Source organism: Pseudoxanthomonas sp. PXM03, from assembly GCF_014852005.1.
Classification (GTDB): Bacteria; Pseudomonadota; Gammaproteobacteria; order Xanthomonadales; family Xanthomonadaceae; genus Pseudoxanthomonas_A.
This window is the reverse complement of the sequence record NZ_JACVAU010000001.1, coordinates 1,525,841-1,582,527: the sequence shown is the minus strand read 5'-3', so window position 1 is coordinate 1,582,527 and position 56,687 is coordinate 1,525,841. Positions and strand designations below refer to the sequence as shown.

General features: G+C 66.6%; 55 protein-coding genes and 1 tRNA gene (2 of these 56 running past the window's edge). 20 read left to right on the top strand and 36 right to left on the bottom strand.

From position 1 onward, the window contains the following. From IB223_RS07420 to yeiP, 3 genes are all read left to right on the top strand, one after another. On the top strand, nt 1-725 hold the 3' end of the coding sequence (locus tag IB223_RS07420; RefSeq protein WP_192200952.1) for an EAL domain-containing protein. The gene continues 1,834 nt to the left of window position 1, outside the view; the window shows 725 of its 2,559 coding nt (coding positions 1,835-2,559); the start codon falls outside the window, past its left edge; the stop codon is at nt 723-725. Nucleotides 726-950: 225 nt separating this feature from the next. Further along, nucleotides 951-1,721, top strand: a complete 771-nt coding sequence (locus IB223_RS07415) for an SDR family NAD(P)-dependent oxidoreductase (protein ID WP_192200951.1) — start codon at nt 951-953, stop codon at nt 1,719-1,721. A 102-nt stretch (nt 1,722-1,823) separates the two neighbouring features. Continuing rightward, nucleotides 1,824-2,390, top strand: a complete 567-nt coding sequence (yeiP, locus tag IB223_RS07410) for an elongation factor P-like protein YeiP (protein WP_192200950.1) — start codon at nt 1,824-1,826, stop codon at nt 2,388-2,390. Between the two features lie 9 nt (nt 2,391-2,399). Here the strand turns inward: yeiP and IB223_RS07405 are convergent, their stop codons facing one another. The 3 genes from IB223_RS07405 to IB223_RS07395 form a co-directional block, all read right to left on the bottom strand. Then, nucleotides 2,400-4,223, bottom strand: a complete 1,824-nt coding sequence (locus tag IB223_RS07405; protein WP_192200949.1) for a DUF4105 domain-containing protein — start codon at nt 4,221-4,223, stop codon at nt 2,400-2,402. Then, nucleotides 4,223-4,522, bottom strand: a complete 300-nt coding sequence (locus IB223_RS07400) for a DUF2388 domain-containing protein (protein WP_192200948.1) — start codon at nt 4,520-4,522, stop codon at nt 4,223-4,225. Before IB223_RS07400 ends, IB223_RS07405 begins: the two co-directional genes overlap by 1 nt. 86 nt (nt 4,523-4,608) lie before the next feature. After that, entirely contained in the window at nt 4,609-5,997 is a 1,389-nt protein-coding gene (locus IB223_RS07395; protein ID WP_192200947.1) for an FAD-binding oxidoreductase, read from the bottom strand. Between the two features lie 193 nt (nt 5,998-6,190). On the opposite strand from IB223_RS07395, the gene serA reads away from it, so the two are divergent. Then, nucleotides 6,191-7,432: a phosphoglycerate dehydrogenase gene (gene serA, locus IB223_RS07390; RefSeq protein ID WP_192200946.1), complete on the top strand. Its 1,242-nt coding sequence runs from the start codon at nt 6,191-6,193 to the stop codon at nt 7,430-7,432. A 30-nt stretch (nt 7,433-7,462) separates the two neighbouring features. Here serA and IB223_RS07385 read toward each other — a convergent pair whose 3' ends face one another. Further along, nucleotides 7,463-8,011 carry an NUDIX hydrolase gene (locus IB223_RS07385; RefSeq protein ID WP_343227152.1) on the bottom strand — a complete coding sequence of 183 codons (549 nt, stop codon included), beginning with the start codon at nt 8,009-8,011 and terminating at the stop codon, nt 7,463-7,465. Between the two features lie 188 nt (nt 8,012-8,199). Between IB223_RS07385 and IB223_RS07380 the strand changes: the two genes are divergently transcribed. The 6 genes from IB223_RS07380 (at nt 8,200) to IB223_RS07355 (ending at nt 14,273) form a co-directional block, all read left to right on the top strand. Further along, entirely contained in the window at nt 8,200-9,690 is a 1,491-nt protein-coding gene (locus IB223_RS07380) for an amino acid permease (RefSeq protein WP_192200944.1), read from the top strand. A 75-nt stretch (nt 9,691-9,765) separates the two neighbouring features. Next, a complete protein-coding gene (locus IB223_RS07375; protein ID WP_192200943.1) occupies nt 9,766-11,196 on the top strand; it encodes an amino acid permease in 1,431 nt (476 codons plus the stop codon). A gap of 33 nt (nt 11,197-11,229) precedes the next feature. Next, complete coding sequence (locus IB223_RS07370; RefSeq protein WP_192200942.1) at nt 11,230-11,877, top strand: methylthioribulose 1-phosphate dehydratase; 648 nt, start codon at nt 11,230-11,232, stop codon at nt 11,875-11,877. 97 nt (nt 11,878-11,974) lie between these two features. Next, a complete protein-coding gene (locus tag IB223_RS07365) occupies nt 11,975-12,532 on the top strand; it encodes an acireductone dioxygenase (protein ID WP_192200941.1) in 558 nt (185 codons plus the stop codon). Nucleotides 12,533-12,690: 158 nt separating this feature from the next. Further along, entirely contained in the window at nt 12,691-13,395 is a 705-nt protein-coding gene (gene mtnC / locus IB223_RS07360; protein ID WP_192200940.1) for an acireductone synthase, read from the top strand. Next, nucleotides 13,392-14,273: an EamA family transporter gene (locus IB223_RS07355; protein ID WP_192200939.1), complete on the top strand. Its 882-nt coding sequence runs from the start codon at nt 13,392-13,394 to the stop codon at nt 14,271-14,273. Before mtnC ends, IB223_RS07355 begins: the two co-directional genes overlap by 4 nt. Before the next feature lie 163 nt (nt 14,274-14,436). Here the strand turns inward: IB223_RS07355 and IB223_RS07350 are convergent, their stop codons facing one another. The 11 genes from IB223_RS07350 to IB223_RS07300 form a co-directional block, all read right to left on the bottom strand. Then, complete coding sequence (locus IB223_RS07350; RefSeq protein WP_192200938.1) at nt 14,437-15,012, bottom strand: YdeI/OmpD-associated family protein; 576 nt, start codon at nt 15,010-15,012, stop codon at nt 14,437-14,439. Between the two features lie 2 nt (nt 15,013-15,014). Next, complete coding sequence (locus IB223_RS07345) at nt 15,015-16,598, bottom strand: calcineurin-like phosphoesterase family protein (protein ID WP_192200937.1); 1,584 nt, start codon at nt 16,596-16,598, stop codon at nt 15,015-15,017. A 192-nt stretch (nt 16,599-16,790) separates the two neighbouring features. After that, entirely contained in the window at nt 16,791-17,402 is a 612-nt protein-coding gene (gene hisIE, locus IB223_RS07340; protein WP_192201289.1) for a bifunctional phosphoribosyl-AMP cyclohydrolase/phosphoribosyl-ATP diphosphatase HisIE, read from the bottom strand. A gap of 4 nt (nt 17,403-17,406) precedes the next feature. Further along, a complete protein-coding gene (gene hisF, locus IB223_RS07335) occupies nt 17,407-18,183 on the bottom strand; it encodes an imidazole glycerol phosphate synthase subunit HisF (RefSeq protein ID WP_192200936.1) in 777 nt (258 codons plus the stop codon). After that, entirely contained in the window at nt 18,177-18,914 is a 738-nt protein-coding gene (hisA, locus tag IB223_RS07330) for a 1-(5-phosphoribosyl)-5-[(5-phosphoribosylamino)methylideneamino]imidazole-4-carboxamide isomerase (RefSeq protein WP_192200935.1), read from the bottom strand. The genes hisF and hisA overlap by 7 nt, the downstream gene beginning before the upstream one ends. Next, entirely contained in the window at nt 18,911-19,513 is a 603-nt protein-coding gene (gene hisH, locus IB223_RS07325; RefSeq protein ID WP_192200934.1) for an imidazole glycerol phosphate synthase subunit HisH, read from the bottom strand. Before hisH ends, hisA begins: the two co-directional genes overlap by 4 nt. Beyond that, on the bottom strand, nt 19,510-20,583 hold the full coding sequence (gene hisB, locus IB223_RS07320) for a bifunctional histidinol-phosphatase/imidazoleglycerol-phosphate dehydratase HisB (RefSeq protein WP_192200933.1): 1,074 nt from the start codon (nt 20,581-20,583) through the stop codon (nt 19,510-19,512). The genes hisH and hisB overlap by 4 nt, the downstream gene beginning before the upstream one ends. A gap of 187 nt (nt 20,584-20,770) precedes the next feature. Further along, on the bottom strand, nt 20,771-21,853 hold the full coding sequence (gene hisC, locus IB223_RS07315; protein WP_192200932.1) for a histidinol-phosphate transaminase: 1,083 nt from the start codon (nt 21,851-21,853) through the stop codon (nt 20,771-20,773). Continuing rightward, nucleotides 21,850-23,163, bottom strand: a complete 1,314-nt coding sequence (gene hisD / locus IB223_RS07310) for a histidinol dehydrogenase (protein ID WP_192200931.1) — start codon at nt 23,161-23,163, stop codon at nt 21,850-21,852. The genes hisC and hisD overlap by 4 nt, the downstream gene beginning before the upstream one ends. Beyond that, nucleotides 23,160-24,074: an ATP phosphoribosyltransferase gene (hisG, locus tag IB223_RS07305; protein ID WP_192200930.1), complete on the bottom strand. Its 915-nt coding sequence runs from the start codon at nt 24,072-24,074 to the stop codon at nt 23,160-23,162. The genes hisD and hisG overlap by 4 nt, the downstream gene beginning before the upstream one ends. Nucleotides 24,075-24,083: 9 nt before the next feature. After that, nucleotides 24,084-24,410, bottom strand: coding sequence for a YerC/YecD family TrpR-related protein (locus IB223_RS07300; RefSeq protein WP_192200929.1), 327 nt, complete (start codon nt 24,408-24,410; stop codon nt 24,084-24,086). Nucleotides 24,411-24,689: 279 nt separating this feature from the next. Between IB223_RS07300 and IB223_RS07295 the strand changes: the two genes are divergently transcribed. Next, the gene (locus IB223_RS07295) at nt 24,690-26,495 is read left to right on the top strand and encodes a diguanylate cyclase (RefSeq protein ID WP_192200928.1); all 1,806 of its coding nucleotides are present in this window, start codon (nt 24,690-24,692) and stop codon (nt 26,493-26,495) included. A 174-nt stretch (nt 26,496-26,669) separates the two neighbouring features. Here the strand turns inward: IB223_RS07295 and IB223_RS07290 are convergent, their stop codons facing one another. Continuing rightward, complete coding sequence (locus IB223_RS07290; protein ID WP_192200927.1) at nt 26,670-28,559, bottom strand: aromatic amino acid ammonia-lyase; 1,890 nt, start codon at nt 28,557-28,559, stop codon at nt 26,670-26,672. A gap of 1 nt (nt 28,560) precedes the next feature. Further along, nucleotides 28,561-29,943: a histidine--tRNA ligase gene (gene hisS / locus IB223_RS07285; RefSeq protein WP_192200926.1), complete on the bottom strand. Its 1,383-nt coding sequence runs from the start codon at nt 29,941-29,943 to the stop codon at nt 28,561-28,563. Between the two features lie 149 nt (nt 29,944-30,092). Between hisS and IB223_RS07280 the strand changes: the two genes are divergently transcribed. The 3 genes from IB223_RS07280 (at nt 30,093) to IB223_RS07270 (ending at nt 32,114) form a co-directional block, all read left to right on the top strand. Next, nucleotides 30,093-30,169 (top strand) — tRNA-Pro (locus IB223_RS07280). Between the two features lie 142 nt (nt 30,170-30,311). Then, entirely contained in the window at nt 30,312-30,566 is a 255-nt protein-coding gene (locus tag IB223_RS07275; protein ID WP_192200925.1) for a translation initiation factor 1, read from the top strand. A gap of 432 nt (nt 30,567-30,998) precedes the next feature. Continuing rightward, the gene (locus IB223_RS07270; RefSeq protein ID WP_225590836.1) at nt 30,999-32,114 is read left to right on the top strand and encodes a hypothetical protein; all 1,116 of its coding nucleotides are present in this window, start codon (nt 30,999-31,001) and stop codon (nt 32,112-32,114) included. Between the two features lie 99 nt (nt 32,115-32,213). Here IB223_RS07270 and IB223_RS07265 read toward each other — a convergent pair whose 3' ends face one another. From IB223_RS07265 to IB223_RS07195, 15 genes are all read right to left on the bottom strand, one after another. Beyond that, a complete protein-coding gene (locus IB223_RS07265; protein ID WP_192200923.1) occupies nt 32,214-32,537 on the bottom strand; it encodes a terminase small subunit in 324 nt (107 codons plus the stop codon). Nucleotides 32,538-32,635: 98 nt separating this feature from the next. Continuing rightward, nucleotides 32,636-33,562 (bottom strand): hypothetical protein, encoded by a 927-nt coding sequence (locus IB223_RS07260; protein ID WP_192200922.1) that lies wholly within the window; start codon nt 33,560-33,562, stop codon nt 32,636-32,638. Next, nucleotides 33,562-34,992: a glycosyltransferase gene (locus IB223_RS07255; RefSeq protein ID WP_225590835.1), complete on the bottom strand. Its 1,431-nt coding sequence runs from the start codon at nt 34,990-34,992 to the stop codon at nt 33,562-33,564. The genes IB223_RS07260 and IB223_RS07255 overlap by 1 nt, the downstream gene beginning before the upstream one ends. A gap of 111 nt (nt 34,993-35,103) precedes the next feature. Continuing rightward, nucleotides 35,104-36,384: a glutamate-5-semialdehyde dehydrogenase gene (locus IB223_RS07250; protein WP_192200921.1), complete on the bottom strand. Its 1,281-nt coding sequence runs from the start codon at nt 36,382-36,384 to the stop codon at nt 35,104-35,106. Between the two features lie 35 nt (nt 36,385-36,419). Continuing rightward, entirely contained in the window at nt 36,420-37,568 is a 1,149-nt protein-coding gene (proB, locus tag IB223_RS07245; protein WP_192200920.1) for a glutamate 5-kinase, read from the bottom strand. Nucleotides 37,569-37,577: 9 nt separating this feature from the next. Next, nucleotides 37,578-37,817 carry a YciI family protein gene (locus IB223_RS07240; RefSeq protein WP_192201287.1) on the bottom strand — a complete coding sequence of 80 codons (240 nt, stop codon included), beginning with the start codon at nt 37,815-37,817 and terminating at the stop codon, nt 37,578-37,580. A gap of 14 nt (nt 37,818-37,831) precedes the next feature. Beyond that, nucleotides 37,832-39,124 (bottom strand): argininosuccinate lyase, encoded by a 1,293-nt coding sequence (gene argH, locus IB223_RS07235; RefSeq protein WP_192200919.1) that lies wholly within the window; start codon nt 39,122-39,124, stop codon nt 37,832-37,834. Continuing rightward, nucleotides 39,121-40,083 carry an N-acetyl-gamma-glutamyl-phosphate reductase gene (argC, locus tag IB223_RS07230; protein ID WP_192200918.1) on the bottom strand — a complete coding sequence of 321 codons (963 nt, stop codon included), beginning with the start codon at nt 40,081-40,083 and terminating at the stop codon, nt 39,121-39,123. Before argC ends, argH begins: the two co-directional genes overlap by 4 nt. Beyond that, nucleotides 40,080-40,703 (bottom strand): GNAT family N-acetyltransferase, encoded by a 624-nt coding sequence (locus IB223_RS07225; RefSeq protein WP_192200917.1) that lies wholly within the window; start codon nt 40,701-40,703, stop codon nt 40,080-40,082. The genes argC and IB223_RS07225 overlap by 4 nt, the downstream gene beginning before the upstream one ends. Nucleotide 40,704: 1 nt before the next feature. Beyond that, entirely contained in the window at nt 40,705-42,024 is a 1,320-nt protein-coding gene (locus tag IB223_RS07220) for an acetylglutamate kinase (protein ID WP_192200916.1), read from the bottom strand. 76 nt (nt 42,025-42,100) lie between these two features. Then, entirely contained in the window at nt 42,101-43,189 is a 1,089-nt protein-coding gene (locus IB223_RS07215; protein WP_192200915.1) for an acetylornithine deacetylase, read from the bottom strand. Then, nucleotides 43,186-43,626 carry a GNAT family N-acetyltransferase gene (locus tag IB223_RS07210; RefSeq protein ID WP_192200914.1) on the bottom strand — a complete coding sequence of 147 codons (441 nt, stop codon included), beginning with the start codon at nt 43,624-43,626 and terminating at the stop codon, nt 43,186-43,188. Before IB223_RS07210 ends, IB223_RS07215 begins: the two co-directional genes overlap by 4 nt. A 13-nt stretch (nt 43,627-43,639) precedes the next feature. Then, nucleotides 43,640-44,845 (bottom strand): argininosuccinate synthase, encoded by a 1,206-nt coding sequence (locus IB223_RS07205; protein WP_192200913.1) that lies wholly within the window; start codon nt 44,843-44,845, stop codon nt 43,640-43,642. A 74-nt stretch (nt 44,846-44,919) separates the two neighbouring features. After that, on the bottom strand, nt 44,920-45,921 hold the full coding sequence (locus IB223_RS07200) for an N-acetylornithine carbamoyltransferase (protein WP_192200912.1): 1,002 nt from the start codon (nt 45,919-45,921) through the stop codon (nt 44,920-44,922). Nucleotides 45,922-46,180: 259 nt separating this feature from the next. Beyond that, nucleotides 46,181-46,678, bottom strand: a complete 498-nt coding sequence (locus IB223_RS07195; protein WP_192200911.1) for a hypothetical protein — start codon at nt 46,676-46,678, stop codon at nt 46,181-46,183. Nucleotides 46,679-46,819: 141 nt separating this feature from the next. On the opposite strand from IB223_RS07195, the gene cysS reads away from it, so the two are divergent. From cysS to IB223_RS07180, 3 genes are all read left to right on the top strand, one after another. Continuing rightward, nucleotides 46,820-48,208: a cysteine--tRNA ligase gene (cysS, locus tag IB223_RS07190; RefSeq protein WP_192200910.1), complete on the top strand. Its 1,389-nt coding sequence runs from the start codon at nt 46,820-46,822 to the stop codon at nt 48,206-48,208. A 159-nt stretch (nt 48,209-48,367) separates the two neighbouring features. Next, nucleotides 48,368-48,805 (top strand): SufE family protein, encoded by a 438-nt coding sequence (locus IB223_RS07185; protein ID WP_192200909.1) that lies wholly within the window; start codon nt 48,368-48,370, stop codon nt 48,803-48,805. After that, entirely contained in the window at nt 48,802-50,043 is a 1,242-nt protein-coding gene (locus IB223_RS07180; protein WP_192200908.1) for an MFS transporter, read from the top strand. The genes IB223_RS07185 and IB223_RS07180 overlap by 4 nt, the downstream gene beginning before the upstream one ends. A 71-nt stretch (nt 50,044-50,114) precedes the next feature. On the opposite strand, the gene dksA is transcribed toward IB223_RS07180, so the two are convergent. Continuing rightward, nucleotides 50,115-51,221 (bottom strand): RNA polymerase-binding protein DksA, encoded by a 1,107-nt coding sequence (gene dksA, locus IB223_RS07175; RefSeq protein ID WP_192201286.1) that lies wholly within the window; start codon nt 51,219-51,221, stop codon nt 50,115-50,117. A 95-nt stretch (nt 51,222-51,316) separates the two neighbouring features. On the opposite strand from dksA, the gene yidD reads away from it, so the two are divergent. The 3 genes from yidD to IB223_RS07160 are packed head-to-tail and all read left to right on the top strand — an operon-like array spanning nt 51,317 to nt 53,771. After that, nucleotides 51,317-51,574: a membrane protein insertion efficiency factor YidD gene (yidD, locus tag IB223_RS07170; RefSeq protein WP_192200907.1), complete on the top strand. Its 258-nt coding sequence runs from the start codon at nt 51,317-51,319 to the stop codon at nt 51,572-51,574. After that, on the top strand, nt 51,574-52,920 hold the full coding sequence (locus IB223_RS07165) for a dihydroorotase (protein ID WP_192200906.1): 1,347 nt from the start codon (nt 51,574-51,576) through the stop codon (nt 52,918-52,920). Before yidD ends, IB223_RS07165 begins: the two co-directional genes overlap by 1 nt. Nucleotides 52,921-52,964: 44 nt before the next feature. Beyond that, a complete protein-coding gene (locus IB223_RS07160; protein ID WP_343227176.1) occupies nt 52,965-53,771 on the top strand; it encodes a M23 family metallopeptidase in 807 nt (268 codons plus the stop codon). A 240-nt stretch (nt 53,772-54,011) separates the two neighbouring features. Here IB223_RS07160 and IB223_RS07155 read toward each other — a convergent pair whose 3' ends face one another. From IB223_RS07155 to folE2, 3 genes are all read right to left on the bottom strand, one after another. Further along, on the bottom strand, nt 54,012-54,923 hold the full coding sequence (locus IB223_RS07155) for a hypothetical protein (protein WP_192200905.1): 912 nt from the start codon (nt 54,921-54,923) through the stop codon (nt 54,012-54,014). Beyond that, on the bottom strand, nt 54,924-56,594 hold the full coding sequence (locus IB223_RS07150; protein ID WP_192200904.1) for a diguanylate cyclase: 1,671 nt from the start codon (nt 56,592-56,594) through the stop codon (nt 54,924-54,926). It lies immediately after the preceding gene. A gap of 87 nt (nt 56,595-56,681) precedes the next feature. Next, nucleotides 56,682-56,687, bottom strand: the end of a protein-coding gene (gene folE2 / locus IB223_RS07145) for a GTP cyclohydrolase FolE2 (protein ID WP_192200903.1). Its footprint extends 933 nt past the window's final position; only the last 6 of its 939 coding nucleotides appear in the window; its start codon lies off the right edge, out of view; its stop codon occupies nt 56,682-56,684.

Sequence of the window (56,687 nt, the reverse complement as noted above, 5' to 3'; positions counted from 1 at the left end):
ACCAACCGCAGGTGGACCTGCGCAACGGCCGCATCATCGCCGGCGAAGCGCTGATCCGCTGGCAGAACCACCAGTTGGGCGAACTGCGCCCGGACGTGTTCATCAGCCATGCGGAGACGACCGGCGACATCGTGCGCATCGGCAGTTGGGTATTGCGCGAAGCATGCCGGCAGGTGGCCGCCTGGCGCGACCAGGGGCTGGGCATCGTGCGCGTGGCGGTCAATGTGTCGTACCGGCAGTTCGCCGGTGACGACCTGGCCGATCGCGTGCGGGCGATCCTGACCGAGTTCGACCTGCCCGGCGCAGCGCTGGAGCTGGAGTTCACCGAACGCGTGCTCATCGAGGACGCCCCCGCCACGCTGCGCACCTTCGCCGACCTGCGGCAGCTGGGCGTGGTGCTGACGATCGACGATTTCGGTGAAGGCTACAGCGCGCTCAACTATCTGCGCCGCCTGCCCATCCACGGCCTGAAGCTCAGCCCGCTGTTCACCGAGGGCGTGCCCAGCAACCGGTCCGACGTGGCCGTCTGCCAGGCGGTGTCCGCGATCGCACGCAGCCTGGGACTGGGACTGGTCGCCGAGGGCGTCGAATCCGAGGCGCAGCGCCAGTTCCTGCTCAACCTCGGGGTCCCGGTGGGCCAGGGATTCCTGTTCGCACCCGGCCTGTCACCCGACGAATTCGCGCGCCGGCTTGCCGACGCCCCGCTGGAGCGGGTGCACGCCTGAGAGGCGGCAATCCTTGTAGGAGCGACGTGAGTCGCGACCGCGAACCAAGGCGGGCAATGCCCTTTGGCGAGGCGCGAACCATGGCGATTCATTGCGGACCTGCGAAGGAGGACGATGGTGCAGACGCCTCCCGGTCGCGACTTACGTCGCTCCTACAGGGAGCCCAGGGCTCCCAGACACCCACCATCGCGTAAAATGCCGGCTTTTCCGCAGCAGGTTCACCGCATGCAGCTTCCCGACACCCGCGCCATCATCACCGGCGGCGTTTCCGGCCTGGGCCTGGCCGTGGCCCGCCACGTGGTCGCCCATGGCGGCAAGGCCGCGCTGTTCGACGTCAACGACGACAAGGGCGCCGTCGCGGTCGCCGAGCTGGGCGAGGCCAACGTCCGCTACTTCCGTACCGATGTGACCGACGAGGCCGGTGTCGCGGCGAACGTGGCGGCAGCGAAGGAGTTCCTCGGCGGCTTGAATGCGGCGATCAACTGCGCCGGCATCCTCGGCGCCGGTCGCGTGCTGGGCAAGGAAGCACCGATGCCGCTGTCCACGTTCCAAGGCACGGTGATGGTCAACCTGGTCGGCAGCTTCAACGTGGCCAAGGCCGCTGCCGACGTGATGCAGCACAACGCGCCCAACGCCGATGGAGAACGCGGCGTGATCATCAACACGGCCAGTGTGGCGGCGTACGAAGGCCAGATCGGCCAGGCCGCGTACTCGGCATCGAAGGGCGGCGTGGTCGCCATGACGCTGCCGATGGCGCGCGAGCTGTCCCGCTTCGGCATCCGCGTGATGACCGTGGCGCCCGGCATCTTCTGGACGCCGATGGTCGATGGCATGCCGGAGGCCGTGCAGCAGTCGCTCAGCGCCTCGATCCCCTTCCCGTCCCGCCTCGGCAGGCCCGAGGAGTTCGCCGACCTGGTCGCCTACATCCTGGGCAATACGTATCTCAACGGCGAGACCATCCGGCTGGATGGCGCCGTGCGCCTCGCCCCGAAGTAGGGCCGTGATTCGTCACTCGTGAGTGGTGATTCGCAAGAGCCGCCTTCCCGAACGATCACGCCGCCCCACCCCATCACCCATCACCAATCGCAAATCACCACCATGAAAGCTTTCGACATCAAGAAGGGCAACGTCGTCGAACACAACGGCGGCGTCTACCAGATCCGCGACATCGAGCGCAGCTCGCCGCAAGGGCGCGGTGGCAACGTGCGCTTCCGTTTCATCATGTACAGCGTACCCGGCGGCAACAAGCTGGATGCCAGCTTCGACGCCGACGACAACCTGCCGGAAGTCGAACTGCTGCGCCGGCAGGCGACGTTCTCGTACATGGATGGCGATGCGTTCGTCTTCCTCGACGACGAGGACTACACGCCCTACACGCTGGATGCCAACGTCATCGGCGATGACGCCGGCTACATCACCGAAGGCCTGGCCGGCTGCTACGTGCAGGTCATCGACGAACTGCCGGTCGCCCTGCAGCTTCCGCAGCACGTGACGCTGGAAGTGGTGGAAACGCCGCCGGAACTGAAGGGTGGCACCGCGACCAAGCGCCCGAAGCCGGCCAAGCTCAACACCGGCATCGAGATCATGGTGCCGGAGTACATCACCAACGGCGAGCGCATCCTGGTCAACACGACGACGGGCGAGTTCGGCGGTCGCGCCGACTGAGGCCTTCGGTCACGACGCGCCTGCCGCATCCAGTGCGCGCAGGCGCGCGCTGATCGTTTTCAGGTTTGCTTCGATGCCCCGCACGACCTCGCGCTGGTCGGCGGGCAGCCAGCGCTCCAGTTCGCCACGAAGCACACCATCCTGCTCACGCAAGCGCGCCACGCGGGTTCCTGCTTCCTTCGCAATGCGCGCGCGCTCATCGGCCTGCGGAAGTCCGTAGCCCTCCGGCAGCAGTTCCGAGGGGCGACTGGCGAAACCGGTATCGCCCAGCCACGTGCGCAAGGCCTGCAGCGCCCGCGCGACATCGGCGGGCGCATTGCGGCCCAGGTAGCGTCGCTTCAGTTCGTCGCGCAACAGCAGTTGCTGGCGACGGAGCGCCGCATTCTCCAGCACCAGCAGCGCCGCGCTCGCACGCAGGTCGGCCCGTGGCAGCCAGATGGCGCGCTCCGCAGGCGACAGCGCCAGCCAGGCGTGCACGTCCTGCTGCGGCAGCGCGAGCGCCTCGCGTGCCACATCGAACAGTGCGTCGTAGCGCGCGCTCATCGGCTCGAAGTAGTAACCGAGTCGTCGCGCCTGCCCTGCGTCGTCGAGCACGCGGGTATCGGCGATGCCACGACGCTCCAGCTTCTTCAGCAGTCCGGTGGGCGTGATGCTGGCGAGCGGTTCCCCGGCCAGTCGTGGCACGCCGTCGTGCAGCAGCTTCCAGGTCTCCACCGCGCAGTTGTTGCTGATGAAGTAGTAGCGTCCGTCGTAGCTCCAGTGAAGCTGCGCGGCCCGCTCGACCAGGGACGCGATTTCATCCTGCTCCAGTTGCAGGGGAATGGACTGCAGGCCGCGCAGTTCCACCCGGGTGTACTCCTCGATCACCTGGTCCAGCGGCAACAGGAACAGGCGCGACGGGTACGAGCCGGTCAGGCCGCGCCACCCGGAGATCTGCACGTCGCCCACGAACGCGCGGAACGACAGCACGCGGTGATGGGCCAGGTCGAGGCGGCAATCGGGTCCCGGTGCACGACCGGGCGCGCAGACCACCAACCGCAGCATGCTGTGGCCCCAGCGACTCATCGCCTGCGTGTTGCCCTCCGCCAGCAGATAGTCGACCGCGTAGATGCGCGCCGGGTCCAGTGCGAGCAACGAGGCATCGCCGGCTTCGGCATCCACATCCAGGAACGGCAATCCGGGCGCACATGCCTTCGTCGTCATCGGCATCCGGAAGTGCATCGCGAAGTGACGATGCAGGGCCGGGCGTCGGCAACCGTAGGTGGGATCGAACACGAAATGCTCGAGGTTCACCGCCACGAATTCGGAAGGACGCTCCAACTCGTACGGATCAGGCACCCGTGCGACGAAATCGTTGCGCGAACGGCGCCCCGCGATGGCAAACACGCTGCGCTGCCATCCCGCGAGATCTCGCAGGCGCGGATCGCCGGACAGAATGTCGCGCTGTGCCCGGTCATAGCTGTGAGCAAGTTCGTGCACCAGCGCGTTCCGGACGGCGCGCAACGAAGCATCGTCCGCAGGCATGCCATCGCGTGCCTGCCATGCCTGCAACAGGCGGCGCGGCAACAGGATGCGATCACCGACCCGTCGACCGGCCACATGCACGGGAAGATCGTCGCGCCATTGCAGGACGAGATCGGACGGCAGCCCATCGCGCCATGCCTGCGGCAGGCGCGGCAGGACATCGTCGAGCAGCGCCTGCGTCGCGACGATGTCATCGGAGCCGAGGCCCGTCGGATCGATGTCGAGCGCGGCCGCCGTGACGGCCGGCCCCAGCCACGCCCATGCGAGCAGCGCGACGAAGCGCCGGCCGCAGGGCCGACGCGGTGGCATCAGCGAGCCAGGATGGCCTGCGCCAGCTGCATGTCGCTGGCCTTGCGAGCGGCTTCATCCTTCTCGCGCAGGTGACGCAGCGCGGCTTCCAGTTGGGCGCCACGGATACGACCGTCGCTGGCGACAAAGCTGGCGGCGTCCTCGCGCGCCTGCACGACGATCTTGTCGTCGCCGGATGAGCTGTCGGACGAGGCGGACGAGCCGGCGGATGACGCACCGGCCGAACTGCCGGCGAAGCTGCCGGCCAGTGCCGGGACGGAGAACGCCAGCAGGACGCCAGCCAGGAGAATTCGGGACATGGACACTTCCAGGGAATGAACGGACACCGCGCGCATCGCGGCGCGCCAAGACTACCTGCAATCAGCGATGGCTGGATGAATCCGCGTCACGCGTCGAAGAGCTTGCCCGGGTTCATCAGGCCGTTCGGATCCAGCACGCGCTTGATGCCGCGCATCACCGCGATCTCGTCGGCGCTGCGCGTGCTTTCCAGATAGCCCTTCTTCACCAGGCCGATGCCGTGTTCGGCGGAAATGCTGCCGTGGTGGCGGCGCAGCGATTCGGCCAGCAGCTTGGTGACCTGCTCGCACTGGGTGACGAACTCCGCGTTCTCCATACCGTCGGGCTTCAGCACGTTGATATGCAGGTTGCCGTCACCGATATGGCCGAACCACACCACTTCGAAGTGCGGGTACGCCTCGCCCAGCAACGCCTGCGTCTCGGCAAGGAACGCAGGCATGGCGGAAATGCGCACGGACACGTCGTTCTTGTACGGCACATAGCGCGCCAGCGCCTCGGTGATGCCCTCGCGCAGGCGCCACAGCTGCGCGGCCTGGGCATCGGACTGGCTGATCACGCCATCGCTGACCCAGCCCTGCTCCATGCAGGCCTCGAAGGCCGCCATTGCCGCGGCTTCCCTCGCCTCGTCGCCGATCGCGAACTCGGTGACCACGTAGTACGGATGGATTTCCTCGAACGGCTTCTGTGCGCCATGCGCCAGCACATGGTGCAGCGCGCGGTCGGTGAAGAATTCGAAGGCCTCCAGCTGCAGGCGCTCGCGGAACGCGGCGAACACCTGCATCAGCACATCGAACGACGGCAGTGCCAGCAGCATGACATTGGTCGGCGGCGGCGGATCGGTCAGCCTCACGGTGGCTTCCACCACGATGCCCAACGTCCCTTCCGAGCCGATCCAGAGATGGCGCAGGTCGTAGCCGCTGGAATTCTTGATCAGTGCCTTGTTGAGCTCCAGCACGTCGCCGGCACCGGTGACGACTTTCAGACCGGCGATCCATTCGCGCGTGTTGCCGTAGCGGATCACCCGGATGCCGCCGGCGTTGGTGGCGATGTTGCCGCCGATGGCGCAAGAACCGCGTGCGGCGAAATCGACCGGATAGACCAGTCCGTGCTCACGCGCCGCGTTATGTACGGCCTCCAGCGGCATACCGGCCTGCACGGTCAGCGTGCGGTCCACGGCATTGAAGTCGAGCGCCTGGTTCATGCGCTCAAGGCTCAGCACCAGTTCGCCATTCGCGGCCACGGCGCCACCGGACAGGCCGGTGCGCCCGCCCGAGGGCACGACCGCGACGCGATGCTCGTTCGCCCAACGCACGACGGCCTGCACTTCCTCGACCGTGGCGGGCAATGCGATCGCCAGCGGTGCGGGTGTCCAGCGCCGGGTCCAGTCGCGGCCGTAGTGCTCGAGATCGGCAGGATCGGTCTTCAGGCGCAGCGCCGGGACGGCGTGCAGCAGGGCTTCCAGGCGCGGATCGCTCATTGCGGAGGGCAGGCTTTCGGGGGCGCCCAGCGTGCCAGCGATGCTGCGCTGCGTCCAGCGAGCGATGCGCTTGGTTGCAAGGGCAACAAAGCCTGGAAAACGGCAACCGAGCTTTCCATTCCGCGCCGCACCATCGACGGCGTGCATCTGGCATAGTGACGCCCCTTCCCCCTCCGCTGCGACCTTTCCGGCAATGTCGATCAAGAAGACCTCGTACCCGAAGCAGGACATCCGCGTGCTGTTGCTGGAAGGGGTCAGCCAGACCGCTGTGGAGACGTTCCGCGCGGCGGGCTATACGCAGATCGAGTACCACGAGAAGTCGCTGCCGGAAGACGAACTGAAGCGCCGCATTGCCGAAGCGCACATTGTCGGCATCCGCTCGCGCAGCCACCTGACCGACGATGTGCTGTCGCAGGCACGCCGGCTGATCGCGGTGGGCTGCTTCTGCATCGGCACCAACCAGGTGGATCTGGACGCGGCGGAACTAGCCGGCATTCCGGTCTTCAACGCCCCGTACTCCAATACCCGCAGCGTGGCGGAACTGGTCGTTGCGCAGGCCATCCTGCTGATGCGTGGCATCCCCCAGAAGAACGCCGAGTGCCACCGGGGCGGCTGGAGCAAGTCCGCTGCCGGCAGTCATGAGGTGCGAGGCAAGACCCTGGGCATCATCGGCTACGGCCATATCGGCACCCAGGTGGGCGTGCTGGCCGAGTCGCTGGGCATGCAGGTGCTCTTCCACGACATCGAGACCAAGCTGTCGCTGGGCAACGCACGCGCCGCCGTCAGCCTGGACGACCTGCTGGAACTCAGCGACGTGGTCACGCTGCACGTACCGGAGACGGCCGCGACGAAAGACATGTTCGGCGCGGCGCAGATCGCCCGGATGAAGCCCGGCGCACACCTGATCAACGCCTCGCGCGGCACCGTGGTGGACATCGATGCACTGGCGGAAGCACTGAAGTCCGGCAAGGTCGGCGGTGCCGCGGTGGACGTGTTCCCGGTGGAACCCAAGGGCAATGCGGATGCCTTCGAGTCGCCGTTGCGCGGGTTGGACAACGTGATCCTGACCCCGCATGTCGGTGGCAGCACGCTGGAGGCGCAGGACAACATCGGCGTGGAAGTGGCGGCCAAGCTGGTGCGCTACAGCGACAACGGCAGCACGCTGTCGGCGGTGAACTTCCCCGAAGTCACCCTGCCCGGCCACGAGGGCAGCCGACGCATCCTGCATATCCACCGCAATGTGCCGGGCGTGCTGTCGCAGATCAACGACATCTTCCGCGACCGCGGCATCAACATCGACGGCCAGTTCCTGCGCACCGACCCGAAAGTCGGCTACGTGGTCATCGACGTGACTGCCGATGAAGAACAGACGGCCAGCCTGCGCGACGCGATGGCGGCAATTGACGGCACGCTGCGGGTGCGCGTGCTGTATTGATATCCGCAGTGCGGTGGGCCGGGGTCCAGCCTACGCCGTGTTGCGCGCCAGCCACTTGCGGGCCATGCGGCTGAGGGATTCATCCGGCTCGGCGGCGATCGGTGCGATATCGCGCCAGGCCAGGTCGAGCGACTCCTCGCTGACCACGTAGTCCTCGCTGCCGTTGGCACGCACCACATAGCGTATGTCGTAGTGCCAGTGCCCCGGCACGTCCCTCCGTTCGGGTATCCAGTGGCGGTCCAGATCGAAGATGCCGCCTTCCACGGACAGATCGGACAGGCCGGATTCCTCCTCGGCTTCCTTCAGCGCCACGCGCGCCATGTCCTCGTCACCGTCGGCATGGCCTCCCAGCTGCAGCCACCGGCCCAGCTTGCGGTGGTGGGTCAGCAACGTGCGCCGGCCATCGGCGCTGATCAGCCAGGCGCCCCCCGTGAGGTGCCCTTCCAGTCGCTCGCGGAGCAGCGGATTGGCCGGATCGTCCAGCAGCTCGAGAAACTGCGCGACCACCGCCTGTTCGTCGGGCCAGCGGTGTCCGTAATCGGCCAGATGTGCGCGAAGGGCGGTGTAAGCGACTGACACGGCGTGTTTTTTCCTTGCGGGCAGGTCGGTGGTGTCGTGATTATCGCCCGGCATGCTGCAACCGCGCTTGTGATCCCCCGCCCGCTTTGGCAAGGTACGGCCTTCCGTGGGGGCGCCTTCCCCATGACAGTTGCCACCGCCTGGCGGGTCTTTCCGCCGGCATCCAGTCTTGCAAGGGGACGCTGCGAATGCTCAAAGCTCTGTTCAGGGTCAAGCCGGTTGCACCGGCGGGACATATCGATGCCGGTGAACCTTTCGAAGGCAGCCTGGACGGCGAAAGCAGTCTGAAGCGAACCCTGACCGCCAAACATCTCGTGCTGCTGGGCGTGGGCGCGGTCATCGGTGCGGGCATCTTCGTGCTGACCGGCCAGGCCGCGGCCAACCACGCCGGCCCGGCGATCATGTTGAGCTTCGTGATTGCCGGCTTTGCCTGCGCCATGGCCGGCCTCTGCTACGCCGAGTTCGCCTCGATGATGCCGGTGTCCGGCAGCGCATATTCGTACTCCTACGCCACCCTGGGCGAGGCCGTGGCCTGGTTCATCGGCTGGTGCCTGGTGCTGGAATACCTGTTCGCATCGTCCACCGTCGCGGTGGGCTGGTCTGGCTACCTGGTGAGCTTCCTCACCGGCACGCTGGGCATGCCCTTCCCCGAGCAGCTGGCCATCGCGCCGATCACCTGGGCCAACGGCGGGTTCGTCGCCACCGACGGCATCATCAACCTGCCTGCGGTGCTGATCGTCGCCGCGGTCAGTGGCCTGTGCTACGTCGGCATCACCCAGTCGGCCTTCGTCAACTCGATCATCGTCGCCATCAAGGTGGTCGTGATTGCGGCCTTCCTCGGCTTTGGCATCCAGTACGTCGACCCGGCGAACTGGACCCCCTTCATCCCCGAGAACACCGGCCCCGGCCAGTTCGGCATGGATGGCGTGTTCCGCGCGGCGACCATCGTGTTCTTCGCTTACATCGGCTTCGACGCGGTTTCCACGGCCGCAGGCGAGGCCAAGAACCCGCAGCGCGACATGCCCAAGGGCATCCTCGGCTCGCTGGCCATCTGCACCGTCATCTACATCGCCGTCTGTGCGGTACTGACCGGCATGACCCACTACACGCTGCTGGGCACCGCCAAGCCGGTGGCCACGGCGCTGGAAGAGGTCCTCAAGGCCGATCCCGGCGCCAGCGTGGGCTGGCTCAAGACCGCGGTGGAAATCGGCGCCATTGCAGGCCTGTCGTCGGTGATCCTGGTCATGCTGATGGCTCAGCCACGCATTTTCTACAGCATGGCCAAGGACGGGCTGATGCCGAAGATCTTCGGCAAGGTGCACCCGAAGTTCCATACGCCCTATGTCGGCACGATCATCGTCGGCGTGCTGGCCTGCCTGCTCGCGGGCTTCATGCCGCTCAGCGTGCTCGGCGAACTGGTATCGATGGGGACGCTGCTGGCCTTCGCCACGGTGTGCCTTGGCGTGCTGGTGCTGCGCTTCACCCGTCCTGACCTCAACCGGCCGTTCCGCGTGCCGATGTTCTGGCTGATCTGCCCGGTGGGCGTGCTCGCCTGCCTGTTCCTGTTCCTGCAGTCGTTCATGGAGCACTGGCAGATCTTCGTGGCCTGGACCGTGCTGGGCCAGCTGATCTACTTCGCCTACGGCTTCCGGAACAGCAAACTCAGGCAGAAGGCCTGATCCTCTTCAAGGCCGGCGGACGCACCGCCGGCCTTTTTGGTTGCCCTCATCGAACCCGTTCCAGGAACACGCACGATGCTCCGACAGCTCCTCGCCACCAAGCACCCCCATGCCGCCCATGAAGAGGCCGAAGGGCTCAGCCTGCGCCGCACGCTCGGCCCCTGGGGGCTGACCGCGCTCGGCATCGGTGCGGTGATCGGTGGCGGCATCTTCGTCATCACCGGCCAGGCGGCGGCCAACCATGCCGGTCCGGCCATCATGCTGTCGTTCGTGCTGGCGGCGATCTGCTGCACGTTCTGTGCGCTGGCGTACGCGGAATTCGCCGCGATGGTGCCGGTGTCCGGCAGCGCCTATACCTATACCTACGCCACGCTGGGTGAACTCACCGCGTGGTTCATCGGCTGGATGCTGGTCCTCGAGTACGGCGTGTCAGCCTCGGCGGTCGCGGTCAGCTGGACCGGCTATTTCCTGAGCCTGCTCGAACACTTCGACATCTTCCTGCCCAAGGCGCTCGTCAGCGCACCACTGGATGCGCAGCTTCGCCCGACCGGCGCCATCGCCAACGTCCCGGCCGCCGTCATCGTGCTGCTGCTGACCTGGTTGTGCTACGTGGGCATCCGCAAGTCCTCGGCCATGAACATGGCGATGGTGGTGCTGAAGACCGGCCTGATCGTGCTGGTCATCATCGCAGGCTGGCAGTACGTCGACCCCTCCAACTGGCAGCCCTTCATTCCTGCCAACGAAGGCCCCGGCAAGTTCGGCTGGGATGGCGTGCTGCGCGGCGCGGCGATGGTGTTCTTCGCCTACATCGGTTTCGAGGCGGTCTCGGTGGCGGCGCAGGAATCGCATCGCCCGCAGAAGGATCTCCCCGTCGGCATGCTCGCCTCGCTGGCGATCTGCACCGTGTTGTACATCGCCATGGCGGCGGTGATGACAGGCCTGGTGCCGTACACCGCCTTGGGCACGGCCGAACCGGTCGTGACCGCGGTAGCGGCCCATCCCGAACTGGGTTGGCTGCGGGTCACGGTGGAGATCGGCGCGCTGATCGGCCTGTCCTCGGTGGTGCTGGTGATGATCATCGGCCAACCGCGCATTTTCATGATCATGGCCCGCGACGGCCTGCTGCCGCCGGTGTTTACCCGGATCCATCCTGAATACCGCACGCCCCACATCAACACCGTGATCACGGGTATCGGCATCGCCCTGCTGGCGGCGCTGTTCCCGCTTGATGTCCTGGGCGAACTGACCTCGATGGGGACCCTGATCGCCTTCGCCTCGGTCTGCGTTGGCGTGCTGGTCCTGCGCCGCACCCAGCCCGATCTGCCGCGTCCGTTCCGCATCCCCGCCGCGTGGCTGATCTGCACCTTGGGCGTGCTGAGCTGCCTGGCACTGCTGTCGGCGATGACCGCCCACAACTGGATGCTGATGGCCGTGTGGACGGCCGTGGGTTTCCTCATCTATTTCCTGTACGGATATCGCCACAGCCGCATGCGCGCGCAGCGCTGAGCTCCACCTCCGGGCAGGCGGTAGAATGGCGGCATGAACGCCACGCCCCTGCCCTATCACGCCGACCAGTTGCGCGACCGCGCGCAGTCCATCATCTCCAACGTGCGCGAGCTGGCGCAGCTGGGCTGGACACCGGCCACCAGCAGCAATTTCTCGCAGCGACTGGATGACCGGCACGCGGCCATCACGGTCTCCGGCCGCGACAAGGGCCGGCTGGTGGAAGCGGACATCATGGTGGTGGACTTCGACGGCAAGGCCGTCGGCAGCGACCACCGCCCGTCCGCCGAAACGCTGCTGCATACCCAGCTGTATCGCCGTTATCCCGAGATCGGATGCGTGCTGCACACCCATTCGCTGGTGCAGACGGTGGCATCACGCCTGTTCGCCGGTGCCGGCCATGTCCGCCTGGAAGGCTTCGAATTGCTGAAGGCGTTCCACGGCAACAGCACGCACGAGATGGCGATCGACGTGCCCGTGTTCGCCAACACCCAGGACATGCCCACGCTCGCCGCTCAGGTGGACGCGCTGCTCGACAACCAGCTGCTGTGGGGCTACCTGATCGACGGCCACGGTCTGTACGCGTGGGGCCGCACGATGGCCGAGGCCCGCCGCCACCTGGAGGCCTTCGAGTTCCTGTTCGCGGCCGAACTGGAACTGCGCAAGCTGGGCTGCCGTCGCTGATAACCGGCGGTTATCCGGGCGTTCCGTTTCCCCACCAGGCCGCGCGGACCGGTCTGGTACCCTAACGGCCCCCTCTGTCGCCTCACGCCATACCGCCATGAGCCGCCTGCGCATCTTCAGCGAATCCGACCCGGCCACGCCGGAGTTCGCCAGTTACGATCCCGACTTCATCGCCACCGAGCTGAAGAAGCTCGGCGTGACCTTCGAGCGCTGGAAGGCGACCAAGGCCATCGAACCCGGCGCGCCGCCGGAGGATGTGATCGACGCCTATCGCGCCGACATCGACCGGCTGGTCGCCGAACGCGGCTTCAAGACCGTCGACGTGGTCAGCATCGCGCCCGACAACCCGCAGCGCGAGGCCATGCGCGCGAAGTTCCTCGACGAGCACTACCACAAGGAAGACGAAGTGCGTTTCTTCGTCGCCGGCTCCGGCCTGTTCACGCTGCACGTGGGCGACAAGGTCTACGAGGTGGAGTGCGTGCAGGACGACCTGATCGGCGTGCCAGACAGCACCTTGCACTGGTTCGACATGGGGCCGGAACCGAGCTTCGTCGCCATCCGCTTCTTCACCGAGCCGGACGGCTGGGTGGGCCACTTCACGGGTACCACGCTGGCGCAGCAGTTCCCGCGCTACGAAGGCCTGACCGAACGCTGACGCCCCTCTCCCGTCGGGAGAGGGGTAGGGGTGAGGGTCCGGCGAAACGACCGGGGATGAACCGTCGCGCCAAGGATCGGCTCCTGCTGCCCTCCCTTTGCTCCCCATGAAAAGCGTATCGGAGCAAGCTCCGCTCTACCGCGAACCAGAAGAACCCCATGCCCGTTTCCGCCATCCTTACCGACATCGAAGGCACCACCAGCAGCATCTCGTTCGTGAAGGACGTGCTGTTCCCGTACGCGCGCCGCGCCCTGCCCGGCTTCGTCCGCGAGCATGGACAGGAACCCGAGGTGCGGCGCTGGCTCGACGTGGTCGCCACGGAGCACGGCAGTATCTGCAGCGATGACGTCATCGTGGAGACGCTGCAGGGCTGGATCGATCAGGATCGCAAGCACACAGCGCTGAAAGCGCTGCAAGGCCTGATCTGGGAGGCCGGCTACCGCGATGCGGATTTCACCGCGCACATCTATCCCGACGCCGCGCCGGCATTACGCACGTGGTACGCGCAGGGCTATCCGCTGTATGTGTATTCCTCCGGTTCCGTACCGGCGCAGAAACTGTTCTTCGGCCACAGCGATGCGGGCGATCTGTCGCCGATGTTCTCGGGCTGGTTCGATACCGAAGTCGGCGGCAAGCGCGAAGCGGCCAGTTACCGGACCATCGCCGACCGCATCGGTGTGACCCCCGGGGACATCCTGTTCCTGTCCGACGTGGTGGAAGAACTGGATGCCGCGCGCGACGCAGGCCTGCAGACGCGTCTGATCGACCGGCTGGACGACTACCCTGCGCCGCGCGAAGGCGACGCGGCGCATGGCCACGTGCGTGTCGACTCCTTCGCAGACATCGCGCTGCCCGCCGCGTGAGCGATGCCATTTCGCAGCGCCGTGCCACCCTGGTGGGGCTGGTCGCGATCCTGCTGTGGGCGTCGCTGGCGCTGTTGACGACGGCGACGGGCGACCTGCCGCCCTTCCAGGTGCTGGCGATCGGTTTCGGCATCGCGGCGGCACTGGGGCTTCTGCGCGCAGGAGTGCGCGGCCGCGCCGGCTGGGGCGAACTGCGCCAGCCGCTGCCCGCGTTCGCCCTGTCGACGCTGGCGCTGTTCGGCTACCACGCGCTGTACTTCATCGCGCTGAAGCGTGCACCGGCCGTGGAAGCCAACCTGCTCAACTACCTGTGGCCACTGTTGATCGTGGTGTTCGCGGGCATCTTCGGCGGCGTCTCCGTGCGCCCCGGGCAGTGGCTGGGCACCGGACTGGGCCTGGTCGCGGCGATACTGCTGGTGACGCGCGGCCGCAGCTTCCAGGTCGAGCCATCGCATGTACCCGGCTACCTCGCCGCGCTGGGCGCGGCCCTGATCTGGTCCATGTATTCGGTGCTCAACCGGCGCCATGCCGACGTGCCCAGCGCGGCGATCACCGTGGCCTGCGCGGGCGTGGCGGTGCTGGGCGCCATCGCGCACCTGCTGGGCGAGGACACGGTCACCCCCACCGCAAGCCAGTGGACCGTGCTGGTGCTCATGGGTATCGGCCCGGTGGGTGCCGCGTTCTGGCTGTGGGACCACGGCACCAAGCGCGGCGACATCGCGCTGCTGGGCAGCCTGTCCTACCTGGCGCCGTTGTTGTCGACCCTGCTGCTGGTGGCGTCGGGGCGCGCGCAGGCGCATTTGATACAGGGCGTCGCCATCGTATTGCTGCTGGCCGGGGCTTGGCTCAGCGTCCGTGCGAGCCGCACTCAGCGATGAGAGCGATTCGCGTTTCTACATGCCGGGGCGTGTTTCCCTAGACTGCGCGCACGTCGCAAGCCAGCCCTAACGCCAGCCAGCCACGCATGCCTCGCCCGCCAGCCTTCGCTCGCCCGCAAGGACATAGAACGCCTCCCATCGGGAGGCGTTTCCGTTCATGGCTTCAGGCGTGGATCTTCTCGCCGCGCGCCAGCATGGCGACCAGCTTCTCCACCCGCGCCCGTTTCGTTTCGAGCTTCACTGCGGTCTGCACACGCCAACAGACGGCATACCGGTTGGTCCTGTCGAGTGCGTCGAAGAAGGCCTTGGCCTTGCGATTCTCCGCCAGTGCCTGGGCGAGCTCGGCCGGCACATCCATCGATCTGGCGCCGTCGTAGGCCGCATCCCAGCGACCATCGGCCTTGGCCGCCTCGACTTCACGCATGCCCGCCGGACGCATCCGTCCTGCCGCGACCAGTACCTCGATCTTGGCGACGTTGATCTTGGACCACGTGCTGCGCGAACGACGCGGTGTGAAACGCTGCAGGAAGCACTGCGCATCGAAACCCTTCTTCTGCCCGTCGATCCAGCCATGGCACAGCGCCACGTCGAGCGCTTCCGCATAGCTCACCGACACAATGCCCGAGTCCTTCTTCGCGATCCTGAGCCACACGCCCTCGGACGTGGCATGGCGCTCCAGCCAGCGCTCCCACGCGGCGGCGTCCACGAAGTGTTCGATGGGAAGTTCCGTCGCAGCCATGATCAGGGCTCTCCCACCTGCAGGCGATACGATGTGCGTGCCGATCGTTCGCCGCGCCAGCGGTCGAACGCACGCACCTCCACCGCATGCTCGCCTTCGGGCAGGTCCGTCGGCAAGGCGCCCCGCCAGAGGTGCGGGGAAGCTTCGGCCTCCGGCGAGCGGTCGTAGCCGCGCAAGGCATCGGCCGTGTCGTCGCGCATGTTCTCCAGCAGCAGGCGCGGATCGGGTTGTTCGACGCGCTTCATCGGCTTCCATTCGCCGCCATCGATCCGATACTCGACGCGGGTCTCCGCATCCCCCATGTAGACATTGGCGAACACGCCCCACGCCGGATACGCCCCCTTCCGCAACACGCGCGGCACATGCAGCCCGATGCCGCTGTCGTCCGTGCCGCGCGCCGGATGCCACGACAGCGCGTACGCGCCACCCGCACGCACGCGCAGCCGCGCATAGCCATTGGGCGTGCCGTCGGCCATCGTCGTGTCGGGGATGCCCTCCGCATCCTTCACGCCCGACCAGTAGGCACCGCAGGCGGCGCCGACGTTGTACTCGTGCAACGGCTGCAGTCCGTGCCAACCGGTGGAAGCGTCGTGGTACCAGTGCCGCTGCGTATGGGTGTGCCCACTGAGCAGGAGCACGTGCGGGAAATCCTCCAGCATGGCGAACAGGCGCTCGCGGTCTGCCGGACGGAAACCGCGAGCACCCGGCTCGTAGACCGGGATATGCACACCGATCACCAGCAGCCGGTCCTTGCGCACCGTCGGCAGGTAGGCCTGCAGGAAGGCGAACTGGTCCTCGCGCAGCCCGCCGAAGTACGACGGTGTCTGGCCTGGCTGGTAGATCACGTCATCCAGGCCGATGAACGTCGCCGCCTCTTCCTCCCAGGCGAACGTGTCCGGGCCCAGGTGATGGCGGAATGTACGCAGCGAGTCTTCGTCTCCTGCGGCGTCGAAATCCAGGTCGTGGTTGCCGGGGATGAACAGCCACGGCGCCTGCAGGCTCATCGTCGTGCGCAGGATCTCCGGGTACAGCGACAGGTCGTCGTTGGTGACATCGCCCAGGGTCAGGCCCAGCACCGCCCCGTGTTTCCCGACCAGGGGCTGCACGATGTCGCGCCAGTAATAGTCCACGTCCTTGACCGACGAGGTCTGGCTGTCCGCGAACAACAGCACATCGAGTTCGCCCTTCGTTGCGGCTGCCGCCTGCGGTCGAAGGCCGAAGTGCGTGCAGTCGGGCTGGCGTTGCGGGATGCCGCCATGCTTCAGCGCAGGACCGGCGTGGTACTGCAGGTTGCGCCAGCGGGCCGGCAGGCCGTCCGGCCGCACGGCGAGGTCGTAGCCGGCCGGTTTGATGATGAAGAGGGTGCGGCCGTCCACGTAATCGAGGCCGTATTCGCCCTGCGCATCGGTGACCGCGATGTCGATACCGTTGGACACCTTGATGCCCGGCAGACCCGGCTCCCCTGCATCGCGGGTCGCGTTGCCGTTGCGGTCCTCATACACCTGTCCCCCGCTGCACGGCGGCGGCAGCGCATGCGCGGGGACCGCTGACAGCGCCAGGACGAGAGCGATCAACGAAGCGCGCATGGCGACTCCAGCCAGAAGACCGGGAGATTATGGCGCAGCAACGGCATTGCCGTTGCAGGAGCGACGTAAGTCGCGACCGCACGGCTGGATCACCATGGAGATGTGCCGCAAGCGATACGGACGATGGACCATCGCGTTCGATCCAGATCCACGGTCGCGACTCACCTCGCTCCTACAAGGTGCGTGGGAAGCTCACGTGGACGCGTGGCGTTGGCGCAGCACGTCGACGGCGTCGGCCAGCGACAGGCCGCGTGCCCGCAGCAGGACCGTCAGGTGGTACAGCAGATCGGCGCTCTCGCCGAGCAGTGCGGTCTCGTCCTGCGCGACTGCGGCCAATGCGGTTTCCACGCCCTCCTCGCCCACCTTCTGCGCGATGCGGCGCACGCCGGCGTCGAACAGGCGCGTCGTGTAGCTGTCGACGGGGCGCTCGCGGTCGCGCTGCGCCACCAGGGCATCTAGGTCCGACAGGAACGCCGACGGCGCCGAAGGGAAGCAACTGGGCCGCTGCAGGTGGCAGGTCGGTCCCTGCGGATGCGCGAGGACCAGCAGCGTATCGTTGTCGCAATCGGCCTCCACCGAGACCAGTTCCAGCACATGGCCCGAACTCTCGCCCTTGGTCCACAGACGCTGTTTGCTGCGGCTGAAGAAGGTCACGCGTCGGCTCGCCAGGGTGGCGTCCAGCGCCGCCCGGTTCATGTAGCCCAGCATCAGCACGCGCAGGTTTCCTGCATCCTGCACGATGACGGGCAGCAGGCCATCGCCCTTCGTCCAGTCCAGCGCCGAGGGTTCGATGTCGGTCTTCATCGTTTCAGTCGCCACGCCGCACCTCGATGCCCTGCTCTGCCAACACCCGCTTCAACGCCGGGATCGCGATATGCCCGCTGTGGAACACGCTGGCGGCCAGCGCGCCATCCACGTCCGCCTGCTGGAACACATCGACGAAATGCTGCACCTCGCCCGCACCACCGGAGGCGATCAAGGGCACGCCACACACGGCGCGCACGGCCTGCAATTGCGTGATGTCGTAACCACGCCGTACGCCGTCCTGGTCCATGCAGTTCAACACGATCTCGCCGGCACCCAGCCGTTGCGCCTGCACCACCCAATCCAGCGTACGCAAGCCGGCGTCCTGCATCTTCGCGGGATCCCCGGTGTAACGGCGCACGCGCCATTCGCCGTCCGCTTCCCGAATGGAATCCACGCCAACCACGACGCACTGCACGCCGAAGGCCTCGGCGAGTTCGCCGATGAGACCGGGGCGCTCCAGCGCAGGTGTGTTCACCGACACCTTGTCGGCACCGCTATGCAGCACCCGCCGTGCCGTCTCGACGTCGCGGATGCCGCCCGCCACGCAGAACGGAATGTCGAGCAGCCGTGACACGCGCTCGATCCAGGCATAGTCCACGGAGCGCCCCTCCGGACTCGCGCTGATGTCGTAGAACACCAGTTCGTCCGCGCCTTCGTCCCGGTATCGCAACGCCAGCTCGGCGATGTCGCCCATGTCGACATGGTCGCGGAACTTCACGCCCTTGACCACGCGGCCTTCGCGCACGTCCAGGCAGGGAATGATGCGACGGCTCAGCATGCCAGCGCCTCGGGCAGTTCGAACCTGCCCTCCAGCAATGCCCGCCCGAGCACGATCCCGGCGCAACCGGCGGCACGTGCCCCGGTGACATCGACCACGGCACTGACGCCGCCGGACGCCTGCACCTGCAACGACGGCACGACCTGTCGCAGGTGCGCGTAGAGGTCCAGGTTCGGTCCCGTCAGCATGCCGTCGCGGGCGATGTCGGTGCACAGCAGGTGCCGCAGGCCACCCTCGGCGTAGCGCGACGCGAGTTCATCCAGTGTTTCCGATGCGGTTTCCGTCCAGCCATGCACCGGCAGGCGCCAGACCCCGCCATCGTCGCGGCGCGTGTCGAGCGCGACCGTGATGCGGTCGCTGCCGAACTCGGCCAGCCAGGCCAGGACGGTATCGGGTTGGCGCACGGCCAGCGAGCCGACCACGACGCGCTGCGCGCCCGCCGCCAGGATGCGCGCCACGTCATCGCGCTGGCGCACGCCTCCCCCGGTCTGCACCTTCAGTGACGCATGTTGCGCGAGTTCGCCCAACAGCGGTGCGAGGGTGTAGCCGCCCGCCCGCGCCGCATCCAGGTCGACGAGGTGCAGCCATTCCGCCCCTTGCGCGGCGTAGCGCATCGCGACATCCAGCGGCGTGCCGTCATAGCGTGTCTCGCGCGCATAGTCGCCCTGGGCCAGCCGGACCACGCGGCCTTCGCGCACATCGATGGCGGGATAAACCGTGAATCCGCTCATTGCACACCGTACTTCAGGAAATTCTCCAGCAGACGCGCGCCGACATCTGCCGATCGCTCGGGATGGAACTGGGCCCCCCCCACGTTGCCACGCTGCACGATGGCGGCGAACGGCACCCCATGTTCACTCGACGCCACGCAATCGGCAGTGATTGGCGCGGCGTAACTGTGGACGAAGTACGCGTGGCGGCCGTCGGCGATGTCGCGGGCCAACAGGCTTTCACGCCGCGACGCGAGCGTGTTCCAGCCCATGTGCGGCACGCGGATGCCGGGCGTGGCGGGCAGCTTGGCTACGCGGCCCGGCAGCAGGCCCAGGCAGGGCGTGTCGTCCTCTTCGGAGTGCTCGAACAGAATCTGCATGCCCACGCAGACACCCAGCAAGGGCTTTTCCAGCGTCCGCAGCACATCCACCAGCGCCGATGCGCGCAAGCCGCCCATCACCTGCGCAGCCGTGCTGACACCGGGCAGGATCACCCGGTCCGCCGCACGGATGACGTCCGCATCGGTGGTCAGCTCGGGCTCCACGCCCAGGCGGTCCAGCGCGTAGCGCACCGACCCCAGGTTCGCGCCGCCGGCATCGATCAGGGCCACACGCATCACAGCGCGCCCTTGGTGGAAGGCAGTTCCGCGCCCTCGCGTTTCACCGCCTGGCGCAATGCGCGCGCCAGGGCCTTGAACGAGGCTTCCACCTTGTGGTGGTCGTTGTCGCCCTGCACGCTCAGGTTGAGGTTCAGCCCGGACGCATCGCAGAGCGAGCGGAAGAAATGCGGCACCAGTTCGGTCGGCAGGTCGCCGACGCGCTCACGCCTGAATTCGCCGTTGAAGACGAAGTACGGCCGGCCACTGAAATCCAGCGCCGCGCTGGCCAGCGTCTCGTCCATCGGCAGCGTGAACCCGTAACGACCGATGCCACGCTTGTCGCCCAGCGCTTCCTTCAGCGCCTGCCCCAACGCAAGGCCGGTGTCTTCCACCGTGTGGTGTTCGTCGATGTGCAGGTCGCCCTCTGCGCGCACGTCCAGCGCGAACCCGCCATGCTTGCCGATCTGCTCCAGCATGTGGTCGAAGAACGGCAGGCCGGTCTTCGCGACGGGCTCCGCGACGCGGTCGAGATCCACTTCGACGCGGATCCTGGTTTCCCTGGTGTTCCGCTGGACGACCGCACGACGTGGTGCGTCCGCCAACTCATGCGCAATGCCCGCCCAGTCCCACTCGCCCCCGAACTGCGCCGTCTTCAACTGGAACCCGCGGATCTTCAGGTTGTCGGCGAACTGGACGTCCGTCGGCCGGTCGCCGACCATGCCCGACCGCGACCAGTCGATGCCACGGTCCTGCAGGTAAGGAACCATCAGGCCGATGCCGGGCTTGCGGGTGGGCTTGTTCTCGTGCGGCCAGCTTTCATCGATCAGCACGTCGCGGAAGCGGATGCCCTGGCTTTCGAACACCTGCATCATCAGCGCCTGCGGACCGTCGAAGCTCGCGCGCGGATACTGCTCGCTGCCCAGTCCGTCCTGGTTGCTGACGATGACGAACTGGTAGCCGGCGTCGCGCAGCTTCAGCAGCGCGGGAATGACACCGGCGACGAAGCGGACCTTCTCGTACGCATCGATCTGGAAGTCTTCCGGCTCTTCGATGAGGGTGCCGTCGCGGTCGATGAAAAGGATCGGCGTCATGGCACGGCCTCTGCAGGAGGGGCTTCAGCCCGCGCCCCGATAGCGCTGCCATACCCAGGACGATAAACGCGCCGCAGCGCGCTCCTATCCGAAACAACCGGATTGTTGACTGTCCCTGCGGGCAATTCGATCGAGGCCGAAGCACCCCTGACAGGGACGGCCCGGGGGGCAGTGACAGACGGAAAAATCATGCGGCCACCTCCTGCATGTTCAACGCCGACAGCACGCGATCGTTCTGCTCCGGGGAACCGATGGTGATGCGCAACGCATCGCCGAGTTGCGGGGCCGCGCGCTGGTCGCGCACCACGACCCCCGCAGCCAGCAAGGCGCGGAATGCGCCCTCGGCATCGCTGAAGCGCGCCAGCAGGTAGTTGCCCTGCGAGGGGTAGACATGGCGCACGCCGGGTATCCGGGCCAGCGCGTACAGCAGCCGCTCGCGCTCACGACGCACGACGGCCACCCGTTCCCGCGTCTGCGCGATCGCCGCATCGGACAGTCCTTCCAGCGCCAGGTCGGCGCAGGGCGTCGGCACCGGATACGGCGCCTGGCAGCGCTGCAGCACGGCGATCAGCTCCGCACCACCGATCACCACGCCGATGCGTGCGGCCGCCAGTGCATGCGCTTTCGACAGGGTCCGCAGTACGGCGACGTTGGCATGCGTGTCCAGCAGCGTGGTCGCGGACGCGCCGTCGGCGAACTCGGCGTAGGCCTCGTCCACCACCACCAGCGCGCGCCCATCCAGCGCACGCGCCAATGCCGCGACGCCCTCCAGCGGAATGACCGAACCCGCTGGGTTCGATGGCGAGCACAGGAACACCAGCTTCGCGCCTTGCGCCAGCGCCGCATCGCGGATCGCGTCCAGGTCGGCAGCGAAGCCGGCCTCGTGGTCGACCAGTGGAATCTCGACGATGCGCGCCCCTTGCAGGCGTGCGCAGACCACGTACATGCCGAACACCGGCGGCGTCACCACAATGGCGTCCTGCCCCGGCACGCACAGTGCCCGCACCAGCAGGTCGATGGCTTCATCGCTGCCACGCCCGACCAGCAATTGTTCCGGCACCACGCCATAGAGCTGCGCAAGCCGCGCACGCAGGGCCGGCGGCTGCGGCTCCGGATACCGGCGGCTGCGACCCTCCCCGTCCGCGGGGTTCGCCCACGCGGACTCGTTGGCGTTCAACCATACGTCGCCGCGCACGGATTCACTGCGCGCAGACTTGTAGCCGGCAAACCCGCGCAGGTCGGGACGCACCAGGGACCCGACGCCGCTCATGCGGCCGCCCTGCGCAGACGGATCGCGACGGCATTGGCATGCGCGTCCAGCCCTTCTGCGTGCGCGAGCGTCAACGCGCAGTCGCCGATGGCGGCGATGCCGGCGCGGCTGGCGGACTGCACGCTGACGAAGTTCTGGAAGCTGGCGACGCTGACGCCACTGTAGGCCCGTGCCGCGCCTGCGGTGGGCAGCACATGGTTGGTGCCGCTGCAGTAGTCGCCCAGTGCCTCCGGCGTGTAGTCGCCGAGGAACACGGAGCCCGCGGCCTCGACCTGGTCCAGCCAGGTACGCGGCTCGCGCAGCGCCACGATCAGGTGTTCCGGTGCGTAGCGATTGCTGATGGCGAAGGCATCCTCCAGCGAGGACACCTTCACCAGCCGCGACGACGACAGCGCCTGCCGCGCGATGTCGGCGCGATCCAGCATCGCGAGTTGCGACGCCAGCTCGGCCTGCACACGCTCGATCAAGCCATCGTCATCGGACAGCAGCAGCACCTGCGAATCCGGACCGTGTTCTGCCTGCGACAGCAGGTCGGCGGCGACGAAGGCCGCATCGGCGCCGGCATCGGCGATCACCAGCACTTCGGATGGCCCCGCGGGCATGTCGATGGCGGCTGCACCGCCCTGCGCGACCTGTTGCTTCGCCTCGGTGACATAGCTGTTGCCGGGGCCGAACAGCTTGTCGCACTTGGGCACGCTGTCCGTGCCGAATGCCATCGCGGCAATCGCCTGCGCGCCACCAAGCTTGAAGACGCGGCGCACGCCGGTCAGCTGCGCGGCCACCAGCACCGCCGGATCAGCAGTGCCGTCCTTGCGCGGCGGCGTGCACAGCACCACGTCACGGCAGCCGGCCAGACGCGATGGAACGCCCAGCATCAGCGCCGTGGAAGGCAAGGGTGCGCTGCCCGCCGGCACATACAGGCCGACCCGGGGAATCGGGCGGATCACCCGCTCGCAAACCACGCCCGGTGCGGTTTCGACAGCATACGGTTGCGCCATGCCGGCACGGTGGAAGGCTTCGATGCGTCCGGCCGCATCCTGCATTGCCTCGCGCAGGTCGGCGGGCACGGCAGTGTGTGCGGCGGCGAACTCTTCTTCGCTGACGCCGAATGTCGTGAGCTCCACGCCATCGAAGCGCAGGGTCACTTCGCGCAACGCCACGTCGCCGCGCGCCTGCACGTCGGCCAGCAGGCCGGCGACCGCATCGCGCGTGCGCTGGGCCACGGCCTGAGCCGGGCGCGCCAGCAACGCGGCGCGGGAGGTTTCGTCCAGGGCATCCCAATCGTAGCGAGTGGCAAGCAACGCACTCATGCCAGCGACCTCTCGACCGACAGCACCATCAGGCCCTGCGCGCCCGCACGTTGCAGTTCCTCCAGCCGCTGCCAGGTCACCGCGCCATGGCACATCGCCTGCAGCGATACAGGTCCCTCCTCGCCGCCAGGCAGCGTGACCAGGCCCTCGCTGTCGGTCAGCAGGCGCGACAGGGCCGGCACCGTTTCGCGCTCGGCGCGGAACATCAGCAGCTTGCTGTCCTTGAGCTTCAGGACACCATCGAGCCGGCGCAGCAACATGTCGGCCAGGCCCGCGCGCGCATCGTCGAACTCGCGCGCAGGGCCGGCGAGTACGGCTTCGCTCTCGAGCAGGGTCTCCACCGGCTTGAGCTGGTTCGCCGCCAGGGTAGCGCCGCTGGAAACCAGGTCGCAGATCAGGTCCGCGGTGCCCAGCTTCGGTGCGATCTCGACCGAACCGGAAAGCTCCACCACCGCTGCATCGATGCCGCGCGCCCGCAACCACTGGCGCAGGATGGATGGATAGCTGGTGGCGATGCGCAGGCCCTGCAGTTGCTGCGGGCCCGCCCATTCCCAGCTGTCGGGTATCGCCAGCATCAGGCGGCAACTGCCGAAGCCGAGCGGGCGCAGTTCGCGATAGGCCAACGGCATCCCGTTCAACGCGCGCTCGCCGGCCTGTTCATCGAGCTCGTTGCGCCCGACGATGCCGAAGTCGCACACGCCGTCGGCGATCAGCCCGGGAATGTCGTCGTCGCGGACCAGCAGCAGGTCCACGGGCAGCGACTCGCCGTAGCAGAAGAGCTTGTCGCGGCTTTCGCGCCAGCTCAGGCCGCAGGCGGCCAGCAGCGTGCGCGCAGGCTCGGCCAGCCGCCCGCTCTTCTGGATGGCGATGCGCAGGCGCTCACGCGTCGCGGGAGTGAGGGAGGGACTCATTCTGGAAACTCAGTGGGAGGCGGCTGCCGTCCCGCTCTGCTGGCGCTGCATGGCGGCGGCGTAACCGCCGGCACCCCGCTCCAGCGTGCGGGCGACGCGGCCGATGGTGGTCACGCTGACCTGGGTGAGATCGTGGATTTCCCGGTACGGCACGCCCTTGAGCAGCAGCGGCACCACCCGCCAGCGGTCGGACATGGCCTCCAGCTCGGCCGGGGTACAGAGGTCCTCCAGGAACGCACGCACCTCTCCGGCCTGGCTCAAGGCGGCCAGAGCCTCGGAAAGCGCCTGCAACGGGGCATCGTCCGGGGATTCGTCGTGGGGAGAGCGGCGCTTCATGGGGCGGGCGGTACCGGTGGACGTGGAAAGGATGCTGAGCTTATGTATTAACGCGCTAATACATTAACGCGCGAAGTCAGTCGCCGTCAACCGGGTACTGTCTGGAACGTCCCCCGCTTTCCGTTGGGATAGGCATCGCCGCATCGAGAGGCCCGGAATGGACTGGAGCGGACAGGGACGATGAGTACACTGCCAAGGACGCCGGACGGCTGCCGCGGGAAGAGCGACGGCACTGAGGGCACCCGGGGGGGAACGGGCATGCGGGCACCAGGGAACACCATGGCATCGCGCTGCCGGCTGGCGATATGCGCGCTGCTGCTCGCGTGCTGGCCGATCGTCACGGCCGCTTCGGCGCCCGCACGCATCGGCCCGGACAGCACCTACCTCCCGCTCGCCCCGCAAACCACCTACCTGCACGATGCCAGCGGTACCGCAACCGTCGACGATGCGTTGCTGCAGGCCGCCGCAGGCGGTTTCGCCCCACTCCCGAACGGCGATGCCTCGTTCGGCTTCCAGACCGGCGCCTTCTGGTTCCGGGTGAACGTCGAGAACACCAACCCGCGCGAGCAGCGCTGGCTGCTGGTGCAGCAGTACGCGCTGAGCGACCGCATCGATGTGTACGCGCGCTATCCCGACGGGCGCACCGTGCACCACATCGGCGGCGACACCTTCCCGTTCGAGCAACGCAGCATCCGCTACCGCCATCCCAACTTCTGGCTCGACCTGCCGACAGGGCAGCAGGTCGACCTGCTCGTCCGCGTGCAGAGCCAGAGCTCGATGCAGGTCCCGCTGTTCCTCTACACGCCTGCCGCCTTCGCCGAACTGTCGCGCGACGGGCAACTCGGCATCGGCATCTACTACGGCATCCTGCTGGCGTTGTTCTTCTACAACCTGGTGTTGTGGCTGGTACTGCGCGACGGCAGTTACTTCTGGTACCTCTTCCACATCAGCGCGTTCGGCCTGGTGCTGTTCACCCTCAACGGACTGGGCTTCGAATACCTGTGGCCCCATTCCACGTGGCTGGCCGACAAGTCGGTGCCACTCTCGGTGTGCCTGGCGCAGATCGGCATGCAGCAGTTCTCGCGCACCTTCCTCGATCTCAATACGCGATGGCGGCTGGGCGACCGCATCAGCAAGGCGATCATCGCCTTCTTCGTGCTGCTCGGCATCGCCGCCACCCAGCTTCCCTACCACGTGGCGACACCGATCGCGTCCGCAGCGGTGTTCCCCAGCATCGTATGGATCGCGGTGATCACGCTGGTGGTGGTGCGCAGTGGCTACCGGCCCGCCAAGGTGTTCCTGCTCGCATGGGCGATGTTCCTGCTGGGCACGGGCATCTTCGTGGCCCTCGCCTTCGGCCTGCTGCCGAAGCGGTTCATCACCGAGTACGGGGTGCAGATCGGCTCGGCGCTGGAAATGCTGCTGCTCTCGGTTGCCCTGGGCTATCGGTACGCCGCCCTGCGCAACGAGAACGAGCGCATCGTGCGGGACGCGAAGAACTCGCTGGAAGAACAGGTGGTATCGCGTACCGCCGAGCTCCGCCAGACGATGTCCGAACTCGAGACCGCCCATCACCGACTGCGTGAATCCAGCCGGCTCGACGGCCTGACCGACCTCTACAACCGCACGCATTTCCGCGAGGCCTTCGAGCACCTGCTGTCGCAGTCGCGCAACTCGCAGCGTCCCATCTCGCTGCTGATGATCGACCTGGACTACTTCAAGCGCATCAACGACACGTACGGCCACCTGGTCGGCGACGACTGCCTGCGCTGCACGTCGAACACCCTGGCCGAAACCCTGCGTCCGCATGGCGCGCTGCTGGCCCGTTTCGGCGGCGAGGAGTTCATCGCCGCGCTGCCCGGCATGGGCCTGGGCGAAGCCAGCGTGGTGGCAGAAGAACTGCGCCAGGCATTGCGAGCGCAGCCGTGCCGCAGCGGCGACCTGGAAATCGCGGTCTCCGCCAGCATCGGCGTGCATTGCGTGGACCTGGAAGCGCGCGACAGCCTGGAATCGGCACTTCAGGTCGCAGACCAGGCGCTGTACGCGGCGAAGGCCGAGGGGCGGGACTGCGTGCGGACGTTGTGAAACCTCCGCTTCATCTTGTAGGAGCGACGTAAGTCGCGACCGTGCACCCCGAGAGCACGGACACGGGCAGCGAAGCGGGAAACAGGCCGTCCCACGCGCATCTGCTGTCCACTCATCACGGCAGCATCGTTCCTGCGGTCGCGACTTACGTCGCTCCTACAACATGGAAACCGCTCAGCGGTTCCGCATCGCCGCCAGGATCTCTCCCGACTCCACCAGGCGCACGGCAGTGGCCACTTCGCCATCCAGTGCGCGATCACGCTCGAGGAAGGGGATCTTCGCGCGGATCGCCGCGTGCGCGGCTGCGACGGCATGGCCGGGATGGAACGCGTCGCTGGCCGCCAGCGCGGCGCGCAGGGCATCGACTTCGGCCAGGAAGGCATCGCGCCCTTCGGCGCCTGCCTGCGGGCCGCCCGACACCTTCATCGCCAGCCCCTCGGCATCGGTGCGATCCGACAACGCGCGCGCCGCATTGATCATGTCGCGGCGCAGATCCAGCGCCTGCGCGGCGGTGTACAACTCCAGCGCCAGCACCTTGCCCAGGTCCTGCACCATGGCCAGCACGTGGCGCGCCTCGTTGGCGCCCATCGACACATGGTCCTCGGCATTCGCACTGGTGGGCACGGAAAACACGCTGGCCGGATGCGCGCGGCTGGCCAGGTCGTTGACGATGGCCGCAGCGGTGTACTGCACGATCATGTGGCCCGATTCGGTGCCGTCCTCGTTGCCGATCAGGAACGCCGGCAACCCATCATTGGTGGCCGGATCGACCAGCTTGTTGAGCCGTCGTTCGGAGATGGACGCGAGCGTCGGGATCGCCGCCTTCACATAGCTCATCGCCAGCGCCAGCGGCATGCCATGGAAGTGGCCGGCGGAGATCACCTGTTCCTCCACGTGGTCGGCTTCCTTGTCGGGGAACACCAGCGGATTGTCGGTGACCGCGTTGAGCTCGATCTCCAGCACGCGCTTGGCCTGCTCGACGGCATCACGCACGGCGCCATGCACCTGCGGGATGCAGCGCAGCGAATAGCTGTCCTGGGGCTGGTGCTTCTTGCCGCCGCGGAATGGCATGAATCGCCGATAGAACTTCTCGCGACCATGCCGCTGGTCGGTCGGCACCCAGTCCCAGCCGATGTCGAAGCGCAGCGCCTGCGCTTCTTCGGTATCCCAGCTGCGCGGCAGCCATGGGCGGAACTTCGGTACCAGGTGATACGGGATGTCGGCGAGGGTCGAACCCTCGAGCAGATCGCGCAGGCGGGCGGCCACATGCACCTGGCCCGGATGCGGACGCAGCGCATGGACCTCTGCAGCGAACGCGCCGAGCCGGCCCGCGAACGCATCGATCGTCATGGCCGCAGCCAGATCGGCGGTGTCCAGCAGGTTGTCCAGGCGATAGGTCGCCAGCACGCCCATCGCCAGCATCTGCGCGGTGCCGTTGTTCAGCGCCAGGCCTTCCTTGTACGACAGCGAGACCGGCGACAGCCCCGCGCGCTTCAGCGCATCGGCACCGGACATGCGCTCGCCTTCGAGGAAGGCTTCACCGCCGCCCAGCAGCACGATGGCCAGGTGGGACAGCGGGGCCAGATCGCCGGAGGCACCGACCGAACCCAGCGACGGCACCACCGGCACGATGCCCGCATTGAGCATGGCCGCCAGCGCCTGCAGGGTTTCCACGCGGATGCCGGAGTGTCCCTTCAACAGTGTGTTGATGCGGATGCCCAGCATGGCGCGCACGATCTCCGGCGCCATCGGTTCGCCCACGCAGACCGCGTGGGTGACGATCAGGTTGTACTGCAGTTCTTCATGCAGCGAACGTCCCGACTTCGTGGCGCCCGGCAACTCGTCGCGCAATGGATGCGCGCCCAGCAACTTGTCGGCATTGCTGCCGAAGCCGGTGGACACGCCGTAGATAGGTTCTTCGCGGCGGACCTGTTCGGCCAGGAAGTCGGCCGCGCGCGCGACGTCCTTCAATGCACCTTTGTCCAACTCGACACTGGCACCGAACGCGATCTCGACCAGCCGGTCGCGGGTGAGGGATTTTCCATCCAGCAGGATCGGCTTCATGTCAGCGCCCCGCCAATACGCGTGCCTGCTCCAGCTCAACCTTCAGGCTGCTGGCAAGCTCTTCGCGCTTCACTTCGAACTGCTGCTCGCGCAACAGGTCCTTGACGGTCACCGCGCCACGCGCCAGTTCGTCCTCGCCGGCCAGCACCACGAAGCGGATGCCCGCGCGCGAGGCGTACTGGAACTGCTTGGCCAGCTTGCGACCCTCCATCTGTACTTCGGTGTTGATGCCGGCTGCACGCAGGCGACGGGCAATATCGAGCGACTCGGCCAGCTGCCCATCGTCCATCAGCGCAACCATGGCCTGCACGCTGCTCTCATCGCTGCCGGCGATCAGGCCGGCCTCGCGCAGCTGCCAGAACAGGCGGGTCAGGCCGATGGAGATGCCCACGCCCGGCAGCTTCGACTTGGTGTAGTGGCTGGCCAGGTCTTCGTAGCGGCCGCCGGAGCAGATCGAGCCGATCTGCGGGTACCCGTCCAGCTGGGTCTCGTAGACGGTGCCGGTGTAGTAATCCAGACCACGGGCGATGGAGAAGTTCAGGCAGTACGCGCTCTCGGGCACGCCCAGCGCCTTGACCAGATCCAACACTTCGCGCAGTTCGGCGATGCCCTGGTTGAAGGTGTCGCTGCCCTGCCCCAGCGCGTCCAGGCGCGCCAGCGCGTCGGCGTGGCCGGTGCTGCGCACGGCGACGAAATCCAGGATGCGGTCCACGCCCTCGGCCGCCATGCCGAAGCCTTCGCCGGTCAGCGTCTCGCGCACGTAGTCGGCGCCGCGCTTGTCCAGTTTGTCGACCTCGCGCAGCACCAGCGCCTGCTGCTCGCTGTCGGTAACACCCTGCGCCTCGAAGAAGCCGCGCATCAGCTTGCGGTTGTTCAGCTGGATGGTGAAGTCGCCGATGCCCAGCTCACTGAAGACGGCGTGGATCACCGCCAGGATCTCGGCGTCGAAGCGCACGCTCAGCGCGTCCTTGCCGATCACGTCGATGTCGCACTGGTAGAACTCGCGGAAGCGGCCGCGCTGCTGGCGTTCGCCGCGGTAGACGCGCTGGATCTGGTAGCGGCGGAACGGGAAGGTCAGTTCGTGTTCGTGTTCGGCCACGTAGCGCGCCAGCGGCACGGTCAGGTCGAAGCGTAGGGCCAGTTCGGGCAGGCCCTCGCCTTCCTTGGCCAGCGCACCGGTCGACTGCACAAAATACACCTGGCGCTCGGTCTCGCCGCCGGACTTGGTCAGCAGCGTCTCGGACAGCTCGAATACCGGCGTTTCCACGGGCAGGAAACCGAAGCGCTCGTAGTTGCGGCGGATGGTGTCCAGCATGCGCTGGAAGGCGATCTGCTCGCGCGGGAGCAGTTCCATCACTCCGGGCGGGGTACGGGGCTTGATCAAGCGGGCAACTCCGACATGCGTAGACCGGGCATTTTACGTGTCCGGCGCCATCAGCCGCAGCCTTCCGGCTGTGGGGGCCCGGCCGGAGCGGAAAGTCGGCTCCGGGTCTTGCCGGGGCCGGGGCCGTTCACTACAATGGCGCGCTCAGTCGGGGTGTAGCTCAGTCTGGTAGAGCGCTACGTTCGGGACGTAGAGGTCGCAGGTTCGAATCCTGTCTCCCCGACCAATAGATTCAAGGATTTACGACAAAACCGCCCTAGTGGCGGTTTTTTCGTAAGTGCATGGTAAGTGCAGAAATCCTGCCACTGGCCGCGCCGATCAATAGGCCGGCATACTCACGACACACCCTACTCCGTGAGGCAAAGCGAATGGCAGCAAGCAATGAATGGGAAGAAGAACACCTCACCCCGAATGGCTGGGTGAGCGGCAGCTATAAGCACGACAACGGCAGCGGAACCGTAGCGGTTCCTGCGGATGCAGTTTTGACGGTCCGCAGGCATGTTGTGGTCCCTGCCCTGGTAGCGCTGCCGAACGTTGACGTCACCGAAACGCCGCACACAACAGATAAAGCGCTAATCAAGAAGCTCCGCGAAGAGTTCGGGGAGCCAGTGTTCGGCTGTTGACCCGCCCAATGAAACACCTCAGTTAAGTCCTACACGCCGACAGGCTCAACGCCGATCCCGCCGATGGTCGAGCGTGGGCATCCTGTGACCACGGCAACGGACGCGCCAATGACTATCCACCGTCCGGGCCTCATCAGGGATGGCGAGGCTGCCTCACTAACGAATTACGGGAGTACTATTTAAGTACTTCTGGGGGCAGGGGGAACTATGACGGTAGACAGCGGCATGGCCGCGCTACTCGGCGCGCTAATCGGTGGTCTGTTGTCGTGGATCGCGACATGGAGCATTGAGGCCCGAAAGGAGCGCCGACAGGCCCGCAACCTAGCGTTGGCGGCTGCGAGTGAGATAGACGCAAGCCTAACTATGGTGAGAGCACGCGATTGGGCTGGAGCCTCCCAGCGGGCCGCTATCGCTGCCGAGCACGGTCATACGGTGCAACTGACCGTCCATGTACGTGACGACTACATACCGAACTGTCGCGCAGCAATGGCTCACGCGGGAGTGATTAGCCGCGACCTGTCGGTCTACTTATCAAGATTCATCACGATTGTTGACGCCATAGTGTCGGACCTTCGGCGCTTAAATGACCACGCCCCAGGCACCACAGGTTCGCTTTTTAGCAGCGATGATCCACATGGGGCGAGAGAGTTCTATACCAATCTTGCCCAACTAATGGACGCCGGGTTTCGCGTAGGCGCTGAGGTCATCACGCTCGTGGACAAGAAGTATCCACGAGAGGCAAAGGGATATCTCGACAGACTGCGCGCAGCAGCGCGACTTCTCATCACCGGCGAAACATCACCCTACATACCACTCAACGGAAATGAGGTCGCTATGTCAGAGAAAGAGAGCAACGGCCCCAGCACCAAAGTGTTCTGGAGGATAACGGCAGGTTATCTAGTCGCAGTTCTTGTCGGTGCATGGCTACTTGGCTTCTTTGATCCTGAGGGCACGCCAATATCACCTAACGAGTGGGGCGACGTATTAGCAGGCGTGTTCTCCCCCCTCGCCTTCCTCTGGCTCATCTATGCATCACTATCTCAACGCGCCGAGCTGGCTCTACAGCGTAGTGAATTAGCTCAAAACAACCAGACTCAGCAAGATCAACAAATTGCGATGGACAAGCAGGCCCGCGCACTCAATGCGCAACTAAAGAGGTTAGAGGCGCAGGCCGATGCAACGTATGAGCCAATATTGATTGTAGAAAGAACACGACACGCAGCCGGAACTCTCCATAACGTCTATATCATGAACGTAGGCGGCACTGCACTGAACACGTCATTCTCCGACAACACTTCTGTGCAGTTCGTTGTTGACGTAGTTGAGAATGTGCGCGGCGTAGTGAAAGTTATATCTCACTGGCATTCCGGCGAAAAAGTCGTTCTACAGGTTGACTCGGAACACGTGCACGACGACAAGTTGAAGTTTACCGTGAATCTAAGAAGGCTGGACTCTAGGTCAACCACACATACCTATGAGCTTGTCGAAAATCTCGGGCGCTTGCAATTGGTTTCGCGCGAGTACGACGAGCTAGAACTTCCTGGCTAGCTGACAAGAAAAGGCCCCGATAGCACAGGCTACCGGGGCCTCTGCTGGTGCGGTTTCTCTCGCTGCGGCAATCACACCTAATCCGCTTGCGGCACCGTCCTAGTCGCTACGCACTACATGAAGCTGTGGCGGTGCTTTGGTAGCGAATTTGTGGCGACCACGCACAATCTCTCGCGCCTTCTCCTTCGCCTTCTCTTTCTTGCCGGTCTCGCCCATCCGAGCGTGCATGTACGGCAGTAGTTGCTTGGCCGCGTCAGCACGCACGGCAATGGGCAGCCCTTCCAGGTTCATCACGTCCAACAGGAACGCTTTGGGATCGGCGTAGCTGCCACGCGGCATGGTCGGAACACCGGCTTTCATGTCCACGGCGGGCGTGGCCTTCCCGGCAGCCTTCAGCGCCGCACGAATAGCCGGCGTCGCCATGAGCTTGTCAGCAGCGGCGGACGCGCTGCCCACCGCGCAGCCTGCGGCAACCGCAGCATCCTGACCGGCCGCAATGCGGCCCGAACGGCGAATCGTGGTCAGAACGCGACGAACGCCTGCAACCGCAGATACCGGTACGAATAACTGTCCGTGCCCGTATCCGTCAGCACCGGCGTATCGGTGTACCCCGCATCAAGCCGCAGCCACGCATCCTTCCAGCGCGGCGTCTCCACGCCCACTTCCAGCATCCGCGCCCGCTTGGACGTATCGCCCGCGCTGCGCTGCCGGCCCAGGCCCGCGCGCGCCGTGTACTGGTAGCCGCCCACATGCCGGCGCCAGCCCACCACACCCAGCGCCTCGCCGTACCAGCGCGGCGAATAGTAGTCCGCCTCGCGCGGCTCGCTGTTGCGGTAGTAGCGCGTGCGCAGCTGCAGGCTGACGCCCTGCTCCGGCGCCACTGCGAATACCACGTTGCCGCGCAGATGCGTGCGCAGGTTGTCGCCCACACCGAAGTCCTGCAGACCGGCCACGCCGCTGGCCGACCACCGATCGCCCATCGGCACATCGATGCCCGCGCCCGCGAAGGTCTGCACCCAGCCCTGCGCGACGCCGTTGCGCGTCTCCAGCACATCGCGTTCGATGAAGAACTCCTTGCGGTACGCATCACGGCTGTGGATCGAGGCACGGCCGATCAGGTCGTCCCCGTTCGTGCCCACATCGCCGTCCCACCGCCACTGCTCGCCCGCATCGCCCGCGCCACTGACGAACACGCGGTCCTGGTCGTCGCGCCAGCCACGCCCGGAAAAGCGCGCGTGCTCCACCTTCACGCCCCACCAGTGCTCGATGTCGCGATGGTCCACGTCCCAGCCCAGCGCCAGCTTGCGGGCCTCGTTGCCGTCCGCATCCGAACCCACCCACAGATCGGTGCGCACGGCCTGCTTGCCGCCTTCGACTTCCGACTGCGCCAGCGCAGCAGGCGCCGTGGCGGCCAGCGCCAGCGCCGCGCTCAGGAGATATGGCTTCATCACTTGGTCCCCCAGGTCTTGCGCAGGCGCAGCAGTTCGGCGGCGTAGCCCATCACGCACACCGGCTGCAGGATCATGGTGTAGGCCAGCGTGTAGAACACGAAGCCGGAGATGTTCCGCCGCACCCGCAGGTCCTGGCTTTTGAACATGCGCGACTGCACGCGGAAGATGACGATGTTCCAGAGCGCCGCCAGCGGCAGCACCAGCAGTGTCATGATGCCGGCGATCCAGTAATAGCCGAAGAGGGCCAGCACGATGCCGGGAATGAAGGCGAACGTGTACACCAGGTCCAGCGGCAGGAACAGCAGGTTCCACCAGATGAACAGCGTGGTCATGCGCGGCTTCACCAGCAGGCGGCCGTGGCGTGCGAACGCTTCCATCAGGCCGCGCGACCAACGCTGGCGCTGGCGCGCGAACTGGCCCACCTTCGTCGGCACCTTGGTGAACAGGCAGGCTTCCTCGCAGTAGCCGATGCGCGCGCCGGTTTCCAGCAACGCCCACGACACCACGATGTCCTCGCCCACGCACTCCGGCCAGCCGCCCACGCCTTCCAGCGATTCGCGGGTGTAGAGCGAAAACGCGCCCTGCGCCACCAGCGTGCCGTGGTACATGCTCTGCATGCGCTTCACCGCGGCGATGCCGTGGAAGTAGTCCCACTCCTGGCTGCGGGTCAGCCAGTTCTCGCGCGAATTGCGCACCAGCACCGCGCCTGCGACGGCCACCGTGCCAGGCGGATCGGACAGGAAACGCTCGACCAGCTTGCGCAGCGCATCGGCACGCAGGTAGGAATCGCCGTCCACGGTCACCACCAGCCCCTGGCGGGTCTCGGCGAGACCCCGGTTCAGCGCCTTGGATTTGCCGCCGTTCTTCGGCTGCGCCAGCACGCGGATCTGCAGCCCGGGGCGACCGAGTTGCGCTGCCATCGCGCGGGCGATGGCGAGGCTGTCGTCGGTCGAGCCGTCATCGATCACCACCACTTCCATGGTGCCGGGATAGTCCTGGCGGGCGAGGCTGGTGAGCGTATCGGCGATGTTCTCGCTCTCGTTGTAGCTGGCAACCAGCACGCAGACGTCCGGCAGGCGGTCGTACTTGCGCAGCATCGGGCGGCGGTCGGACAGGATGGAGCCGATCAGGAAGGCATTCATGAAGCCCGGCACGTACGCGATGAACGCGATCACGAACAGGGCCAGCCCGAAGCCCAGCGGCTTGGAGAGTTCTGACAGCCAGGGCTGGGACAGCTTCACCGACACCGCCGCCCAGGCTAGCGACGCCAGCAGGATGAGGGTGTACTTGAGCCGGATCGGCACATAGAAGCGCCGGCGCGCAGGAGCGTCGCTCGCCGGCGTCCACTGCTCCGGGATAGGTTCCTGGAAGGACGTATCCGGCGGCGGGAGGGAAGTCTTGACGTCGTACATGGGGGGGGGCTGCATCGACAGGAGGCTCCCCCCATGACGCAATTGTCGTGCCACATGTCACGTTACTGGATAACGGGCTCTTAACTCACTTTTGAGGCACGCATCACATTTTTATGACATTGCGCGTCACTTTTTGCCCTGCGCCGCGGCAAGCAGGTCCGGGTGCCGGACCTGGCCCTCGCCCTTCACCACGAACCGCTCGATGGTGAGCGCTTCCAGCCCCATGGGCCCATAGGAATGCAGGCGGGTGGTCGAGATGCCGATCTCCGCGCCCAGCCCGAGTTCGCCACCATCGGAGAAGCGCGACGAGGCATTGACCATCACCACCGCCGAACGCAGTGCATTGACGAAGATCTCCGCGTGCGCCGGGTCGCGGGTCACGATCACCTCGGTGTGGTCGGAGGTGTAGCGACGCACGTGGGCAATGGCGGCATCCAGGTCCTCCACCACGCCGACCGCCAGTACCAGGTCCAGGAACTCGGCAGCGAAATCCTCTTCGGTTGCGGCAGCGGCATCCGGCACGAAGGCCCTGCCCGCCTCGTCCACGCGCACCTCGACGCCGCGCGCGCGCAGTGCAGCCACAGCGCGCGGCAGGAAGCCCGGCGCCATGTCGCGGTGTACCAGCAGCGTCTCCAGCGAATTGCAGGCCGACGGGCGGGACACCTTGCCATCCAGCAGCAGGTCCAGCGCCAGATCCTCGTCCGCGCCGGCATCCACGTACTGGTGGCAGACCCCCTTGTAGTGCTTGATCACCGGTACGCGCGCGTGTTCGGCGACGAAGCGGATCAACCCCTCGCCCCCGCGCGGAATCACCAGGTCGACGATGTCGTTCAACTGGATCAGTTCCAGGATGGTCTCCCGGCGCAGGTCTTCGACCAGGGTCAGTACGGCCTCGGGCAACCCGGCCTCGCGCAGTGCGCGCTTGAGCGCCGCCGCAATGGCGGTGTTGGAATGGATGGCTTCCGATCCGCCACGCAGGATCACCGCGTTGCCCGCCTTCAGGCATAAAGCGGCGGCATCGGCGGTGACGTTCGGTCGTGCCTCGTAGATCATCGCGATCACGCCCAGCGGCACGCGTACGCGTTCGACATGGATGCCGTTCGGCCGGTCGTAAGCACGGGTGACCTGCCCGACCGGGTCCGGCAGTACGGCCACGTCACGCACGGCGGAGGCGATTTCATGCAGGCGTTGCGCATCCAGGCGCAACCGGTCGAGCATGGCACTGCCGACGCCCTTCGCTTCCGCCGCCGCGATGTCGCGTGCATTGGCGGCCAGGATGGTCGCCTCGTCTGCCAGCAGCGCATCCGCCATCGCGTGCAGCAGGGCGTTCCTGGACGCGGAGGACAATGTGGCGATGGCCTGCGACGCATCGCGGCACTGCATGGCCAGGGTCTTGATGTCGGTCATGCGACCTCCTTGCAGGCGTCTTCGACGCGTACGCTTCACAGCAGCACCAGATCGTCGCGATGCACGACGTTCTCGCCATAGGTATAGCCGAGTATGGCCTCGATATCGCGCGAGTGGCGGCGCGCGATGCGGCGCACATCCACGGCGGAATACTGGCTGACGCCGCGCGCGATGCGCCGGTCGCCCTCGTCGCCGCGCAGGACGAGCTCGACCATGTCGCCTCGCCGGAAATCACCCTCGGCGGTAGCCACGCCCCCCGGCAGCAGGGACGCGCCTTTCTGCGCCATTGCGTTGGCCGCGCCTGCATCGACGACGATGGCGCCCGCCTCCACCGGCACATTGCGCAGCCAGTACTTGCGTGCAGCCAGCCGATTCTGCGCGGGCCGGAAGCGCGTACCGACCAGTGCACCGCGTTCCAACGCCGCCACGGTACCGGCCTGCGTGCCGTTGAACAGGAACGTCTCGATGCCCGCCGCCGCCGCCTTGGCCGCAGCCTCCAGTTTGGTATGCATGCCGCCGGTGCCCACGCCGCTGCCGGCTCCTCCCGCCATGGCGAAGAAGTCGGGGGTCAACGCCTCGACATCGAGGATCGGGCGCGCATCAACGTGGGTGCGGGGGTTCGCGGTGTAGAAGCCATCGATGTCGGTGGCGATGAACAGCGCATCCGCATCGATCAGGGCAGCAACGACCGCCGCCAGGTTGTCGTTGTCGCCAAGCTTCAATTCGTCGACCGACACGGTGTCGTTCTCGTTGATCACCGGCAGCGCGCCCAGCGCCAGCAATTCCTGCAGCGTGGCGCGTGCGTTGAGATAACGGCGACGATTGCGCAGGTCGTCGTGGGTCAGCAGCACCTGCGCCACCGGCCTGTCGAAGAAGCGCTGCCACAAGGCGATCAACCGCGCCTGCCCCAGCGCCGCCAGCGCCTGCCGCTCGGCCATCGCAGCGCCTGCGCGCGGCTTGCGGTTCAGCAACCCGCGCCCGGCGGCGACCGCTCCCGATGACACGATCACCACTTCCCTGCCCGCCGCGATGCTCGACGACACGAACTGCGCCAGGCTGAGGGCGTGACGCGGGCTGAGCCCTTCGCCTTCCGCGGCCAGCAGACTGCTGCCAACCTTGAGCACGGCGCGCCGCCAGGCCGGCAACGGTTGTTCTGCGAACTGGAGCGGCGTGGCGTGGTTCATCGTGTCAGCTCAGCGTGTATTCCATTCGTGGACGGTGAGATCGGACGTGCCGGTCAGCGCCAGGGGATCGCGTGCGGCGATCGCGCGCGCATCCTCCAGCGACGCCACGTTCACCAGCACGTACGCCCCGCCGGTCCTGTCGCTGAACCCGCCCGTCATCTCCAGCTGTCCTGCAGCACGCAGCGCGTCCAGGAACGCGAGATGCGGCGCGATGACCGATTCGTCGAAGGATGGCCGCCGCATGGCCATGACGAGGTAGCGCGTCACAGCGCGTTCCAGCGCGCGAGCAGTTCGCCAAGACGCAGGTCCGCGCCCGCGCCCGGCGACACGCGTGCGGCAAGGCTGCCCTCAGGCGTACGCCCCTGCCCTGCACTGTCCGCCGATGCAGCAGCGGCCTTGTAAGCATCGCGGAATGGAACGCCCGCGACCGCCGCCTCGACCGCCACGTCGGTGGCGTACATGCCGGAGTCGATCGCGGCACGCAACCGATCCTCGCGCCACTCCAGGTTGGCCAGCAGTGCCGGCAACAGCTCCAGCGCCGGCAGGCCGCGTCCGAAGCCGTGGAAGATCGCGCCCTTGCTGGCCTGCAGGTCGCGGTGGTAGCCCGACGGCAAGGACAGGAGCTGCTCGATCTCCGTGCGTGCCGCCGCGACGCTGGCATGCGTGGCGCGCATCAGCTCGATGACATCGGGATTGCGCTTGTTCGGCATGATCGAACTGCCCGTCGTGTACTGCGCCGGCAGCGCGACGAAACCGAACTCGGCGCTGGTGAACAGCGACAGGTCCCAGGCGATGCGGCGCAGGTCGAGCGTCGCCGCACCCAGCGCCTCCAGTGCCGCCATCTCGAACTTTCCGCGCGAAAGCTGCGCATAGATGGGACTGACCTGCATGCGGGCGAAGCCCAGGGCGGCCGTGGTGTGCTCGCGATCCAGCTTGAGGTTGACGCCATATCCTGCGGCGGTGCCAAGCGGATTGGCGTCGACCAGCTTCAACGTGTCGCGCGCGCGCGTCGTGTTGTCGATGAAGGCTTCCGCCCATCCCGCCCACCACATGCCGGCCGAAGAGACGACGGCACGCTGGATGTGCGTGTAGCCCGGAATCGGCAGGTCGCGCTCGACCTGCGCGCGGTCCAGCGCCACCTTGGCGATCTCGCGCGACAGCACGGCCACGCGGGCCAGCTTCTCCTTCAGCCACAGCCGCGTGGCCACCAGGATCTGGTCGTTGCGGCTGCGGCCGGTATGGATCTTGCGGCCGGCATCCCCCAGGCGCTCCGTCAGCCTCGCCTCGATGGCGGAGTGACCGTCCTCGAAACGCTCGTCGAGCACGAAGCGTCCGGCCCGGAAGTCATCCGCCAGCACCGCGAGTTCGCGCTTCAGCCCCGCCAGTTCGTCGCCCGAGAGGATGCCGATGCGCTGCAGGCCTTCCGCATGCGCGGTACTCGCCTGGATGTCGTGCAGGAAGAACTCGCGATCCAGCACCACGTCGTCGCCGGCCAGGAAACGCTGGATCTCGGCATCGACCGCCACGCCGGGCTTCTGCCACAACAGCTCGCTCATGCCATCGTCTCCTGCGGAATGCTTTCCAATTCTCCGAACCCGAACGCGAGGTTGAGGTTCTGCATCGCCTGCGTCGCCGCCCCCTTGAGCAGGTTGTCGAGCGTCGCCACCACGACCAGGCGCTTGCCGCCGGGTGCCAGGGTGAATCCACCGATCTCCACGCCATGCTTGCCGGCAATGCGGCTGACCCACGGCGCGTCGTCCAGGACATGGATCAGCGGTTCGTGTGCATAGCGTTCGCGATAGAGCGAGCGAATGTCTTCCACCTTCGCCGCCTGCTGCAGCCACAGGTTGACCGTCATGGTGATGCCGCGGAAATGCGGCGCCACGTGCGGCATGAACTCGACCGGCACGCCGAGCTGGCGGCCGACCTCGCGTTCATGCATGTGGTCGGTGAGTGCGTACGGCATCAGGTTGTCGCGAAGCAGGTCGGTGTTGTTCTTGTCCGATGGCGTGGTGCCCGCGCCGGAGTAACCGGACACGCCGAAGCACTGCGGCGGCCCGGCCAGCCGGTCACGCAAGGGCGCGATCGCCAGCTGCATGGCGGTGGCGTAGCAGCCGGGATTGCTGATCCGCTTCTGGCCGGCGTACTTCTGCCGGGTCAGTTCCGGCAGGCCGTAGTACCAGCGCTCGTCGAAGCGGAAATCTGCCGACAGGTCGACCACGACGGTGTCGGGTGCCTGCGCATCGATGGCCGCGACCAGCTCGGCCGCCTTGCCGTTGGGCAGCGCCAGGATCACCGCATCGGCGCCCTTCGCGCCGACCTGCTCGTGGCTCAGGTTCTCGTAGCGCAACTCGCCGGTGAACCCTTCGATATGGTCGCTGACCTTCTGCCCGTCGAGCTCGCGCGAGGACACGAACAGCAGTTCGAGGTGCGGATGGCGCGCAATCAGGCGGATCAACTCGGCGCCGGTGTGGCCGCGGGCGCCGACGATGCCGACGGTCTTGGGGGTACTCATGGGGAATCCTGTTCGTGCCGGGCCAGCTTGGCCAGCAGGTTGCGTTTCACCGCCGGCCATTCGCCATCGATGATCGAGAAGACGACGGTGTCGCGCGGCGAGCCGTCGGTGTGGCGCTTGTGGTTGCGGAGCACGCCGTCCTGCTTCGCGCCCAGCCGGGCGATCGCGGTGCGCGAACGGTGGTTGAACCAGCTGGTCTCGAAGAGCACGCTGATGCAGCCCAACGTCTCGAACGCGTGCGTGAGCAGCAGCAGCTTGGCTTCGGTGTTGACGCCGGTCCGCTGCACGTCCGGCGTATACCAGGTGTAGCCGATGCTGAGCTTGGGAACGTCTGCTTCCAACCCGTAGAAGCGCGTGCTGCCGACGACGCGCCCGCCCGCATCCCGCACCACGAAGGGCAGCACACGGCCTTCGGCCTGTGCCGCCAGCACCGTGTCGACGTAGGCCGACGCGTCGGCCGCCTTGGGCACCTGCGTGAACCACAGCGCGGCCAGTGCATCGCCCGACAATGCAGCACGCAGGCCATCGACGTGATCTCGCGACATCGGCTCAAGACGCGCATGGCGCCCCATCAGGACGGGGACATGCTGCCACGCGGCGGGAAGAGAGGCGTTCGCCATGTCAATCCTTCAACGTCGGCAGTCGCGTGCGGCAATGGACCACACAACGCTCGATGTCGCCGAAATCCTCGATGCCGTACCAGAACACCTTCCACTTCTCCTGCTTGTAGCAGCCATCGGACTCGGCGTAATAGAAGATGTTGACCGCATTGTTGTGGCGCGAACGCCAGAACAGCTGCGGATTCTCTTCGCGCATCACGTGCCAGACAGCCCGGCCCAGGCCCTCGCCCTGCGCGTCATCGAGCACGGCGAACTTGTCCAGGTAGGCGAAGCCCTCCTCCTGCGTCAGGATCAGGGCAGTGCGATAGTTCTCGCTGACATACACGCGGTACGGCGTGGTGCGTTCGAAATAGTCGGCCAGCAGGGTGCGGCCGAAGCTGGATTCGATCAGCGTGCGCAGGCGTGGCTGGTCCACGCCGTCCCAGGAGCCTTCGAAGCGCAGCACGCGCTCGCCGCGGCGGACCAGGGTGCCGGAGCCCTTGTGGGTGAACAGCTCCTTGGCCAGTTCCGCCGGCTTGGTGATCGACACCGACGAGGTCAGCGGCAGGCGGTCCAGCAGGTCCTTGATCTGTTCGATCTTCACCCGCATGCCGCCGTTGATCCAAGGCTGCGCCATCAGCTCGTCGTACTCGGTGGACAGGTTGATCGAATCGATCACCCGGCCCTCCGCATCCAGCAGGCCACCGGTCCCGGTGAGGAAGATGATCTTGTACGGCTGCAACACCTGCACCAGCTCGTTGGCGGCGAAGTCGGCATTGATGTTGAGGATCTGCCCGCCCATGGTCTCGCCCATGCTGGCGATCACCGGAATGGAGCCGGCCTTCAGGCTGGCCTCGATGGGCGCCTGGTTGATGCGGGTGACGTCGCCGACCAGGCCGTAGGTGGCCTGGTCCTTGTACTCGGCCTCGAACACGCCGGAGACAATCGACGTGGCGCGCGCGCCGACCTGCTGCAGCGCCTCGACCAGCGCCAGGTTCTGCTGCAGGAACACCTTGCGCACGATGGCGAGCACTTCCGGCGTGGTAACACGCAGACCGTTGACGGTCTGCTTGGTGATGCCGGCAGCGTTCATCTCCTCGTCCAGCTGAGGGCCCGCGCCGTGCACGACGATGGGCGTCAGCCCGACTTCCTGCAGGAACGTAAGCGACGATGTCAGCGCTTCGAGATCATCGCGCAGCACCGCGCCGCCGACCTTGACCACGGCGAAGCGCTTGGCATCCAGCTGCGAGAAGCGCTTGACGTACTGCGAGATCTCCTTCGCGCTGGCCATGCTGGACAGCAGGCGGATGATGGTCTGGCGGGTTTGCTTGTTGGATTCCATGTCTCTTGCTTTCGTAGGGTGGGCCTTGGCCCACCGTCGTTGACGATCTATGGCGGGCCTGGGCCCGCCCTACGCGTTACTGGAGGATCCTGACGATGCTGTCGGCATACCGCTGCAACTGCTCCAGCGAGACCCACTCATCCGCCGTATGCGCCTGGGCGATATCGCCGGGGCCATAGACGAAGGCGGTCAGACCCGCGGCGGAAAACAGCGACGCTTCCGTCCAGAAGTCGACCGCGTTGCCGATCGGCAAGCCGAGTTCATCGGCAAGATCCCGTGCAGCCAGGCGACGTTCCTCTGCACGGGCGACATCGCCGGACGGCAACGACGGTCCACGGAAGGTCTCCTCGTACTCGGCGAGCGCATCGGCGTTGGCGAAACCGCGGAACGTGGCGTGCAGCTGATCCATGTCCTGCGACGGCAGCGGGCGGAAGCCGAAACGCACCTCCGCACTGGGCGCGATCATGTTGGCCTTGATGCCACCTTCGACCCGTCCGATGTTGAAGCGCAGGCCGGTCAGGCCGCCGAAGCGCATGTGATGCTGGTCCTGCACGAAATCCAGTGCGGTCGTACCCCAGCGCATGGCGTTGTGCAGTGCGCTCAGCGACAGGGCATTCTCGGCAGAAGCATGTCCGGCCTGCCCCTTGAACGCCATGCGGACGGCGCTGATGCCACGGTGCGCCAGCACCGCTTCGCACCGGGTCGGTTCGGCAATGATGGCTTCGCCGAAGCCATGGTCGCGCGCGAGGAAGGCGGCGATGCAGCGCGCGTCGTTCGCTTCCTCGTCCGTCGTGAACAGGAACGCGGCGTCGCCTTTCGTCACCTGCGCGGCAGCGACCAGTGCCGCGGCAGCTCCCTTGATGTCGCAGGCGCCCAGGCCCATCGCACGATCGCCCTCGATGCGCAGCACGTGCGGGCTCGCACTCCACGCGGGCGAGGACGGCACCGTGTCCAGGTGCACGTTGAACACGCGCTTCGGCTGCCCGCGCACGGCGAAGAACGACACCGCGCCGGCGCCGTGATCGGTCACCTCGATGCGGAAGTCCGGCAGCTGTGCACGCAGGTAGTCGAAGATCCCGTCCGTACCGATATCGCGTGGTGGATTGCGAGTGTCGAACGACACCAGCGCTTCCAGGTGCTTGAGCGTGGTTGCAAGCAGAGTCATGCGGTTTTCGTCTCGGCGTAGATATCCGGGTGCAACACTTCCATCAGCGTCTGCGGCTTGGCCGGTGCCGCGAAGCCGTACGGCGCGTACAGACCATGCGCGTCGGAGGTCGCCAGCATGAACCGGCGCAGCCCCTGCAGGTACGGGTGCGCCATGATCTCGGCGACCAGCTGCTTGCTGTAGCCGCGACCGCGATGTTCCGGCAGCACGAACACGTCGGCCAGGTAGGCGAACGTCGCGAAGTCCGAAACGACCCGCGCGAACGCCACCTGTCCCACACCTTCGATATGGCCGCCGAAGCACAGCGAGCCCGCGATCGCGCGCGCCACCGTGTCCTCCGGGATGCCCTGGCTCCAGTAAGCCTGGGTGGAGAGGAAACGGTGGATCAATTGCAGATCCAGTTCCGCCTTGTCCGTGCTGACGCGCATGGCGCTCATCGACACGCTCCGGTCAGCGGTTGATCTCGGCCCACAGGGTCGAGCTCATGCCGAACAGCTTGATGAAGCCTTCGGCTTCCTCGACGCCCCAGTCCGCCGACTGCGCGTAGGTTGCGCCCTTGGCATTGAGGATGTGCGGGGACTTCACTGCCACCGCGTCCACACGACCACCGCGGGTTTCCAGCACGACCTCGCCGTTGACGGTGGCCTGCGAGGACTGCAGGAACGCTTCCAGGTCGGCCTTCAACGGGTCGTGGTAGAAGCCTTCGTACACCAGTTCCACCCACTTGCGCGCGATCTCGGGCTTGAAGCGGTTCTGCTGCTTGGTCAGCACGGTCTCTTCCAGCGCGCGGTGCGCGGCCAGCAACGACACCAGGCCGGGCGCTTCGAAGACGATGCGGCCCTTCAGCCCGATCACGGTGTCGCCCGTATATACGCCGCGGCCCACGCCGTACGGCGCGAACAGCGCGTTCAACTTCGCCAGCAGCGCGGGGCCGCCGATGGCCTGCCCGTCCAGGCTGACCGCTTCACCGTTCTTGAAGCCGACCGTGACGCGCAACGGTTCCACCGGCCATTCGGCACGCGGCGCGCACCAGCCGCGGGCACCCTCACCGGGGGCCTCCCACTTATCGATCTCGCCACCGGACATGGTCAGGCCCAGCAGGTTCTCGTTGATGGTGTAGCTCTTCTGCTTGGCGCGCACGCCGAAGCCGCGCTCTTCCAGATAGGCCTGTTCGTAGGCGCGGGTCTGGGTGTGTTCCTTCTGGATCTCGCGGATCGGCGCCACAATGCGGTAGTCACCGCTGGCCTTCACCGCGAGGTCGAAGCGCACCTGGTCGTTGCCCATGCCGGTGCAGCCGTGCGCGATCGCGTTCGTGCCCAACTCGGCAGCGCGCTTCAGCGAGGCGTCGACGATGAGATAGCGATCGGACACCAGCAGCGGATACTGGCCCTGGTAGCCCTCGCCCGCCCACACGAACGGCTTGACGAAGCCCTCCCAGATCGCGGGGCCGCCATCGACGGTGACGTGGCTGGCCACGCCCAGGTCGGCGGCGCGCTGTTCGATGTAGGCACGCTCTTCTGCATCCACGCCGCCGGTGTCGGCGAACACGGTGTGCACGTTCCAGCCACGCTCCTTCAGGTAGGGCACGCAGAAGCTGGTGTCGAGGCCGCCGGAAAAGGCGAGGACGATGTCTTTGGATTCGTGGGGGGTCGTCATCTTGAAGTCTCGTAGGGTGGGCCTTGGCCCACCGGGTTGGTGTGTCGTGTCGAAGCGGCGGACCGAGGCCGGCCCTATTTGATCAACGCGGCCATGATGGCCTTCTGCACGTGCAGGCGGTTTTCGGCCTCATTGATGGCGATGCACTGCGGCGAGTCCATCACGCCGTCGGTGGCTTTCACGTTGCGGCGCAACGGCAGGCAGTGACTGAAGACGCCGTTGTTGGTCAGCGCCATCTTCCGCTCGTCCACCATGAAGTGCTTGTACTGGTCGCGGATGGGCTTTTCGGGCTCCCAGTTGCCGAAGAACGGCAGCGCGCCCCAGCTCTTTGCGTAGACCACGTCGGCGCCTGCATAGGCGCTGTCGATGTCGTGGCTGACGGTCAGCGAACCGCCACTTTCGGCCACGTTCTGCTCAGCCCAACCCATGTAGCGTTCGTCCAGGACGTAGTCCGGCGTCGGGCACAGCAGGGTCACGTCCATCCCCATGCGCGTGGCGATGGTCAGCGCCGAGTTGGCAACCGCGGTGTTCAGCGGCTTGGGGTGGTAGGTCCAGGTGAGTACGTACTTCTTGCCGCGCAGGTCTGACGTGCCGAAGTGCTCCTGCAGCGCGAGCGCATGGGCCAGTTCCTGGCAGGGATGGGTGATGGTCTCCATGTTGATCACCGGCACCGGCGAGTACTTGGCGAAGGACTTCAGCACGATGTCCTCGCGGTCATAGGCCCAGTCGACGAACTTCGGGAAGGCGCGCACGCCGATCAGGTCCACGTAGCGGCCCAGCACCTTCGCCACCTCGGCGATGTGCTCCTCGGTGTCGCCGTCCATCACCGTGCCCAGGTTGAACTCGATGGGCCATGCGTCCTTGCCCGGCTGCAGCACCACGGCATGGCCACCCAGCTGGAACGCGCCCAGCTCGAAGCTGGTGCGGGTGCGCATCGACGGGTTGAAGAACACCAGCGCGATCGACTTGCCCTTCAGCGCATCGCCCAGCTTGTGCTGCTTGTAGAGGGCAGCCTGCGTCAGCAGGGCGTCCAGCTCGGTGCGGCTCCAGTCCTGCGTGTTCAAGAAGTGCTTCATTACGGCATCCTGGTTTCGGGAATGTGGCAAAACGGGCTTCAGAAACGAAAAAACCCAGCCTCTGGCTGGGTTCCGGTGAACAAGCGACGACGTCCGGGGTGCCCAGCTAGATGCAGGATTCCGGTCGACGGGCACGCGACGTCATGCTCGAGGCCTGGCGGGCCGCGCTGTCAGCATGGGCGTGTGCGTTCATCTTCATGGGCGCGAATGCTCGCATGTGCTGCGGCGCAGCGCAAGACTTCTTTCGGCGGGCGCAGGATCAGGGCGTGCTGGCCGATGACTGCAGCGGTGACGTGTAAGGCGCCACGGAAACGCGGATGCGCAGGCGATTGCCAGGATCCTCGGCCAGACGCGAACGGTACTTCACGCCCTTGTAGATGTAGTCCACATCGTAGGCGATGGGCCTCTGGAACTCGCGCTCGACGGGCACCATGCGGCAGTTGACCTTCACCGTCGGGACCGGCGGCGCCACCGGCGGCTCCGCGGCCTCGTCACTGCCGAACCACCCGCGCACGGAGCTGACCATCCTGGACCAGCGACTGTCTTCCTCGACCGGTTGCTCGGGCTTCGGCGCCGGCACTTCGTCACACCGCTGCTCGGTGCGGCTGGCCCGCAGGGTCTGGTACACCGGCTCCACGCTCAATACCTGCGCATAGTCCAGGCGAACGTTCTCCGCCGGGATTACCCGCTCCTGCGCCATGGCGGACATGGCGAACAGCAGGCAGGACAGGAAAAGGGCGGAGCGGAGGCGGTGCATGTGGCCTGAAAGTGGTATCCCGGTGTCACAGTTTAGGGGCCGCGCCTTGAGTGGGGCTGAACATCGGCGCCAAGCAGCCTCACCGACCTCCCATCCCGGCACAGAAGGTAGAATCGACCGGCTCTCCCCTGCCCCGCTTCCATGACCCTGCGCCTGCACAACAACCTCACCCGCCGGGTCGAGGAATTCGAACCTCTCGGCCCCGTCCCCACGATGTACGTGTGCGGGCCCACCGTCTACAACTACGTCCATATCGGCAACGCCCGCGGGCCGGTCGTGTTCGGTGTGCTGGCCGCGCTGCTGCGCCGGCGCTATGGCGCACTGCGCTACGCGCGCAACATCACCGACGTGGACGACAAGATCAATGCGGCGGCGAAGGAACTCGGCGTGGCAATCTCGGCCATTACCGACCGCTACGCCGATGCCTACCGCCAGGACATGGCCGGCCTGGGCGTGACGGCTGAATTCAGCCCGGACATCGAACCGGCCGCCACGGCGCACATCCCGCACATCATCGCGATGATCGAGCAACTGATCGCGGGCGGCCATGCCTACCCTGCGGAAGGCCACGTGCTGTTCTCGGTCGGCAGCTTCCCGGAGTACGGCAAGCTCTCGCGGCGCGATCCGGAAGAGATGCTGGCTGGCGCGCGCGTGGAAGTGGCGCCGTACAAGCGCGACCCCGGTGATTTCGTGCTGTGGAAACCGTCCACCCCGGATCTGCCGGGCTGGGAGTCGCCGTGGGGTGTCGGTCGCCCCGGCTGGCACATCGAGTGCTCGGCGATGGCCGCTGCGCATCTGGGCGAGACCATCGACATCCATGCGGGCGGGGTGGACCTTCAGTTCCCGCACCACGAGAACGAAGTGGCCCAGAGCGAGTGCGCGCACAAGCATGCCGACGGTTCGCACAAGACGTTCGCGCGTTTCTGGCTGCACAACGGCATGCTGAACTTCGGCGGCGCCAAGATGAGCAAGTCGCTGGGCAACATCGAGAAGGTGCACGACCTGTTGCAGCAGCATCCGCCGGAAGCGCTGCGCTACGCGCTGCTCTCCGCGCACTACCGGCAGCCACTGGACTGGTCGGACGCGCTCGTGGAGCAGTCGAAGAACACGCTGGACCGGCTGTACGGCACGCTGCGCGACCTGGGCGATATCAAGGTCGTGCCGCTCACGCCGCAGGTCATCGAGGAGGCGCTCAGCGATGATCTGAACACGCCGCAGGCGCTGGCCGAAGTCGCCCGCATCGCCGCAGATGCCCGCAAGGCGACGACGCCAGAGGATCGGCAGCGCCTGAAAGGCGAGCTGCTCGGCGCCGGCCTCGTGCTCGGCCTGCTCCAGCAGGACCCGGCCGAATGGTTCAGCCGCGGCACCTCCTCCGATGACGATGCGCGCATCCAGGCGCTGATCGACGAGCGCGCGGCCGCCAAGAAGTCCCGCGACTTCGCCCGCTCCGATGCCATCCGCGACCAGCTGGCGGCCGAAGGCATCCTGCTGGAAGACACGCCGCAGGGCGTACGCTGGAAGCGTGCGTGAACCGCTCCTCCCTTCTCCCGACGGGAGAAGGTGGCGCGAAGCGCCGGATGAGGGTTCGACGACATCATGACGCCGGCACCATAAGGACTCCGCCGCACCCTCACCCCAACCCCTCTCCCGATGGGAGAGGGGCTCGAACCGCGGACCTACCAGGACAAGATGACCAACACGATCTTCCCGCTCGAACCCACCGCCGCTGAGGCGCAGGCCGCCATCAAGGACGAATTCGCCTTCTTCGGCGACTGGTCCGAACGCTACCAGTACCTGATCGACCTGGGCCGCAAGCTGCCTGCGTTCCCGGATGAGTGGAAGCGGGAGGAACACCGCCTGCTCGGCTGCCAGTCGATGGTGTGGATCGTGCCCGAGGGCGACGCGGCGAAGCTCGACTTCCATGCCGTCAGTGATTCGGCCATCGTGTCCGGACTGATCTTCCTGGCCTTGCGCGTGTACTCGGGGCGATCGGCAGACGAAATCCTGGCCGCCACGCCCGATTACATCGCCGACATCGGCCTGGCCAAGCATCTCTCGCCCACGCGCAGCAACGGCCTGGCGTCGTTGCTGGCCTTCATCCGCGAGACGGCCGCCAACGCAAAGTGAGCGAAGCCGGGTCCCGCTCCGCCTTCTCGCTGCTGCGCAACCGCGGCTACTCCGCGGTACTGGCCTACCGCATCTGCGCACTGTTGTCGTACCAGATCGTTGCGGTCACGGTCGGCTGGCATATCTACGAACTGACCCGCGATCCATTCTCGTTGGGCCTGGTCGGATTGGCCGAAGTCCTGCCGTTCTTCTGCGTGGCGCCGTTCGCCGGTTATCTGGTCGACCACCTGCCACGACGACGGATCGGCATGGTCGCTTGCGGCGCACTGGCGACCACGGCGGTGATCCTGGTGGCAGTCTCTTCGGGTTGGCTGCCCTTCCAGGGGACGTGGCCCATCTACGCGGCCATCGCGCTGACCGGCATGGCGCGTTCGTTCCTCAGTCCGGTCTACAACGCCCTGTTTGCCAAAGTGCTGCCGCGCGAGGACTTCGTGCGTGCCGCAGGTTTGGGCAGCGTGATCTTCCAGGCCGCGCTGGTCACCGGCCCCGCGCTGGGCGGCCTGCTGGTCGGCTTCGGCGGCAAGACGCTGTCCTACGCGATGGCGGTGGTGTTCGCGCTGATGGCGGCCACCGTGCTCGCGCGGTTGCGCGTGGAAGAACCGGGGCCACCGGCGGTCAGCCTACCCGTGTTCGCCAGCATCGCGCAGGGCGGGCGCTTCGTACTGGGCAACCAGATCATGCTGGGGGCCATGGCGCTGGACATGTTTTCAGTGCTGCTGGGTGGCGTGGTGGCCATGCTGCCGGCTTTCATCCACGACATCCTCCACTACGGACCCGAGGGTCTCGGCATCCTGCGCGCAATGCCGGCGGCGGGCTCGGTCTGTGTCGGCCTGTGGCTGGCGCGCCATCCGCTGCAAAAGCACGCGGGGCGGGTGCTGCTGTTCGCGGTGGCCGGCTTCGGCCTGAGCGTCATCGCCTTCGGCCTGTCGCGCAGCTTCTGGCTGTCGGCGGGGATCCTGCTGTTCTACGGCATGTGCGACGGCGTTTCCGTGGTGGTCCGCTCGACCATCCTGCAACTGTCCACCCCGGACGAGATGCGCGGGCGGGTATCGTCGATCAATGGCATTTTCGTCAGTTCGTCGAATGAACTGGGCGCGTTCTACGCCGGCACGATGGCAAGATTGCTGGGACTGGTGCCTGCCGTGATCGTGGGCGGTTTCGCGATCCTGTCCGTCGCCGGGTTCACCGCGTGGAAGGCGCCGCGGCTGCGGCGGCTGGACCTGCGCGACCTGCAGTAGCCGGCAGCGTTTCTGCCGACCACAAAAAACCCCGCCGAAGCGGGGTTTTCAGTATGCGGATGACGCCGGGCTCAGTCGCCCTGCTGCTTCTGCATGTGTTCCCAGCGTTCCTGGGCATCGATGGTGCGCTCGGCGGTCAGACGAGCTTCCAGGCGATCCAGCCCGATTTCTTCGCCGGTATCGACGCAGTAGCCGTAGTCGCCACCCTCGAGCCGCTTGAGCGTGCTGTCGATCTTGCCGATCAGCTTGCGGTAGCGGTCACGGGTACGCAGTTCCAGCGAGTTTTCGGTCTCGCGGGTCGCGCGCTCGGCCTCATCGCCGATGTCGCGGACTTCATCCTTGAGGTTCTCGATGGTCTGCTTGGATTCCTCGACCAGGTCGGCACGCCACTGCAGAAGACGTTGGCGGAAGTACTCCAACTGCAGCGTGCTCATGTACTCCTCGTCAGGCGAGGGCTTGTAGCCGGTCGGCACGATCGGGCGACCGGTGGCTTCATCGGTCTTGTAGGGCACTTCTTTCACCTTGCCGCGCACGACCGGCGCCGCAGGCCGGGCAGCCACGGCCACCGCAACCTTGCCCACGGGACGGGTGGTGGCGGGACGGGGACTCACGGGGGCTTCGACGGAGGTAGAGGCTTTGGCGTTCTTGGTAGTCGGTTTCGGGACTGGCACAGGCTTCGGGGGGGACGGAACCTTGGCGGCGGGCGCCGGGGCCGGGGCAGCCGCCTTGGGGGCGGGAACCGGCACGGGAGTCTTGGTCGCAGCCGCGGTGGGGGCGGACTTTGCCGGAGCCGGCTTCGGTGCGGGCTTCGGTGCGGGTTTGGGAGCGGGCTTCGCGGCCTTGGCCGGCGCCTTCACTGGAGCCGCCTTGGCGACGGGCGCCTTGGTGACCGGTGCGGGCGCAGGCTTCCTGGCAACTGCGGGCTTGGTTGCCTTGGCAACCGCTTTCTTGACCGGTGCCGCCTTCTTGGCCACCGGCTTGGCAGCCGGCTTCTTCGCAGTCGCCACTTTCTTGGCAACTGGCTTCTTGGCAGCGGGCTTCGGCGCCGCCTTCTTGGCCACCGGCTTGGGAGCCGGTTTCTTGGCGACAGCCTTCTTCACGACAGGCTTCTTGGCGACGGTCTGAGCGGGTTTCTTGGCGGCCTTGGCGGCCTTCTTCGCAGGTTTCTTTGCAGCCACGAACAGCGCTTCCTTGTTCTTCCCGAGCATCGGGAAAGCGCGCTTTTATAGCCTACCCGGGAGGCAGCGGCAACCCGACGCGGTATCATCGGGCCATGCTCGCCCGCCTGCTCATCCTGCTGCTGAAGGGCTACAAGCGCTTCATCAGTCCGCTGCTGGGGCCTCGCTGCCGCTTCGTGCCCTCCTGTTCGGAGTACGCCATGGAGGCCATCGGCCGCTTCGGTCCGCTGAAGGGCGGCTGGCTGGCGGTGCGCCGGATCGGCCGCTGCCACCCCCTCCACCCCGGTGGCTATGACCCGGTCCCTGCCCGGGACGGCGCCGACCTCCCCCACTCCTGCACAGGAAACCACTGATGCCCGCCACCGTCATCGTCAACGCCCGCCTGGTCAACGAAGGCCGCGTCACCGAGGGTGACCTGCGCTTCGAGAATGGCCGCATCGCCCGCATCGCCGCCGAGATCGTGCCCCAGGGCGGCGATACCGTCATCGATGCCGCCGGCCGCTGGCTGTTGCCGGGGATGATCGACGACCAGGTGCATTTCCGCGAACCCGGCATGCCGCACAAGGGCGACATGGCCACCGAATCGGCAGCGGCCGTGGCGGGTGGCCTGACCACGTTCATGGACATGCCCAACACCAGCCCGCCGACGCTGGACGCCGCTGCGCTGGAGGACAAGTACCAGCGCGCCAAGGGCCGCGCCTGGGGCAATTACGGCTTCTACATGGGGGCCAGCAACGACAACCTGGACGCGATCCGCACCCTCGACCCGAAGACCGCGCCCGGCATCAAGGTGTTCATGGGCGCCTCCACGGGCAACATGCTGGTCGACAATCCGGACACACTGGACGCGATCTTCCGCGAGGCGCCCACGCCGATCATCACCCACTGCGAGGACACGCCGACCATCGACGCCAACCTGGCCGCGTTCCAGGCCAAGTACGGCGATGCCCTGTCGGCCGAGCACCATCCGGACATCCGCAGCCGCGAGGCTTGCATCAAGTCGACCCGCCTGGCGATGTCGCTGGCACGCAAGCACGGCACCCGCCTGCATGTGCTGCACATCTCCACCGCCGACGAACTGGCGTTGTTCACGCCTGGCCCGCTGGTGCATGCGGACGGCGCGCGCAAGCGCATCACCGCCGAAACCTGCATCCATTTCCTGCGCTTCGACCGCGCCGACTATGCGGTGCTGGGCAACCTGATCAAGTGCAATCCCGCCATCAAGGACGCCAGCGACCGCGAGGCGCTGATCAGGGCGCTGGTGGACGATGTGATCGACGTGCTGGCCACCGACCACGCGCCGCACACGCTGGAAGAAAAGGAAAAGCCGTACGCGCAGGCACCGTCCGGCCTGCCGCTGGTGCAGTACGCATTGGTCGCCGCGCTGGAACTGGTGCACGAAGGCCGCATGGATGTCGCACGTGTGGTGCAGAAGTTCGCGCATGCGCCCGCGCAATTGTTCGACGTCAAGGAGCGCGGCTATCTGCGCGAGGGTTACTTCGCCGACCTCGTGCTGATCGATGACGAGCCGTTCACCGTGAAGCGTGAGGACGTATTGTCCAAGGTCGGCTGGTCGCCGTTCGAAGGCCGCACGTTCCGTTCCCGTGTCGGCGCCACGTGGGTCAATGGCCGCATGGTCTGGAACGGTGAGCACCTGGTGGGCACACCCGTGGGCCAGCGCCTCGAGTTCTCACGTTGAAGCTGGCGGTCGCGGCGCTGCTCGCCGCTGTCTGTGCCGGCTGGATTCCCCTGGTCGCAGCGCAGGATGCAGCGCCCGCCGCTCCCGCGTCGCAGGAAGAGCGTGTGGTGTTCCCGGGCAGCGTGTCGCAGGGTTCCCTGGTGTTCGGCAAAGTCCCGCCGGGCAGCCAGGTGCGGTATCGCGACCGCCTGCTGCGCACGACGGGCTATGGCACCGTGGTGCTTGGCGTGGGCCGCGATGAAACCGGCCCGCTGCAGGTCTCGGTCACCACGCCCTCCGGCCGCACCGAATCGGTCGACATCACCGTGGCCCGGCGTGAGTGGCCGGTGGAGCACGTCAACGGCGTGCCGCCCAAGACGGTCAATCCCCCGCCGGAGATCGCCGCGCGCATCCAGCGCGAACAGGCACTGGTCACCGCGGCGCGCGCACGCGACGACGAGCGCGCCGACTTCGCCCTGCCCTTCCAGTGGCCGGTGCAGGGCCGCATCAGCGGTCGTTTCGGCAATGCCCGCGTCTACAACGGTCAACCCGGCGCAGGGCACTCCGGCATGGATATCGCCGCCCCCAACGGCACGCCCGTGAAGGCGCCCGCCGGCGGCGTGGTGACCTTCGCCGCCCCCGACCTCTACCTGACCGGCGGCACGCTGTTGCTGGACCATGGCCATGGCATCAGCTCCAACTTCCTGCATCTGTCGCGCATCGACGTGAAGGTGGGGGATCGCGTGGAGCCGGGCCAGGTGATCGGTGCCGTCGGTGCGACCGGGCGCGCGACGGGGCCGCATCTGCATTGGGGGATGAACTGGTTCGATACCCGCATCGATCCCCTGCTCGTCCTCGAACGCGGAAAGTAGACGTCAACGTTCACCACCCGGGTGCGTTGCCACGCGCCACGACCGGCGATCGCCTTCAGTTTCAGGGGGCGCGGTTCGACATCCGCATCGATCCCCTGCTCGTCCTCGAACGCGGAAAGTAGACGCCAACGTTCACCACCCGGGCGCGTTGCGACGCGTCACGACCGGCGGTCGCCTTCAGTTTCAGGGGGCGCGGTTCGACATCCGCCTCGATCCCCTGCTGGTCCTCGCGCGAGGCAGCTAGAGTCGACCGAGGAAACGACTGGCGGGACTGTCCGCCAGATCACGCGGGCGGACCAGCTTGGGATTCGGCCGGCCGACATCGGGCCAGGCGGCCTCAAGCAGCGCGTCAGACGCCTTGAACGTGTCCGCGCCGGCATGCGTCAAGCCCAGTTGCGAACGCAGGGCGGCGATGGATGCATCCAACGCCGGATCGTCCAGTTCCAATGCATCGACCGTATCCCAGACCGGCAACGCCCCGACGACAGTCTCGACGCCGACCGCATTCTGCTCCAGCGTCTTGTGCTTGCGCTTGAGCATTTCCCGTACTTCTTCCTGCAGCTTCCCATAGTCGACATCGGGGAACGGCAGGTCGCTGGACTCGCCAGGCATGATGGGGCGTGCGAGGCGGCCCGCCGGCAGCGCATCGCAGTCGGCAAAGGCCCGGTACGCGAACTCGCTGCACAGCATCCTGCCGGAATCGGCGCGAATCGCATGCTCGGTGGCCTCCCGGATGAGCCAGCGCAACCAGACCGGCAGGTGCCGCGGCTTGCCTCGCAGCGCAACCAGCAAACCGATCGTCACCAGGTCGTCCTGCGCGAACGTCGTGCCAATCAGCGAGCGCGCATGGCGGAGCACCGCCGCGCGATCATCCGCGCTCAACGGCGTGCCATCGGCAGCCAAGGACCGATAGGCGTCGACGAAGACCACCGGCCCCCCGGGCGACAACCGGGCAGCCAATGGACTTTCCTGGACCGCCGGACGGATGCCCTCGATCAGCAGGCCGTTGTCCGATACGAGCGACACATGGCTGTACGGACTGTCCCCGAACCACGCGATCAGCTTGGACAGCTGGCTCTTGCCCAGCATCAGCAGCAGATCGCCGATCTGCAGTTGCTCCACGGGGAAACGTACGGCGGCGGCTTCGTTCACTCAAGCATCTCCGGGTTGCGGGGAAAGGTCGCCTGTCACGCGATCACGGCCTGCGGACTTGCTGGAGTACAGCGCCGTGTCCACGCGCTCCAGCAGGCGTTCAAAGGTTTCGCCAACGCCCAACTGCGCCACGCCCAGGCTGAGGCTGGTATCGATCACGCGACCATCGATGGTCAACGGCCGGTTGTTCACTGCTTCGCGCAGGTGTTCGGCCACGGTCAGCGCGTCATCAAGTGAGGTGCCGGGCAGGATCACCAGCATTTCATCGCCGCCGTAGCGCCCGAGGAAATCGTGCTTGCGCAACTTCCCGCGGGTACGGGTGGCCACGAGCCGCAGACTCTGGTCGCCCACCGGGTGGCCGTGCTCGTCGTTGATCCGCTTGAAGTGGTCGATATCGAAGAACACCACCGACAGCGGCGTGCCACGCACGTGTGCGAGCTCCACTTCGCGCTGCAGTTGCTCGATGATCGCGGTGCGCGACAGTACGCCCGTCAGCATGTCCACGGCGGCGATGCGACTGGCGCGGTCGCGGTCGCGGCGCAACTGCTGCATCTTGTCGGCCAGGCCGACCGTCAGTACCAGACCGGCCAGCGCGAAGCCGAGCGGGAATGCATGTATCAGCCAGGCGGGCCCCACCCACCAGCCGAGCAGTTCGCCCACGCGCGCGGCGGTAAGCGAGATCATCGGGAGCCATGACAGCAGCAGGAAGAACGCCGGGCGCTCGTTGCGCAACGCACCCCGGACGCAGGCCAGCAGTACGCAGGCGGTCGCCACCAGCAATATGAGATTGCCCGCGCGGGGAACCAGCAGGCTGGTACTCGCCAGGGAAGCGAGCATCAGGCCGCCCAGCAACACGTTGCATGCGCGCAGCACGCGCGCGAGAACGGGGCTCCAATGCGCCAGATCCAGATAGAAGGCGAGGAAGGTATTGCTGGCGATCACCGACAGCATGCCGGCTATACGGGACATCCGCGGGTCCGCACCCAACGCATGACCGAATACCTCGATGCTGCGCAGTTCGCCGCCCGCGAGCGCGAGGAACAATGCCTGCGAAAGCAGAGTCAGCGCGAGGAATCCGTAGCTGCGCTCCCCCAGCCCGATGCAGAACCCCAACGCCAGCACCGAGAGTACGCACATCGCGCCCAGGACCATCGCCCGCCATGCCACGTGTTCCAGGTCCTGTCGATGGACATCACGCAAGGACTGGATCGACAGCGGCATCGGCGTGCCGCCCACCGAGATCACCCGCAGGTAGAGGGGCTGGCCGGCCCGGACACCTTCCGGCAACGGGAACGCCAGCGCACGCGCCGAGAACGCGAGGTCGGCGTCCGCGCCGAACAACGCGCGTACGACCGGCGGGCCGTCACTGGTCCAGAGTTCGATCCGATTCTGGTACGGCGCGCGCACCACCAGGTGCGGTTGCAGGCCTGCATCCACGTCCACGGGGCTGACGACGCGCCACCAACGGGGCGATGTCTGGGATTCGAAGATCACGCCATCGCGGGTGCCGGCGGCAAACTGCGCATCCACTTTGCCGGACACGACATCACGCGCCGGCGGATCGGCGTCGAGCCGGGCCAGCGAAAGCGTTTGCGCGGTGGCGGGCATCGCCCACCCGATCAGGCAGAACCAGAGCAACCAGTCTCTGGCCAGGCGCCGTGGATTCCCCATATCCATTCCGCCGAGCGGTTAGCGCCCGAGCTTAGCGCGGATCAGGGCATAAATGTGAAGTGGTGCCGGCCTTGCCGACTGGCGGCCTCAGTC

What these genes read in the sequence shown, in the direction of transcription:
- IB223_RS07215 (WP_192200915.1), bottom strand. Translation starts at nt 43,189, where the DNA reads ATGACTCTGCTTGCAACCACGCTCAAGCACCTGGAAGCGCTGGTGTCG.
- IB223_RS07210 (WP_192200914.1), bottom strand. Translation starts at nt 43,626, where the DNA reads ATGAGCGCCATGCGCGTCAGCACGGACAAGGCGGAACTGGATCTGCAA.
- hisC (WP_192200932.1), bottom strand. Translation starts at nt 21,853, where the DNA reads ATGAGCGGCGTCGGGTCCCTGGTGCGTCCCGACCTGCGCGGGTTTGCC.
- IB223_RS07150 (WP_192200904.1), bottom strand. Translation starts at nt 56,594, where the DNA reads ATGGGGAATCCACGGCGCCTGGCCAGAGACTGGTTGCTCTGGTTCTGC.
- hisG (WP_192200930.1), bottom strand. Translation starts at nt 24,074, where the DNA reads ATGAGTCCCTCCCTCACTCCCGCGACGCGTGAGCGCCTGCGCATCGCC.
- yeiP (WP_192200950.1), top strand. Translation starts at nt 1,824, where the DNA reads ATGAAAGCTTTCGACATCAAGAAGGGCAACGTCGTCGAACACAACGGC.
- yidD (WP_192200907.1), top strand. Translation starts at nt 51,317, where the DNA reads ATGCTCGCCCGCCTGCTCATCCTGCTGCTGAAGGGCTACAAGCGCTTC.
- cysS (WP_192200910.1), top strand. Translation starts at nt 46,820, where the DNA reads ATGACCCTGCGCCTGCACAACAACCTCACCCGCCGGGTCGAGGAATTC.
- IB223_RS07415 (WP_192200951.1), top strand. Translation starts at nt 951, where the DNA reads ATGCAGCTTCCCGACACCCGCGCCATCATCACCGGCGGCGTTTCCGGC.
- IB223_RS07220 (WP_192200916.1), bottom strand. Translation starts at nt 42,024, where the DNA reads ATGGAATCCAACAAGCAAACCCGCCAGACCATCATCCGCCTGCTGTCC.
- serA (WP_192200946.1), top strand. Translation starts at nt 6,191, where the DNA reads ATGTCGATCAAGAAGACCTCGTACCCGAAGCAGGACATCCGCGTGCTG.
- hisA (WP_192200935.1), bottom strand. Translation starts at nt 18,914, where the DNA reads ATGAGCGGATTCACGGTTTATCCCGCCATCGATGTGCGCGAAGGCCGC.
- proB (WP_192200920.1), bottom strand. Translation starts at nt 37,568, where the DNA reads ATGAACCACGCCACGCCGCTCCAGTTCGCAGAACAACCGTTGCCGGCC.
- hisD (WP_192200931.1), bottom strand. Translation starts at nt 23,163, where the DNA reads ATGAGTGCGTTGCTTGCCACTCGCTACGATTGGGATGCCCTGGACGAA.
- mtnC (WP_192200940.1), top strand. Translation starts at nt 12,691, where the DNA reads ATGCCCGTTTCCGCCATCCTTACCGACATCGAAGGCACCACCAGCAGC.
- hisB (WP_192200933.1), bottom strand. Translation starts at nt 20,583, where the DNA reads ATGACGCCGATCCTTTTCATCGACCGCGACGGCACCCTCATCGAAGAG.
- IB223_RS07240 (WP_192201287.1), bottom strand. Translation starts at nt 37,817, where the DNA reads ATGGCCATGCGGCGGCCATCCTTCGACGAATCGGTCATCGCGCCGCAT.
- IB223_RS07345 (WP_192200937.1), bottom strand. Translation starts at nt 16,598, where the DNA reads ATGCGCGCTTCGTTGATCGCTCTCGTCCTGGCGCTGTCAGCGGTCCCC.
- IB223_RS07195 (WP_192200911.1), bottom strand. Translation starts at nt 46,678, where the DNA reads ATGCACCGCCTCCGCTCCGCCCTTTTCCTGTCCTGCCTGCTGTTCGCC.
- IB223_RS07275 (WP_192200925.1), top strand. Translation starts at nt 30,312, where the DNA reads ATGGCAGCAAGCAATGAATGGGAAGAAGAACACCTCACCCCGAATGGC.
- IB223_RS07380 (WP_192200944.1), top strand. Translation starts at nt 8,200, where the DNA reads ATGCTCAAAGCTCTGTTCAGGGTCAAGCCGGTTGCACCGGCGGGACAT.
- IB223_RS07350 (WP_192200938.1), bottom strand. Translation starts at nt 15,012, where the DNA reads ATGGCTGCGACGGAACTTCCCATCGAACACTTCGTGGACGCCGCCGCG.
- IB223_RS07395 (WP_192200947.1), bottom strand. Translation starts at nt 5,997, where the DNA reads ATGAGCGATCCGCGCCTGGAAGCCCTGCTGCACGCCGTCCCGGCGCTG.
- IB223_RS07205 (WP_192200913.1), bottom strand. Translation starts at nt 44,845, where the DNA reads ATGACGACCCCCCACGAATCCAAAGACATCGTCCTCGCCTTTTCCGGC.
- IB223_RS07265 (WP_192200923.1), bottom strand. Translation starts at nt 32,537, where the DNA reads ATGGCGACGCCGGCTATTCGTGCGGCGCTGAAGGCTGCCGGGAAGGCC.
- IB223_RS07375 (WP_192200943.1), top strand. Translation starts at nt 9,766, where the DNA reads ATGCTCCGACAGCTCCTCGCCACCAAGCACCCCCATGCCGCCCATGAA.
- IB223_RS07185 (WP_192200909.1), top strand. Translation starts at nt 48,368, where the DNA reads ATGACCAACACGATCTTCCCGCTCGAACCCACCGCCGCTGAGGCGCAG.
- IB223_RS07225 (WP_192200917.1), bottom strand. Translation starts at nt 40,703, where the DNA reads ATGGCGAACGCCTCTCTTCCCGCCGCGTGGCAGCATGTCCCCGTCCTG.
- IB223_RS07300 (WP_192200929.1), bottom strand. Translation starts at nt 24,410, where the DNA reads ATGAAGCGCCGCTCTCCCCACGACGAATCCCCGGACGATGCCCCGTTG.
- IB223_RS07365 (WP_192200941.1), top strand. Translation starts at nt 11,975, where the DNA reads ATGAGCCGCCTGCGCATCTTCAGCGAATCCGACCCGGCCACGCCGGAG.
- IB223_RS07400 (WP_192200948.1), bottom strand. Translation starts at nt 4,522, where the DNA reads ATGTCCCGAATTCTCCTGGCTGGCGTCCTGCTGGCGTTCTCCGTCCCG.
- IB223_RS07200 (WP_192200912.1), bottom strand. Translation starts at nt 45,921, where the DNA reads ATGAAGCACTTCTTGAACACGCAGGACTGGAGCCGCACCGAGCTGGAC.
- IB223_RS07295 (WP_192200928.1), top strand. Translation starts at nt 24,690, where the DNA reads ATGGCATCGCGCTGCCGGCTGGCGATATGCGCGCTGCTGCTCGCGTGC.
- IB223_RS07165 (WP_192200906.1), top strand. Translation starts at nt 51,574, where the DNA reads ATGCCCGCCACCGTCATCGTCAACGCCCGCCTGGTCAACGAAGGCCGC.
- IB223_RS07255 (WP_225590835.1), bottom strand. Translation starts at nt 34,992, where the DNA reads ATGCAGCCCCCCCCCATGTACGACGTCAAGACTTCCCTCCCGCCGCCG.
- argC (WP_192200918.1), bottom strand. Translation starts at nt 40,083, where the DNA reads ATGAGTACCCCCAAGACCGTCGGCATCGTCGGCGCCCGCGGCCACACC.
- IB223_RS07250 (WP_192200921.1), bottom strand. Translation starts at nt 36,384, where the DNA reads ATGACCGACATCAAGACCCTGGCCATGCAGTGCCGCGATGCGTCGCAG.
- IB223_RS07260 (WP_192200922.1), bottom strand. Translation starts at nt 33,562, where the DNA reads ATGAAGCCATATCTCCTGAGCGCGGCGCTGGCGCTGGCCGCCACGGCG.
- IB223_RS07405 (WP_192200949.1), bottom strand. Translation starts at nt 4,223, where the DNA reads ATGCCACCGCGTCGGCCCTGCGGCCGGCGCTTCGTCGCGCTGCTCGCA.
- argH (WP_192200919.1), bottom strand. Translation starts at nt 39,124, where the DNA reads ATGAGCGAGCTGTTGTGGCAGAAGCCCGGCGTGGCGGTCGATGCCGAG.
- hisF (WP_192200936.1), bottom strand. Translation starts at nt 18,183, where the DNA reads ATGCTGAGCCGTCGCATCATTCCCTGCCTGGACGTGCGCGAAGGCCGC.
- hisIE (WP_192201289.1), bottom strand. Translation starts at nt 17,402, where the DNA reads ATGAAGACCGACATCGAACCCTCGGCGCTGGACTGGACGAAGGGCGAT.
- IB223_RS07290 (WP_192200927.1), bottom strand. Translation starts at nt 28,559, where the DNA reads ATGAAGCCGATCCTGCTGGATGGAAAATCCCTCACCCGCGACCGGCTG.
- IB223_RS07370 (WP_192200942.1), top strand. Translation starts at nt 11,230, where the DNA reads ATGAACGCCACGCCCCTGCCCTATCACGCCGACCAGTTGCGCGACCGC.